Genomic DNA, 54,700 nt, shown 5'->3' on the forward strand with positions numbered 1-54,700 from the left:
GACGCTCACCGCGAAGCTCGACAAGTTCTACGACGGCGGCGCGCTCTGGCTCGACATCGAGACCGAGGGCGGCCAGTCGCTGCGTGTCGAGAAGGTCCGCTGGACGGTCGAAGCGCCGGAGAAGATCCGCCCGACCGCGGTGACCATCTGCACGATGAACCGCGCCGACGACTGCCTGTCGAACCTGCAGGCGCTCGCCGCCGACGTCTCCTCGCTGGAGACGCTCGACGCGATCTACGTCGCCGACCAGGGCACCGACCTCGTCGAGTCGCGCGACGGCTTCGAGCAGGTCGCCAAGGACCTCGGCGACAAGCTGCACTACATCAAGCAGCCGAACCTCGGCGGTGCCGGCGGGTTCACCCGCGGCCTCTACGAGGTCGCCGGGCACACAGAGACCGAGCACGCGAACGTCCTGTTCATGGACGACGACGTGCTGCTGGAGCCGGATCTGGTGATCCGGATGACCGCGTTCTCCAACCGCACGGTCAACCCGGTCATCGTCGGCGGGCAGATGCTGAATCTGCTGCACCCGAACCAGCTGCACGTCGGCGCCGAGTACGCCCGCCTGAACACGCTGGAGCCCGGCCAGCCGGTGCAGCACTCGCTCTCGACCGCCGACCTGCTCGGCGTCGACGAGGAGACCCTCAAGCCGAACCGCCAGGAACGCCGCCTCGACGCCGGGTACAACGGCTGGTGGTCGTGCCTGATCCCGTACGAGGTCGTCAAGGCCACGGGCTACCCGCTGCCGTTCTTCTTCCAGTGGGACGACGCGGAGTACAGCTACCGCGCCCGCGCGCACGGCTTCCCCACGGTCACCCTTCCGGGCGCCGGCGTCTGGCACGCCGACTTCCACTGGAAGGACTGGGACGAGTGGCACCGCTACTTCAACCTGCGGAACTCGATCATCACCGCCGCGCTGCACTCGCCGTTCAACCTGAACCTGCTCTCGCGCGTGCTCATCGCGCAGCTGGTCCGGTACCTGCTCGGCATGCAGTACGGCCTGTCCGCCACGCTGATCAAGGCCGTCGAGGACTTCCTCGAGGGGCCCGAGGTCCTGCGTGACGGCGGCGTCGCCGCGATGAAGGAGATCCGCCGGATCCGCGACGAGTACCCCGAGACCAAACGGCACAAGGCCACCGACGTCCCGGGTATCGCGTCGAACGACATCGGCATCATCAACAGCGCGCCGCGGCCCAGCATGCAGCGGCTGGTGCTGATCAAGCGGATCCTCGACCGGGTGCTCGGCCGCAGCCGCCACTCGCTCGGCGCGATCCCGATCGACGAGGCCCACTGGTGGCACGTCGCGACCTTCGACACCGCCGTCGTAACCGACGCTTCGCAGGAAGGCGTGCGGGTCCGCTCGTACGACCGCGCGAAGATGTTCGACCTGGCGCGCCGGGGCGCGAAGGTGATCCAGCGGCTCCGCAAGGAAGGCGCGGCGGTGCAGGAGCAGTACAAGCGCGCCATGCCCGAGCTGACCTCGCGGGACAACTGGAAGCGGCTTTACGAGCTGTAAGCGCGCTTCGCTTCACCGAATGTCATGAAAGGGCCGTTCAGGACGTTTTTCGTCCTGAACGGCCCTTTCATGACGTCTGAGGCCGGTCACCTGCTGCCCTCGACGACTCAAGTAGGGGCTCCCCGGGACTAGTGCAGCCCGAACACTCTCGTCTTGCGGTTCAGATCGTCGATGTAGGCGGCGGCGACGTGGGAGAAGTTGATCGCCACCTCCGAGTCGTCCCTCGTCTGGATCGTCTGCACCGAACCGGTGCGGACGAAATGCGAGAGATCCTTGGTCAGCCGTTCGGTTTCTTCCGTCGTGAGCGCGAAGAGCAGCGGCTCCCCGCCGGTGGCGAGATGGAGGACGAGCGCGGGTTTCTGGTCTGCCATGGATCCATGGCAGCAGCCGTGATCACAACCGGGCAAGCGGGTTCGCTGCGGGCGTATCGGGCGCGTGGACTACGTTCATCCCGACGGACAAGACACCCGCGGGGGGAAATGGCGATGCCGCATTCGTTTTCGTTGTCGCTGGCGGCGGTGGACATCCTGCTCGAACACGGCCGGTTCGGGCCGTCGCCCGTCCCGTTCGAGATCCCGCACATCGGCACGACGACCGATCAGCGCGCGATGGTGCGCGAGGCCGTCTTCCGCGACCTCGAAGGCCGCGGCCTGATGCGCGGCGGCAGGCTCGACGCGGACGTCGAGCTCGCGATCGCCACCTTCGCCAATCCGCAGCTCGCCGTCTGGACGGTCGCGCAGCTGGACAAGGACAAGCAGCTGCTCGCGAGGGCGGCGACGAACGGGCAGTTCGCGGTCGTCGTACGCCAGGACGAGAACCTGCTCGTGTTCGAGGAGACCAGGCCGACCGCGATCGTCGCGTCGATCGTCGACCTGCTGCCGCTCACCCCGGCCGGCCCCGGTCAATCGGTCACCATCGCGAAGCCGGCGAGCGCGCCGAAGCGCCCTCGGAACGACGACGCGTACGACCCCTTCGCCAACGTCAGCGGGCCGCGGTCGCACGGGTCGAACCCGCAGCTGCGGCAGGTGGAGCGGATCTTCGAGAAGCCGAAGACGCGCGTGGGCCAGTTCAGCGTGTTCATCCGCGGCGGCCAGGTGTTCCCGCCGCTGGCGTGGTTCGACACCGAAGCGGGCCGCTTCATGATGACCTCGCGTCAGGCGGCCGACGGGCAAAGCTGGCTGACCTACGCTCCCGCCGACAACGCGAGGATCGCTCAGCAGCTGTATGCCCAGCTCGAAGGGCAGTTCTGAGCCACGGGGAACCGGGGTGACGCCCGTTTCGTCACAGCTACGGAGATCTTCGGCGATCGGTGAATCACCGTCGCGCTGAGTGCCCGGCTAGTAGACTGCCGGGCGATACGCACAGGCGAGCAGACGAGGCAGTGGGGCGGGCGATGGCTTTCGAAGCGGACGGCGGACAGGCGGCACCGGACTTTTCGATCGGCTCCGCCTTGGGTGCGGCAGCTGGTTACGTGGCGGCCGGTGGCCTGAACGCGGCCGCGGTCGCCCAGGTGAGCGCGGAGACCCAGAAGCTGGTCTCGGCAGCCAAGAGCGGCGGCTTCAAGATCACCGCCGAAGGCGTCGAGCCGCTTCTCAAAGTGGTGCGCGACATGACGAAAGAGCTCAACAGCCTGGAAAGCAAGACGGTCCACCTTTCCCAGGCGCCGCAACTCGGCGACCACCCGTACGGCAGGGCCGTCGCCGCCCACGACCACAAGGGTGCCGCCCAGTCGGCCAATTCGGCGAGCGCGGTGATCGGTCAGTTCCGCCAGGTGGTCCTGGATACCGAAGAAGCGCTGTTGCGCGCGTCGGGGCAGTACAAGAAGAAGGAAGACGAAACGGTCGAGGCGCTCGATCGGCTCAAGAACTGAGGCGGAATGAAGAAGCTGCTCCTCGTACCGCTGACCGCGGCCGCGTTCGTGCTCGCGGCCTGTTCCACCGAAAAGCCGGGCACCCCCTCCGCGGCGCCGTCGTCGCCCGCGCAAGGCGGCGAGTCCACCGCGCCGACGACGGCCACCGGTGGTGCCGACCCCGCGTCGATCGATCCGTGTTCGCTCGTCGGCGCTGCCGATCTGGCGTCGTTCGGCACTTTCGAGCCACCCGTTCCCGAGAACGTGGGTGGTGCCCGCGTCTGCGAGTTCACCAAGGACTCCCAGACGGCGGCCGACAGCGTCACCGTCAGCGTCGGGGTTCGTGACAAGCAGGGTGTCGACGGTGTCGTCGACGGCGGGAACGGCAAGACCACCGGCAACGTCAACGGGCGCAAAGCCGTGCTCGTTCCGAAACCTCCCGCCAGCTGTCTGATGGCACTCGAAATCAGTGCCTCGGCGCGGGTCGACCTCGTGGTCGTCAGCACGGATCCGGAGAAGTCGTGCGGGATGGCGGAGAAGGTCGCCGACATCGTCGAACCGAAACTTCCGAAGGGCTAGGGGGACCAGGATGACCACCGACAGGGCCTACATGACCGAGCAGGAGTACGTCGACGGTCTCTCGCCTCAAGCCCGGGAGCAGTACTACCGGGACAAGGCGAGCGGAAACGTCGGCGACGGGCCGTTCGCCATCTTCCAGCGGCTCATCGCCGAGGGCAAAGGTCAGCAGGAGGCCGAAGACGTCGGGAACAAGACCGTCGACGAGCTGACCAAGAACAAGAACATCAAGTACGTCGAGGGGCTCGAGCCGCCGAACGGCGACTACCTCGGTTACGACCACGAGCGGCTCGAACAGTTCGTCAACAGCAACCTGAACGTCGAGCAGGTCTCCGAGGTCTCGACCGCGTACCACGAGATCCACAAGGCCTTCGACACCTTCTCGAGGAGGATGGACGAGGCCGTCACCGCTTCGCGGGGCACCTGGGAAGGTGACGCGGCGGGCAACGCGCAGGACTACTTCAAGAGCCTCAGCAAATGGTCCGAGGCGAACTCCCAGAACGCCAAGCTCGCCTCCGAGACGATCTACGACCAGGGCACCGCGGCCTCCACCGTGAAGAACACGATGCCCAAACCGATCCCCTTCAGCTGGAAGGAAGAGATCGGGGGGTGGCTGACGTCGAACCCGTTCAACATGAGCGAGAACATCGACAAGTCCATCCAGAAACAGAAGGACAGCCTGGAGGCCCACACTCAGGCGGCCTCCGCCATGAACAACTACGACAAGTCCTTGTACGAGGCCGCGTCGAAGCAGCCGGTGTTCGCCGAGCCGCCGAAGTTCGGCGCGGGCGGCGGTGGCGGGATCGACGATACGGGCAAGCCGCTGCCGTACCAGGTTCCGCCCGGCTCGAACACGCCCGGCCCCAACAACCCCGGGAACACCTACATCCCGCCCGGCAGCGGTGGCGGGGGTAACGGCGGCGGTGGTGGAGGCGGTGGCGGCGGCTACGGCTCCACCCTGCCCGGTCCGGGCAGCACCACGGGATCCGGCAGCCTTCCGTCGGGCACGACGCCGTCCGGCTTCCAGAACAACCCGGCGCCGATCACCACGCCCGGCCCCAACAACACCGCGATGCCGATCAGCCCCATGCCGATGGCGCCGCCCATGATGGGCGGCGGCATGGGCGACTCGGACTACAACAGCCGGACCGGCCGCGGTGGCGGCGGAAGCGGGTTCGGCCCCGGTGGCGGCGGCGGTTCCACACCCGGTTCGGGTTCCGCGTCCGGCGCGGCCCGTCCGGGCGGTATCGGTGCCGCCGAAGCGGCCGCCGGCCGCGGTATGGGCGGTGGCGCGGCCGGTCGAGGCGGGCCGGGGATGGGCGGCGGCATGGGTGGCCGCGGTCAGCAGTCGGAGGGGGACGAGGACACCGAGCACCAGCGTCCGACGTACCTCGTCGAGGGCGACCCCGACGAGGTCTTCGGGACCGACATGCGCACCGCGCCGCCGGTCATCGGCGAGTAGACGCACGAAAAAGGGCCCCTCGCGCGAGCGAGGGGCCCTTTTTCCGTGGATCTCAGTATCGGTAGAACTTCTCCTTGCGGCCCTGGCGAACCAGCTTGAGCCACTGCAGGAAGGCCTTCGGATCCCGCTTCACCCCGACGAAGTACAGGCCGAACCGCACCACTTCGAGCGCGCCGATCTTGCGCATCCCCGGCTGGGACAGCAGGTATCCGCGGTTGCGGTAGGTGTAGTAGCGCTTGACCTCGTTTTCCGGGTCCTGCGCGTGGAACCGGCCACCCAGCATCGGCTTGAACTCGTCCGAACCGTCCGGGTGCAGGTACGCGGTCTTGAGCGAGGTGCCGAACGGCAGCCCGGAACGCACCAGGCGCCGGTGCAGTTCGACCTCGTCACCGCGGAAGAACAGCCGCAGATCCGGCACGCCGACGACGTCCAAAGTGGACGCCCGGAACAACGCGCCGTTCATCAGCGAGGCGATCCCCGGCAGGAAGTCGACGCCCAGTTCCGACGACGAACGCTTCCAGGTCAGCCCGCGCCGCAACGGGAACGCGAGCTTGTCCGGCGCGTCGATGTTGGACACCACCGGGGAGATCTCGGCCAGATCCCGCTTCTCGGCCTCCTCCAGCAGGATCGCGAGGACGTTCTCGTCGGCGGGACGGCCGTCGTCGTCGGCCAGCCAGATCCAGTCCGCGCCAAGGGAAAGCGCGTGCAACATGCCGAGCGCGAACCCGCCCGCACCGCCGAGGTTGCGGTGCGAAGGCAGGTACGTGAAGGGCAGCGGGTAGTTCTCGACGATGTCCCGCGCCGACTTGTCCGGCCCGTTGTCGACCACGACGAGGTGGTCGACCGGCCGGGTCTGCGCGGCGATCACCTTGAGCGAGTCCGCGAGCAGTTCCCGTCGATGGCGCGTGACGACCACGCCGACGACGGCGCCTTCGGGCAACTGCCGGGTCTCGCTGGTCATCCTTGGCCACCGTTCGTCGTCGCCACCGGCTCGGGTTCGATACCGAACCGCTCCAGCGTCTCCTTGCTCATGTTCTCGAACGGGTCGCGCCCCTTGTAGCCGGTGAGCACCTCGCGCAGCGAACCGCGCTGCTTGACGTGCCCCTCGTCCATCCAGATCGCGGAGTCGCAGAGCTCGAAGAGGAACTCGTCCGAGTGGCTGGCGAACACCAGGATGCCCGAGCGCTTCACGAGGTCCTTGAGCCGGTCCTTCGCCTTGTTGAGGAACGCCGCGTCGACCGCGCCGATACCCTCGTCGAGGATCAGGATCTCCGGGTCGATCGAGGTGACCACGCCCAGCGCCAGGCGCACCCGCATACCGGTCGAGTAGGTCCGCAGCGGCATCTGCAGGTAGTCGCCGAGTTCGGTGAACTCCGCGATGTCGTCGACGCGGGCTTCCATCTGCTTCGCGGTCATCCCGAGGAACAGGCCGCGGATGATGATGTTCTCCATCCCGGAGATCTCCGGGTCCATGCCGATGCCGAGGTCGAAGACCGGCGCGATCTTGCCGGAGATCTTCGCCGAACCGCGGGTGGGCTCGTAGATGCCGGACAGCAGCCGCAGCAGCGTCGACTTCCCGGCGCCGTTGTGGCCGACGAGGCCGACACGGTCGCCTTCGCGGAGCTGGAGGCTCACGTCGTGCAGGGCTTCGATGATCGGCACCTTGCTCTCGGTGCCGATCTTGCCGCCGACCTTGCCCAGCACCTTCTTCTTCATGGAGCGGGTCTTCGCGTCGAAAATGGGGAAGTCGACGTAGGCGTTGTGCACATCAATGCTGACCATCTGTCACACCCAATAAGAGACGCGGGAACGGTAATTGCGCATCGCGACCAGCGCGAGACCCCAGCCGACGACGGTGATGCCGAGCACCACGTACCAGCTGTTGAGGCCGACGGCCTGGCCGATCAGCGGTGCGCGCACGATCTGGATGAAGTGGAAGAGCGGGTTGCCGTAGACGTACGGCAGGGCCCACGAAACGCCGTCACGGGCGCCACCCGCCATCAGCTGGTCGATCGGCCAGACGATCGGCGTCATGTAGAAGAGCAGCTGGATGAGCGAGTTGATCACCTGCGGGATGTCGCGGTAGCGCGTCGAGATGATGCCCAGCAGCAGGGTGACCCAGCCGGCGTTCAGCGCGAGCACGAGGATGCCGGGGATCGCGCTCAGCGAGTACCAGCCGAGCCCCGGGTGGCACAGCGCGCCGTCGACGCAGGCGCCGCTCATCGCGTACGGCTGGTCCAGGCTGGTGAAGAAGATCGCGACCACGATCACGTAGACGATCAGGTTGTGCGCCAGCATCAGCGTCTGGCGCCAGACCGTCCGCAGCACGTACACCGAAAGCGGCGCCGGGAGCTGTTTGATCAGCCCTTCGTTGGAGATGAAGGTCTCCATGCCCTCGGACAGGCAGCCGCTGATGAAGCCCCAGATGATGAACCCGGTGCTGATGTAGGGAAGGAACGTCGCCGTCGGCAGGTTGAACAACTGTGAGTACAGAAGCCCCAGGCCGAGCGCGATGACACCCTGGCTGATGGTGATCCAGAACGGGCCGATCACCGAGCGGCGATAGCGCTGCTTGATGTCCTGCCAGCCGAGGTGTCCCCACAGCTCTTTGGCGGCGAAACCGGTCTTGATGTCGGCGAACGCGCGCGAAAAGGTCTTGCTGTCCGAAATCGGCGGAACCGAGGTCGGCGCAGCACCGTCGGCGGCGTGAACCGTGCTGGTGGCATGCACGGGAACGAGGGTACCGATGGGGCCGATGATGCCTGGGGCGCCCCGTCCCGACCACGGAACGCTACCGTCGGATTCGCACCCGAACGCGGTGCGTGTGCTGGTACTTTCTGCCCTCATGACTGCTGCACTCGGCGACGCGAGCCTGATGGTCAATCTGCTCGCCGCATACGCCGACCGGCCGGAGCCCCGTTCGGTGGCCGTGGTCGGGAATCAGCCGCTTCCGCCGGACCCTCGGCGAGCGAAGGCCATCGACGCTTGTGACCTCGTGATCCGCGTCAACGGCTTCGTCGTCGACGAGCCGGGCGGCCCCGAAACGGTCGGCAGCCGGGTGCACGTCGTCGTGTTCAACCGCGCCGTCCGCGCCACCAAGCACGTCTTCCGTGACTACCGCAAACGGCTCTACCTGCTGGTCGAGCCCGGCCGGATGCACTGGGAGCCCGAAGACATCCCGGGCTGGTGGCCCGGAGACCTCGGCTACGTGCCGGTGCCGAACCGCGAGGTCGTCCTGCCGCTGTCCGACGCGCTCGGGCTGCCGAGCCGCGAAGAGGGCCTGTGGTCGACCACCGGGACGCTCGCCGCGTGGATCGCGCGGACGTCGTTCCCGCACGCCAATCTGGTCCTGTCCGGGTTCTCGTTCATCGACGACCCGGCCCAGACCCACTGGGAGCACGCCGCGGGCGACTCCTGCATCGTCGGACCCGAGCACCGCATCGCCGCCGAGGGCAGGCTGCTGGACTCGTGGACGAAGACCGGCGAAACCGAACTCCTGCGCTGAACTCCCAGCCAGCCCATCCCGAGAAGGAACACCCCATGGCAGTGCAGAAACTCCGCAGCGGCGTGATCGGCCGGATCGCCCGGCTCATCGACTTCCGGATCGACGAGCGGCTTCGCGACCTCAACGGGCGCGTCAACGACCTCGAACACGCCACCGCGGACCACCGCCGACGGCTAGACGGCGCCGAGAGCGGCCTCGAGCACGCCCGCGGCGACTTGCGCTGGACCCGCGCCGAGCTGGACCGCCTGATCCCGAGCGTCGCGGCCCAGGAGGCCCAGCTGGAGGATCTGCGCGAGTCGCTGTCGCTGCCGGTGCACGCGGACAAGCCCGAACTGGCCGAGGCGCGCAGCTTGATCCAGGAGATCCAGCGCCAGCACGCCCAGATCCGCGTCCGGCTCGCCGGGATCGCGCGGTACGAGGACCGGCTGCGCCGGATCGAAGACCGCCAGCGCGAAACCATCGAGCAGACGCAGTAATCCGTGCTGGCTCGCGAGGCCACGGAGGCCGACGCCGGGTTGCTGCTCGCCTGGCGGAACGATCCGCGTACGCGGCAGGCTTCCCGTTCGACCGCGGTGATCACGCTCGACGAGCATTCCGCGTGGCTGCGCGGGGTGCTGGCGTCGCCGGACAGGGTGCTGTACGTCGTCGAACTCGACGGGATCCCGGTCGGCACCGTCCGGTTCGACCGCGAGGACGAAGGGGTCTGGGAGGTCAGCATCACCCTCGCGCCGGAAAGCCGGGGCCGCGGCTTGTCGGCTTCGGTTCTGGCGGAGGGCGAGCGGGCCTTCACCGCCGGTCACCGCGTGCGGGCGGTGACCGCGGCCGTGCACCGGGACAACGCGGCGTCGGCCGCGCTGTTCGACCGGGCCGGGTACGCCGAGACCGCGCCTGCCGTCGACGGTTTCCGGAAGCTGCGTAAGACTGTGTCCTGACCAGACCGTCGTCAGGGAGGCGTTTCGTCCATGTCAGCACAGGAAGTCCGGATCGGCGCGCACCGCATCGGGGCCGGGCATCCGCCGTTCGTCATCGCCGAAATGTCCGGTAACCACAACGGCGAACTCGCCAGGGCACTGGAGATCGTCGACGCGATCGCCGAAACCGGCGCGCAGGCGGTCAAACTGCAGACCTACCGGCCGGACACCATCACGATCGACGTGGACGCCCCCGCTTTCCGGGTGAGCGACTCGCATTCGCTGTGGGGCGGCGAGAACCTCTACAAGCTCTACGAACGCGCCCACACGCCGTGGGAATGGCACGAACCGCTGTTCGAGCGCGCCCGCGCCCGTGGCCTGGAGATCTTCTCCAGCCCGTTCGACCCCACCGCCGTCGAACTGCTGGAGTCGCTGGACGCGCCCGCGTACAAGATCGCGTCGTCGGAGATCGTCGACCTGCCGCTGATCGAACTGTGCGCGAAAACCGGCAAACCGCTGATCATCTCGACCGGGATGGCCAGCGTCGCCGAGATCGACGCCGCGGTCCGCACCGCGCGTGAAGCGGGCAACGACCAGCTGATCGTGCTCGGCTGCACCGCCAGCTACCCGGCGTCGCCCGCCGAGAGCAACCTGCGTGGCCTGCCGGTCCTGGCGGGCGTGACCGGGACGCTCGTCGGCCTGTCCGACCACACGCCCGGCATCGGCGCCCCGCTCGCGGCCGTCGCGCTCGGCGCCGTCGCCATCGAGAAGCACGTGACGCTGGCCAGGAGCGACGGCGGTGTGGACTCGGAGTTCTCCCTGGAGCCCGCCGAACTGGCCGCGCTGGTCACCGAATCGCACCGTGCGTGGGAGGCGCTGGGCGCCGCCGTGATCGGGCCGCGCGAGAGCGAGAAGGAAGGCCTGCGGCTGCGGCGTTCCCTGTACGTCGTCGAAGACGTGCGTGCCGGGGACACCGTGACGCGGGAAAACGTCCGCTCGATCCGGCCTGCCGGCGGGCTGGCCCCCGCCGAGATCGTGAACGTGCTCGGCCGCACGTTCTCCTCGGATGTCCCGAAGGGCACCGCACTCACCTGGGGCCTGATCTAGCCTCGCGTGACCTGGTGGACGACACACGTGATCCGACGGACGACACGCGTGATCGGGCGGACGACACGTGTGACTGGATGGCCGACACGCTTGCGGCCGGGGCTATGGCGCGTGTCGTCCGCCCAGTCACGCGTGTCGTCCATCCCAACACGTGTGTCGTCCGTCCAGTCACGCGAAACCGCCACCCGCGCACCGGTGGGACGTACCTAAGACACGGTCGGCTCTAGCGGAAGAAGCCGTGGACCTCGTCGATGACGCGGTCCACGTCGGCGTCGGTCAACGCCGGGAACAGCGGCAGCGAAAGCTCCTGGCTGTAGTACAGCTCCGCGTTCGGGCACATCCCGCGCCGGTACCCGAGGTCCTCGAACACCGGGTGCCAGTACGCGGGGATGTAGTTGACCTGCACGCCGATTCCCTTGGCGCGCAAGTGATCGAACAGAGCGCGGCGACGTCCTTCGAGGACTCGCAACGGGTACAGGTGCCACACCGGGTCCGCGCCTTCGCGCACGGCGGGCGTCAGCACTCCGTCCACTGAGGACAGTGCGGCGGTGTAGCGGGCGTGGATCTCCGCCCGCCGCTTCTTGAACTCCGCGAGCCTGCGCAGCTGGCTGCTTCCCAAGGCGCACAACACATCCGGGAGCCGGTAGTTCAGGCCGAACTCGTGCACCTCCTGGTGCCACGCGCCTTCGTCCGGATACCGCTGCGCCGCCTTGTCACGCACCAGCCCGTGATTGCGGAAACCGCGGGCGCGCGCCAGCAGCTCGTCCGAACCGGCGACCACCGCACCGCCTTCGGCCGTGGTGAGGTTCTTGGTGGGGAAGAAGGAGAACGTCGTGAGGTCGGCGAGCGAGCCGACCGGCCTGCCCTGCCAGCTGCCGCCGACGGAATGCGCCGCGTCCTCCAGCAGCAGCGCGCCGTTGTCGTGCGCGATCCGGCCGAGCTCGTCCAGTTCGGCCGGGTGACCGGCGTAGTCCACGGCCGCGACGACCTTGGTGCGCGAGGTGACGGCCGCCGCGGCCGCCGCCGGGTCGAGGTTGCCCGTGTCCGCCTCGACGTCGGCGAACACGACCTTGCCGCCGAGCAACGCGGCCGTCGCGGCGGTGGCGACGAACGTCATCGGCGAGGTGACGACCTCGTCGTCAGGGCCGATCCCGGCCGCCGCGTACGCGACGTGCAACGCGGCCGTGCCCGACGTGACGGCCACCGCGGGCGTGCCACCGGTGTGCTCGGCGAGATCCTCCTCGAAGCGCGTGACGGCGGGGCCGGTGGTCAGCCAGTCGCCACGCAGCACCTCGGTGACCGCGGCGATGTCCTCGTCCGAAACGGACTGACGGCCGTAGGGCAGGAAGTCAGCCATACTGCTCGACCAGGTCGCGCAGCTCGTCCGCGTCGAGCCACAGGTCGTTGGTGTCCGAGCGGTAGGCGAAGTTCTCCGGCACGGCCTCGCCGCCGGTCGGCGGTTCGTAACCCCAGCCCGCGATATGCGGCTGGACGACGTACCGGTCGCTCAGCCGCACGGTGCGGCGGGCGTCGTCCGGGGCGATCATCTCTTCGTGCAGCTTCTCGCCGGGGCGGATGCCGACCTCGTGCATCGGCGAACCGGGTGCGATCGCCTGCGCGAGATCGACCAGCCGCATGCTCGGGATACGCGGCACGTACAGCTCGCCGCCGTTCATCTGGTCGAACGAATCGATCACGAACTGCACGGCCTGCGGGAGCGTGATCCAGAACCGGGTCATCTCCTTGTGCGTGATCGGGAGCGACTCGCCCTTGGCCGCGAGCGCGCGGAAGAACGGGATCACGCTGCCGCGTGAGCCCATCACGTTGCCGTAGCGGACCACGGAGAACCTGGTCGGATGCGTCGCGGCGTAGTGGTTCGCGCTGATGAACATCCGGTCGGCGCACAGCTTCGTGGCGCCGTAGAGGTTGATCGGGCTGGACGCCTTGTCCGTCGACAGCGCGACGACCTTCTTCACGCCGGTGTCGATCGCGGCCTCGATGACGTGCTGCGAGCCGACGACGTTGGTCTGCACGAATTCGAACGGGTTGTACTCACCCGTGTCGACCTGCTTGAGCGCGGCGGCGTGCACCACGTAGTCGACGCCGTGCATCGCGCGCTCGAGGCGGCGGCGGTCCCGGATGTCGCCGATGAACCAGCGCAGCCGCGGGTCGTTGTCGAACTGCTGGCGCGCTTCGTACTGCTTGAGCTCGTCGCGGGAGAGCACGACCAGCCGTCGCGGGTTCAGTTCGGCGAGGGCGTAGGTGATGAACGCCTTGCCGAACGAACCGGTCCCGCCGGTGAGCAGGATGCTGGAGCCATCCAGCTCGGACATCGTCGACCTCCGCGTTTCGGTGCTACTGCCGCACGACATCATGTCACCCATGGATCCAGACCCCGGGGCCCACGTGGTCAACGCCGTCATCCAGGCACGCGCGTCGTCCACCCGGCTACCCGGCAAGGTGCTCCGCCCCCTGGCGGGCCGGAGCGTCCTCGGCTGGGTCGTCCGCGCCGCCGCCGCTTCGCCGGGAATCGACAACGTCGTGGTCGCGACCTCGACGGAGGCCGACGACGACGCGGTGGCCGAGGAGGCCGCCCGGCACGGCGCCCTGGTCGCCAGAGGTCCGCTCGACGACGTCCTCGCGCGTTTCGCGGTCGCCATCGAGTCGTACCCGGCCGACGCGGTGGTGCGGCTCACGGCGGACTGCCCGCTGCTGGATCCCCACCTCATCGGCCAGCTCGTGGCGCAGTGGCGCGCGCAGCCGTCGCTCGACTACTTGAGCACCGTGCTGGTGCGCACCTTGCCGCGCGGTTTCGACGCCGAGCTCGTGCGCACCGGGGTGCTCGCCGAACAGATCGAGACGGCCCGGGGCGCCGATCGCGAGCACGTCACCTCCGGCGTCTACGCGAACCCGGAGCGGTACTCCTGTGCCGGGATCGTCGTCAGCCCGCCCGCCGAGGACCTGCGCGTGACCTTGGACACCGTCGAGGACTGGTCGGTCATCGAAGGGATCGTCGCCGAACTGGGCGACCGCGTCGGCGACTGGCGCGAGGTGGTCGCGGTGCTGCGGTCCCGGCCCGAGCTGGCGAAGCTCAACGCGCACGTCGAACAGAAGAAGGTGGCCAGGTGACCCGGCTGCTGCTTCGAGCCGACGCCTCGCCGTCGATCGGCGCCGGCCACGTCGCGCGCATGGTCGCCTATGCCGAACGCGCCGTCGCGCGCGGCTGGGAGGTCGTGTTCGCGGGCCGGGTGGACAACGCCGAATGGCTGGCCGCGCGGTTCGCCGAGCTGTCCGTTCCGGTGGTGCCGTCCGCGCCTTTCGAGGGCTTCGACGCGGTGGTCGTCGATCACTACGGTCTCGGCGAACTGCGCGAGGAGATCAACGCCGCGGGCGCGCTGCTGGTGTCCATCGAGGACGACGTTTTCGGCAGGCGTGCGGCGGATCTCGTGGTCGATTGCGCCTTCGAGCCGAGGCCACGTCCCGGGGACGGCTCGGGGGAGTTGCTGCGCGGAGCGCGTTACGCGCCGCTGAGGGAAGCCTTTGTCCGGGCGCGGGAAAAGCGGTCCCAGGGATCGGCTGGGGAACGGCCGCGGATCACCGTCGTGCTGGGAGGCGGCGCGGAATGGGCCGATACGGTCAGCGCGCTCTTACGTGCCCTTCGCGACACTCGCGCACCCTTCGAAGCCGACGTGCTCGTACGCGGTGAGCCGACCGTGCCCGAACCGCTGCCCGGTCAGGAATTCCGGATCGCGCCGCCGGGGCCGGGCCTGCTCGACCTGCTGGTGGAAACGGACGTGGCGATCAGCGCGGCGGGGGTCACGCTGCTCGAACTGTGCTGCCTCGGCGTCCCCACCGCGGTGGTCCGGCTCGTGGAGAACCAGGACGCGGGATATCGCGCGGCAGTCGATCTCGGACTGGCGGCCGGGCTGGGCAGCGCGGACGCGCTCGACGGCCGGGCCACCGAGACGCTCAGGGGACTGCTGTCGGACTCGGCCGTGCGTAACGGTCTTTCCGTGACTTCGATGGCTCTTGTGGACGGGCGAGGAGTCGACCGTGTACTGGACCGGCTGGAGAAGACGAGGATGGCGGAATGACGACCACGGCGGAGCGAAGCGAGGCCGACGCCGTCCAGGAACCGAAACCGCGTCGAGGGCTTCTCGCCGTCTTGCTCGGTTTCGGAGCGCTCTTCCTCGCCGGATGCTGGGCGGCGTGGTTCTTCACCGTCGACGACGCCTTCATCACCTTCCGGTACTCGGCGAACATGGCGAACGGCCACGGTCCGGTGTGGAACGTGGGAGAAGACCCGATCGAGGGCTTCACGAACTTCCTCTGGATGCTCTGGCACGTCCCGTTCGCTCTCGCGGGCCTGCCGTTGGAGACCGTCGCCAAGGTGACGTCCGTCGTACTCGGCGCCTTGATCCTGGTGATGCTGGTCCGCGCCGGACATCGCGCGGCGGGTGTCCTCGGCGCGCTCGTGGCCGGCGGCGCGCTGCTGCTGTTCGTGCCGACCTACTTCCACGTCACCGCCGGCCTGGAGACCATCGCGTTCGCCGCCGTCGTGCTGCGCGCCGCCATCGTCGGCGTGGACCTCGTCCAGGGCCGCGCGGTACGCGACTGGGAACCGCCGCTTTTGCTGCTGCTCGCCGGGATGATCCGGCCCGAGGGTGTCCTCGCGACCTTCCCGGCGTTCCTGATCTGGCTGTGGCTCGGGCGCGGACGGCGGCGCACCTGGGCGCTGGCGGCCGCGGTCCTCGTCCTCGGCGGCGGCTACTTCGTCTGGCGGTGGACGTACTTCGGGCATCTGTTCCCGAACACCTTCTACGTCAAGTTCGGCAACCTCGACGCCGGATCGGTCTGGCTGGAGACCACCGCCTGGCTCGTCCTCCCGCTGCTGGCGCTGACGGCCTTCCTGCTGTTCCGCAAGGCGAGCAGGGGAGCGGGCCTGGTGCTGTCCTCGGTCGTCTTGCTGACCGGCATGACCTACGCGGTTTCCGGACCGACCATGGACTACATCCACCGCTTCGCCTTCCACGCCTTCCCCGTGCTGTGCCTCGGCGCGGGGCTGGCCATGGCACACCTCGGCCGCCGGTGGATCGCCGCGGTGTCCGGCGCGGTCGCGGTCGGCTGGGTCGCGGTCACCGGTGCCCAGTCGACGGATCTGCCGGTGATCGCCAACTACGGCCCCGACCTGCAGCGCGCCCATGTCGCCATCGGCAAGGGCCTCGCGAACGCCCAGGTGCCGGAAGCGGCACGGAGCCTGGCGGTCTCCGACGCGGGGGCGATCCCGTACTACAGCGGCTGGAAGTCGATCGACTACATCGGACTGAACGACGAGGCCATCGCACACGGCGCCTCGCCGACGGACGTCGTCAAGGCCGCCCGCCCGACGGTCATCGTCGTCACCGCTCGCGGCCGCGGGGCCACCCCCGGCTGGGCGTACGGCCTCGTCGTCCCCGACGCGGCGCGCGACTACCAGCTGGTCGCGGACGTCCAGATGCGCGAGGGCTACTTCCAAGAGGTCTTCGCCCTGCCCGAGCACGCCGCGCGGATCCGCGCGGCGCTCGACGAGTCCGTCGGCGAGGCACAGCGCCGGAACGACCCCGGCCGGTACGAGGACACGATCGACCGGTGGCTCGATCGTCTGCGTGCTCAGCTGCCGGGAGGGTGAGGGCATGGGGGTCAGTGCGGATTTCCGCGAACGGCTGCTCGACATCATCGCGAACAAGCGCTACGACGAGTGCCGTCCGCTGCTCATCGAGGAACTCGAGCGCGGCACTCCTCGTGATGAGCTGTACCAAGAACTCCTCGACCTCATGCTGTTCCTCCGCGCGGAGGGCCGTGAGGACGACGAGGACGAAGTCGCCGACGTCGCTGAGCTGATGACCAATTGGGCGCGGCCCGAGAACCGGGTTTGACCTTCGATCGAGGACCGCGGCTGTCCTCGATCCTCCCTACCGTCGTCCCCATGACCATCACGCCGTTCACGATCGACGTCCCCCAGCGCGACCTCGACGATCTCGCCGCCCGCCTGGCGAACACCCGCTGGCCGGACGAGATCGACGGCGTCGGGTGGGGCCTCGGGACGCCGCTCGGCTACCTCCAGGAGCTCGCCGAATACTGGCGGCTCCGCTACGACTGGCGCGCCCACGAGGAGCGTCTCAACGGTTTCCCCGGATTCCTGACGAACATCGACGGCGCGAACGTCCACTTCCTGCACGCACGGTCACCGGAGCCGGACGCGATCCCGCTGGTGCTCACGCACGGCTGGCCGGGGTCCATTGTGGAATTCCTCGACGTCGTCGGGCCACTCTCGGACCCGCGCGCGTACGGCGGCGACCCGGGGGACGCGTTCCACGTCGTCGTGCCGTCGCTGCCGGGGTTCGGTTTCTCCGGGCCGACGACCGAGGCGAACTGGGGTTCGGACCGGACCGCGGACGCCTGGGCCGAGCTGCTGTCGCGCCTCGGGTACGAGCGGTTCGGGCTGCACGGCGGCGACTGGGGCGCGATCGTGTCGCGCGCGGTGGGCGTCCGGTGCCCGGAACGGGTGATCGGCGCGCATCTGACGATGTTGCCGCACGCGGTGCCCCGGAGCGAGGCCGATCTGGAGGGACTCACCGGCGAAGAACTCGCGCGGGGCGAGGCTGCGCTGGCGCGCGGGCGGGAGTTGCAGAGCGGCGAATTGGGCTACGCGATGCTCCAGTCGACCAAGCCGCAAACGCTTGCCTACGGGCTCACCGACTCACCTGCCGGGCAGCTCGGCTGGCTGGTGGAGAAGTTCAAGTCCTATTCGGACTCGCGTGACGTCCCGGAGGACGCGATCGATCGCGACGATCTGCTCACCAGCGTGATGCTCTACTGGCTCACCGGCACGGCGAACTCGTCTTCGCGGATCTACACCACGCTGGGCCAGGCTTGGGGTACGCCACCGCCGCGGTCCACAGTGCCCACCGGCGTGGCCGTGTTCCCCAAGGACACCGGCCTGCCGATCCGGCACCTCGCCGAGCGCACCGACAACGTCGTGCACTGGTCCACTCCGGACCGAGGGGGTCACTTCCCGGGGCTGGAAGTGCCGGATCTGCTCATCGACGACCTGCGGACGTTCTTCCGCCCGCTGCGCTGAGCCGCGGATGTCATGAAAGGGTCGTTCAGGACGAAAAACGTCTTGAACGACCCTTTCATGACATTTGGAGAGGCGCGCGTGTCAGAGGTACTGGCCCGGCCCGTGAGACTCGCCGCCGGCTCCGTGCCCACCCAAAGCGGCGCCGCCCGCGGACGGACCCGCCGGCAGCCCCCGCCGCATCTGTTCCAGCTGCACCCGCGCCGCCATCTGCTGCGCGAACAGCGCGGTCTGGATGCCGCTGAACAGCCCTTCCAGCCAGCCGACGAGCTGCGCCTGCGCGATCCGCAGTTCGGCATCGGACGGCGTCGAGTTCTCGGTGAACGGCCGCACGAGCCGTTCCAGCTCGTCCTGCAGCTCGGGCGCGAGCGCCTGCTCCAGCTCGCGGATCGAGGTCTGGTGGATCTCGCGCACGCGGGTGCGGCTGGCGTCGTCCAGCGGCGCGGCGCGGACCTCCTCCAGCAGCTGTTTGATCATCGTGCCGATCCGCATCACCTTGGCGGGCTCTTCGACGAGATCGCCGAGCGATTCCTCGTGGCCCTCCTCGCCGGATCCGGAGTCGGCGCCGGGGGAGGCGACGCGCGCGGTGCCGACCGGGGTGCCGTCGGGACCGACGACCACCACATGGTGTGTGGAGTCTCCTCCGCCGTCACCGGGGGTGGTCGATTCGCGGGAAACTGGGTCGGTCATGTGCTCCATCCTGGCCTACGTCGGGCACGAAGCGCAGTGTGGTTTTCAGCGCCGTCTCCGAGCGTAGCGGGAATCGTCGCGCCCCGTGATCGGGCAGCCAACCCCGGGTAAAGCGCCAAACCGCACGTCCGTACGGTGTCCCCATGGCGTTCGACGTCGCTCGTATCCGTGGGTTGTTTCCCGCGCTGGGTGACGGCTGGATTCACTTCGACGGCGCCGCCGGAATGCTCGTACCTGAACAGGTCGCTTCGGCCGTATCCACGGCCATGCGCGCTCCGGTGTCCGGGCCGGGTGGAGCGTTTCCGGCCTCCCAGCGCGCGGAAAGCATTGTCACGGCCGCTCGCCGTGCGGTCGCCGACCTGGTCGGCGCCGACCCGGCCGGAGTCGTGCTCGGACCCAACGCGCCCGATCTCATCCGCCGTCTCGTCGACGCGATGGCCGATCGCTGGACGATCGGCGACGAGGTCGTCGTCTCCCGGCTCGACGAAGAGGCCAACCTCGCGCCGTGGCGCCGAGCGGCGAAACGGGTCGGCGCGGTGGTGCGCTGGGGCGAGATCGACATCGAGACCTGTGAGCTGCCCGCCTGGCAGTACGAGAACCTCGTCTCCGCGCGCACCAAGGCCGTCGCGGTCACGCTGGCGTCCGGTTCGGTCGGCACGCGACCCGACGTCCCGACGGTGATCGAGTTCGCCAAACGCGTCGGCGCGCTGGTCGTCGTCGACGCGACGTACGCGGCGCCGTTCGTGCCGCTGGACCTCAACGCGCTCGGCGCCGACGTGATGGTGGTTTCGGCGCAGGCATGGGGCGGGCCGTCGGTGGGGGCGCTGGTCTTCCGCGATCCCGAACTGCTCGAACGGTTGCCGTCGGTCTCGCTCGACCCGGCCGCGCGCGGTCCGGCCCGGATGGAACTGGGGCCGCACGCGTACCCGTTGCTGGCCGGGCTGGTCGCGTCGATCGACTACCTGGCCGGTCTGGACGACGCCGCGCAGGGCTCCCGGCGCGAGAAGCTGGTGACGTCGCTGGGCTCGGCCAAGTCGTACCACGCGGGACTTCTGGCGCAGCTGTCCACGGAGCTGCGTTCGCTGCGGCACGTCATGGTCATCGGCGACGCCATGCGCAGGATCCCTGCGCTCGCGTTCGCCGTCGCGGGCAAGAAGGCACCCGAGGTCGCCGAATACCTGGCGTCCCAAGGGCTCTGCGCCTTCGCCGACGACGGCACGAGCGGTGTCTTCGGCTCGCTCGGCGCCGCCGAAGTCGGCGGCGCCGTCCGCATCGGACTCGCGCATTACTCGAACGTCTTCGAGGTCAATCAGCTCGTCCGCGTGCTGGAAGAGATCCGCTAGGACTTCGCGGCAAGCAGAACCTTGCCGAAAACGGTGCCGTCCTCGAGGGCCCGGTGCGCGGACGCGGCTTCGGCCATCGGGACGACCTGACCGACGATCGGCTTCACCGAACCCTGCTCCACCAACGGCCACAGCCGCTCGCGGACGTCGGCGACGATCGCCGCCTTCTGCGCCAGCGGCCGTGAGCGCAGGCCGGCGCCGAACACGCTCGCCCGCTTGCCCATCAGCTTGCCGATGTTCAGCTCACCCTTGACGCCGCCCTGCATGCCGATGACGACCAGCCTGCCGTCCATGGCCAGCGCGTCGATGTTGCGGCCGAGGTACTTGGCGCCCATGTTGTCGAGGATGACGTTCGCGCCATCGGTTTCGGCGCGCAGCACCTCGACGAAGTCCTGCTCCTTGTAGTTGATCGCGATGTCGGCGCCGAGCTGGCGGCAGCTCTCCAGCCGTTCTTCCGAACCCGCGGTCACCGCGACCGTCGCGCCGAGCGCCTTGGCGACCTGGATCGCGTGTGTGCCGATCCCGCCCGCGCCGCCGTGGACGAGCAGGACGTCACCCTCGGACAAGCCGGCGTGCATCACCACATTCGCCCAAACCGTGCACGCGACTTCGGGTAGTCCGGCGGCCGCGAGCAATTCGACTTCGGCGGGAAGCGGAAGCAGTTGTCCGGCCGGGACGGCGACCTTTTCCCCGTAGCCACCACCGGCGAGCAAAGCACAAACTTCGTCGCCGATTCGCCATCCTTCGACGCCTTCGCCGATTTCGGCGATCGTGCCCGAACATTCGAGCCCGAGGATTTCGCTGGCGCCCGGCGGAGGCGGATAGTTCCCCTGTCGTTGCAGCAGGTCAGCGCGGTTGACGGCGCTCGCGGCGACTTCGATGACGACTTCGCCTTCACCCGCAACGGGATCAGGGACCTCGGTCCATTCGAGAACATCGGGATCGCCGGGCTCACGGATGGTGATCGCGTACATACAAACGACCCTATCCCGGTGTCGTAAAGTCCGCCGAACGTCGGTTGACCTGTGGCACAAACCACACAAAGGTGACGCTCATGTCATATTCGCGAAGAAGCATTGTTCCCTCGATCGTGGTGATGGCCACCGCCGCGCTCACGGTCGGAATGGCTCCCGCTGCGACGGCCACGACCGGGATCGACGGTCCCGCGCTGGCCAAGCAGCTCGTCAAGAAGGTCGACGTGAACAACGTCAACCGGCACCTGATCGCGCTGCAGCGGATCTCGGACGCGAACGGCGGCCGCCGCGCCGCCAGCACCGAAGGGCACAAGAAGTCCGCCGAGTACGTCGCCACGAAGCTGGAGCAGGCGGGCTTCACGGTGACTCGGCAGGAGTTCCCCTTCACCTACGCGGAAACCCTCGCGGAGAAGCTGACGGTCGCGGGCGCCGACGTCCCGATCATCATCATGTCCTACAGCCCGTCGACGCCCGCCGGTGGAATCACCGCCCCGCTCGCGGTGGTCCCGGTCGACGACACCAGCGGCTGCGAAGCGACCGACTACGCCGGCGGTGTCACCGGCAAGATCGCGCTGATCCAGCGCGGTGGCTGCTCCTTCGCGCAGAAGCAGGCGACGGCCGCGGCGGCGGGCGCCGTCGGCGCGATCGTCTACAACAACGTCCCGGGCCCGGTCAACGGCACCCTGGGCGACCCGGCCGCGGGCAAGATCCCGACCGGCGGCATCACCCAGGCCGACGGACAGGCGCTCGCCGGCAAGGCCGGTGCCTCGGTCACCCTCGACCTGCGTGCCTTCCAGGAGGCGCGGACCAGCTACAACGTCATCGCCGAGACCAAGACCGGGCGCAAGGACAACGTCGTGATGCTCGGCGCCCACCTCGACAGCGTCACCGAGGGCCCCGGCATCAACGACAACGGCACCGGTTCCGCCGCGCTGCTGGAGACCGCGCTGCAGCTGGGCAGCAAGCCCAAGGCCAACAACGCCGTCCGCTTCGGCTGGTGGAGCGCCGAGGAGTTCGGCCTCGTCGGCTCGACCTACTACGTCAACTCGCTGAGCTTCGAGCAGCAGCTCGACATCGCGCTCTACTACAACTACGACATGATCGGCTCGCCGAACGCGGCGTACTTCGCCTACGACGGTGACAACTCCGACGGTGTCGGCGCGGGTGCGGGCCCGTACGGTTCCGCGCAGCTCGAGAAGACCCTCGTGGACTACCTCCAGCTCGGCAAGGGTGTCCCGGTCGAGGGCACGGACTTCACCGGTCGCTCCGACTACGGCCAGTTCATCGCGGTCGGCATCCCGGCCGGTGGCCTGTTCACCGGTGCCGAAGGCGTGAAGACCGCGGCGCAGGCGGCCAAGTGGGGCGGCAGCGCCAACGTTCCTTACGACAAGTGCTACCACCAGGCGTGCGACAACCTCGGCAACATCGATCGCGTCGCGCTCGAACGCAACTCCGACGCCGTCGCGTGGGCGCTGGGCGTGTACGCGACCAGCACCGCGGACATCAACGGTGTGTCGGGCAGTTCGGCCGCGAAGGCGAAGTCCCTTCGCGCGGCCGAGCGGTCTCAGCAGCGGAGCATGACGGCTTCCGTCCAGGCTGACGAGCACCACGTCGCCGCCTGATCTCTCACGAGACGCGTCCCCTGCAGTACGTGAAGGCCCCCTTCATTGCGCTAGACGCAGTGAAGGGGGCCTTCACGTACTTGGGAAGGTGTGAAGGTCGAGTTTCCTCGGCTGAGCCGAGGGAAGGGGGCCTTCACGCGCATCTGCTGTGACTGCTGGAGCTGGTGGTGTTGCCGAGCCGCGGGTGGCGATCCGCAAGTCCGTGAAGGCCTCCTTGCCTACCTTCAGGGTAGGGAAGGAGGCCTTCACGGACTTGCACCCGCGAGTGCTCAGCCCAGGCTCTTGGCCGCGAACGTGTCGCACCGCGCCGGCTCGCCGGTCTGGAAGCCGGTGGTGAACCACTTCTTCCGCTGCGCCGAGGTGCCGTGGCTGAACTTCGACTCGTCGACCCGGCCCCCGCCGAGTTTCGACTGGATGTAGTCGTCGCCGATCCGCGAAGCGGTGTCCAGCGCGGAGTTGACGTCCTCCTGGCTGATCTCGCTGATCAGCGGCCGCCCGCTCTCGGTCGGGGTGGTCGTCGCGTGGTTCGCCCAGACGCCGGCGTAGCAGTCGGCCTGCAGTTCGAGCCGCACCGAACCCGACGTCGGCCCGCTCCCGGTGCCCTTTTTGGACACACCGGTGAGATTCTGCACGTGGTGGCCGTATTCGTGGGCCAGCACGTACGCCTCCGCGAACGGCCCGCCCTCTGCGCCGAACCTGGTGCGGAGTTCGTTGAAGAAGCCCAGATCGATGTAGACCTCGGAGTCGCCGGGGCAGTAGAACGGCCCGACGTCGGAAGTCGCGTTACCGCAGGCGGTGTTCACCCCGCCGTTGAAGAAGTTCGTGACGGCCTTGCGGTAGGTCGAGCCGGACCGCTGGAACTCCTGCCCCCAGTAGTCCTGGATCGAGTTGATGATGGCGACGATCGCGCAGTCGTGGTTCCGGTTCGCGTCCGCGCCGGTCTTGCACTCCTGGGACAGCGTGGTGTTGTCCATCTGCTGCCCGGAACCCACGCCGCCGAGGCTGCCGATCCCGCCGGACGACGGGTTCAGGCTCACGCCGCCGAACTGGGAGAGCAGGAAGTAGATGACCAGGCCGACCACGCCGAGCCCGCCGCCGCCGAGTGCCACCCGGCCGCCGATACCGCCACCGCCGCGCAGGTCCTCGACCTCGGAGGTGTCCAGGCCCGCGCCTTCGTCGAATCGCACGGGGGAAGCGTAGCCGGAAGACCCCGGATATGCCTGGGTGCGGCCGCGTGGAGCGGCCGCACCCAGGGCTACCGAGGTTGTCTTGTTCCGATCGCCGGTCGGCCGCGATCACCGGGCCGGCGTCCTGGCGCTGCCGAGGCGGTCGAAGAGGCCGCTAACCCGAAACAGGCCGGAGTGACGCCGAATGCGCCAGAATTGTCGAGCGCATCCGAGATGCCCGCGCTCGTCGCTGTTCACAGTCGCGACCGACCCGGTCCTTTCCGTTCCGGTCGCGGGGACACAGCAGGCGGTCAACCGCGAGAATCACCCGCCATACCACCACCTGACCCTTCCCGGCTGGGAGCAGGTCCGGCGACCCTTCCACGGGTTCGCCCGGTACTTGCCCGACCATCCGCTGACAAGCAGAATGCGCCTTTTCTCGCCGAGTCTCAACCTTTTCGTAACCCTCCTTCGGGCGAATGTTCCGCCGGATTTTTCAGGGACCGAAAAGTGACCGGTGGGTATGCGCCTTGTGCGATCAACGCTCTACTCTGCGTGGATGGCGGTGGAGCAGAAGGAAGTGCGCTGGCTTTCCGAGTCCGAGATGGTCGCCTGGCGCTCGTACATCGTCGCCACCATGCGGCTGCGACAGCGTCTCCATCGCGAACTCTCCGAGCGCCACGACGTCACCCTCGCCGACTACGAGGTCTTGGTCTGCCTTTCGCTCCAGCCCGACCGGCGGATGCGGATGACGGAGCTGGCGAGCATGCTCGGTTCGACCAAGAGCAGGCTTTCGCACCAGATGGTCCGGCTCGAGGCCGACGGTCTCATCCGCCGCACCCGGGACCCGGCGGACAAACGCGGCGTCGTCGCGGAGATGACCGAGACCGGCGCGGAACTGCTGGAAGGCGCGGCACCGACGCATGTCGAGGGCGTCCGCGAGCATCTGATCGATCTGCTGAGCCCCGAGGAGCAGCGGGTGCTGGGACAGGCGTTCGGACGCGTGCTGGAGCACCTGTCGGAGATCGACGGCCTGCCGCGGCTGCCGCCGATCACTTCTTGAGACGCTCGGCCTGACGCGTCAGGTGGGCACGCTCGGCTAGGTCGGCCGCCTTGGCCGCGGCTTCGCTGTACAGCCGTGCCGCGGTCTCCGGATCGCCGTCGCGCTCGTGGAGGTACGCCGCCACCGCCGCGTACCTCGGCAGCGAATCGTCCAGTTCCGCGAGCGCGGCCAGGCCCGCGCGCGGTCCGTCCGCCTCGCCGACGGCGACCGCGCGGTTGAGCCGGACGACCGGGCTGCCGGTCAGCCGCGCGAGTTCGTCGTACCACTCGACGATCTGCACCCAGTCGGTCTCCGCCGCGGTGCGAGCGTCGGCGTGGAGCGCCGCGATGGCGGCCTGCGCCTGGAACTCGCCCAGCCTGTCCCGGGCTAGCGCGGCCTGCAGGATCTCGACGCCCTCCGCGATCAGACGCGTGTCCCAGGCGCCGCGGTCCTGTTCGGCGAGCGGCACGAGTGCGCCGTCGGCCGCCGTCCGCGCGGCGCGCCGGGCGTGGTGGAGCAGCATGAGGGCGAGCAGCCCGGCGACCTCGGGATGGTCGATCGAGGCGAAGAGCCGCCGGGTGAGCCGGATGGCTTCGGCGGCGAGGTCGACGTCGCCCGAGTAGCCCTCGTTGAACACGAGATACAGCACGCGGAGCACGGTGGCGACGTCGCCGGCCTGGTCGAAACGCACTCCCGAGACGGTGCGCTTGGCCCGGCTGATGCGCTGCGCCATGGTCGCTTCGGGCACCAGGTACGCCTGGGCGATCTGGCGGGTGGTGAGCCCGCCGACGGCGCGCAGGGTGAGCGCGACCGCCGAAGCCGGCGTCAGCGACGGGTGCGCGCACAGGAAGTAGAGCTGCAGCGTGTCGTCCACCGCGGGAGCGGGCCCGGGGGCGGGCTCGTCGTCGACGAGGTCTTCGCGTCGGCGGCGGGCGGCGTCGGACCGTGCCATCCCGAGGAACTTGCGCCAGGCGACGGTGACGAGCCAGCCCTTCGGATCGTTCGGCCGGTCACCGGGCCAGACGCGGACGGCCTCGATCAGCGCCTCCTGGACGGCGTCCTCGGCCGACGCGAAGTCGGCGCCGCGGCGGACGAGGATCCCGAGGACGTTCGGCGTGAGGCTCCGGAGCAGGGCCTCGTCCAGTTCGGTGGTCACTCCGTGACGACGAGCGGCTCGCCCTGCAACGGACGCAGTTCGAGCCATTCGTGGATCGGCTTCCCGCCCGCGCCCGGGGCGGCCGACAGTTCACCCGCGAGTTCGAGCGCCCGCTCGTAGCTGTCGACGTCGATGATCATGAAACCGGCGATGAGGTCCTTGGTCTCGGCGAACGGGCCGTCGGTGACCGGTGGTTTGCCCTCGCCGTCGTACCGCACGAAGGTTCCTTCGGGCGCGAGAGCCTGCTCCGCGACGAACTCGCCGGTCTCCACGAGCCGGGTCGCGAAGTCCCTCATGTAGTCGATATGCGCCGTGACCTCCTCCGGCGCCCATTGCTCCATCGGGATGTCGTTCACCGCTGCCGGAGCGCCGCGGTAGTGCTTGAGCAGCAGGTACTTGGGCATGGCCGAAGGGTAGCGGCAGACTGCCGGTCCTTCTGCCTGGCGCGGCCATACATCCGATCTCTAGCGTCGTTATCGCGTTCCTCCATTGCGAAAGGAAGAGCCCTTGTCCAAGGCGAAACGGCGAACCGCCTGCCTGCTTGTGACCATCGGCCTCGGCTGTGGCCTGCTCACCGGAGAGGCGGCCGCCTCCGAGGTGGCTCCGCCCCCGCTCGCTCCAGCCGTCGCCCAAGCGCTGATCGCCGCGAACCCGGTGGTCTGCGAGGGCGACGGGGTTTCCGGCAAACGTGTCGAGCTGGTCTACGTCCGTGAGGCCGGCCAGCCCGACCGGTACGCGACCGTCGTGCCGTCCCTGCGCGCGTACGCGTCCGGGATCGACGATTCGTTCAACGACAGCGCCGCCGCGACCGGCGGCAGCAGACATCTCCGCTACGTGACGACCGCGGGCGCGGGCTGCCAGGTCGCCGTCGCGAATCTCGTGGTGCCCGACGGCACGTATCTGTCCGGCGCCATCCGCGACCGCGCCATCGAGGCCGGTTTCTTCAACGCGGACCGTGACTACATGCTGTTCTCCGACAACCCGCACACCTGCGCCGGCACGTGGGGCGACAGCGACGACCAGCCCGGCCCCGCCAACGCCTTCAACAACGGCAGGCACTACACGGAGATCGCCGTCCCCTGCTGGGGTGTCAACGCCGCCGCGCACGAACTGGGCCACATGCTCGGCGCGGTCCTGCCGGGCGCCCCGCACTACCAGGGCGGCGGGCACTGCTCCCAGGAATGGGATCTGATGTGTTACGGCGACACGCAGTCCTTCGACTGCACGGAACGCGACTTCGACCGGCTGCTGGACTGCGGCAACGACGACTACTTCAGCACGAACCCCACGCCGGGCAGCTGGCTCGCGACGCATTGGAACGTCGCGAACAGCGCCTTCCTGATCAAGAAGGACACCCCCGACAACGACGACGGCCACGCCAGGGGCGGGAAGACCTACGTCATCACCGGCGCGAGCGGTAACGCCATCGACGTCGTGGGCTCGTCGACCGGCGGCCTCGCGAACCTCAGCCATCGGCCGCGGACCGATGCCATGAGCCAGAAGTGGATCCTGGGCTACAACACCGGGCTTCAGCTGGTGAACGCCAACAGCCAGCTGTGCGCCGACAGCGCCCAGAGCGGGACGGCGCCGGGAACGCCGATCCTGCAGTACAACTGCAACGGCCAGAACGGTATGCGGTGGGCGTTCCAGCCGCTCGGCAACGGCAAGGTGGCGATCTTCAACTACCTGACCGGTTACGCGATCACCGACGGCGGTACGTATCCGGCGCCGCTGGTCCAGCAGCCCTACACCGGGGCGGCCAACCAGCAGTGGACGCTGAACCCCGTCGCCGATCCCGGCCCGCAGGCGGGCAAGAAGTACTACCTGACCGTCGCCACCAACGGCAACAGCGCGGCGGTCGTCGACGGCTCGTCGTCGGCGGGCGCGAAGATCACGCATGTGGCCAGGCAGAACGACAACGGCCAGAAGTGGCGGCTCACCGACGCGGGCGGCGGGTACTGGAAGATCTCCAACGAGCGGAGCGGTCAGTGCCTGCGTCCGGTCTCCGGCAGCACAGCGGAGGGCGCGCAGTTCGAGCAGACGCACTGCGGCTCGGCCACCAACCAGCAGTGGAAGCTGTTGCGGAGCGCCGACATGCGCTACGGACTGGTGAACCGGGCGAGCAAGCTGGCGGTGCGGCAGATCAACAACGGCACGGCATCGCTGCTGGAGCAGCGGCCGTTCCTGGGCGGCCGTAGCGACGAGACGGTCTGGGCACTGGTACCCGCGTGACGCGAGGCGCCCCAGGCCGGTCGGCCTGGGGCGCTTTCGTTTTCAAGACTGGCGGTAGCGGTGGGATTCGAACCCACGGAGGACAGAGCCCTCGCATGTTTTCAAGACATGTTCCTTCGGCCGCTCGGACACGCTACCGCTGTCAAGGTTATCCGACGGGGCTTTGCTGGAACGCTTCGGATCTAGTCGAAGTCCCAATCGGTCAGGATGCCCACGAAGATGAAACCCGCCAAGAGCAGCAGGATGACGGCGACGCCGAGGTAGCCGATGATGATCGCCGCGAGCGCCATCCCCTGGCCGCCCGCTTCCCCGCGTTTGGCCTTGGAATGCGCGATATGCCCCATGATGACGCCGGCGATCGACGGCAGCCCGCTGCACGCGACCAGACTGGCGATCGACACGACCAGTGCCGCGATCGCGAGCCCTTGTTCCTGCGGCGGCGGCATCGCCGGGCCGTATCCGTAACCCGGTTGCTGGTACGGCTGCCCGTACGGAGGTTGCTGGCCGTAGGGCTGCTGCTGACCGTAGGGGTCTTGCGGGTATGTCACCCGCTAACCGTAACCGCCGGAGCTCAGGATGCCTGGCTCTTCGCGGCCTTCGCCGCGATTCGCGCCTGGACTTCGGGACGGCGCAGCGGCGGCACCGTCGCCGGCGGCTGACGGCGCGGGGGCAGCTCGGCCAGTACGCGCCGGGTGATCTCGGTGATCTCGGCGACGGCGGCCTCGAACGGCTCACGAGTGGCGTCGGACAGGCTCTGCACCCCGGACACCTTGCGGACGTACTGGCGGGCGGCGGCCTCGATCTCGTCCGGCGTCGCCGCCGGTTCCAGGCCTCGTAGCGTGGTGATGTTGCGGCACATGCCCCGATCGTACGTCCGCCCACCGACGTTTCCGAGCGCTCCGATCACACAGTCGGTTAGAAGCTGCTCTGGTTCGTTGACGCCGAAAAACGCGTTTAGGCACCCTCGGCGGAGTGCCCCTCAGACCTCGCTCTCTCCGCCGTGCGCCCGTCGAGCCGACCCCCGAACCGGCCGAACCCTCCCCGATACCGGAACAGATCTGGCAGCGCGTCCCGATCGACGCCCTGATCGACCTGGTCACCGAGATCTTCACCGCGCACGACCTGCCGTGGTCGCGGGCCAGGATGGCCGCCGAGGCGTTGTGCCACGGCGATCTCACCGGAACGCCGGAATCCGGCGTCGCCGAACTGACCCGGTTGCATCTGCCGATGCTGGCCAACGGGATGGTGCGGCCGAGGGCCGAACCGCTGATGATCGCCGACCGCGGCGCCGCCGCCCTGATCGATTACCGCCGCGCGCCGGGCCTGTGGGCCGTCGGCGACGCGATGGACCGGGCGGTGTCCAGGGCGGGCCGGTACGGCGTCGGGCTGATGTCGGTGCGCGGCGTCGGGCCGTTCGGCCGTGCCGGGCACCATGCCGCGAGGGCGTTGCCGCACACCATGATCGGGCTCGTCATGGCGGCGGGCGGGGAGCGCGGGACGGCCGCGAACCCGCTCGGCATGGCCGCCCCCGCCGGCGCGTACCCCGAATTCGTCCTCGACCTGGACACGCTGGGGGACGTCGACGGCGCGGGCAGCGCCGCGATCGCCGGATTCGCCCTGCTGGTGGAGATCTTCGCGGGGGTGCTGTCGGGCGTCGGCGACCACGACCACGACACCGGTTTGATGGTGATGGCGATCGCGCCGACGACGCTGCGCAGCGCCGACGGGTTCTACAAGGCCGCGAGCGCGTTGTTCGGCAGCCTGCTCGGCTGGGAGGGCGGCACCCCGGTCCGCTATCCGGGCTGGCGCGAGGCGCAGTACCTCGAACAGTGCCAGGCGCTGGGGGTCCCGCTGAACGAGCCGGTGCACCGCGAGCTGGAAGAACTCGCGAAGGCGTTGCGCCTGGCGCCGCTGCAGGGGCGTTAGCCCAGGACGACGCGGCCGCCTTCGCCGCCGACCTCCACGACGTCGCCGTTCGTCAGCTGACGGCCGCGCCGGACCTCCACCTCGCCGTTGACCGTGACCTCTTCGGCGTCGAGGAGGTCTTTGGCGTGCGATCCGTCTTCGGCCAGGTTGGCCAGTTTGAGGAACTGGCCGAGGCGGATCGGCTCACCGGTGATCGGGACGTCGTGGATGCTCATGGGGAGATCATCCCCGTGCGTCCATCTTCCGGTACAAGGTGGCGACGTCGGTGTCGAAGTAGCTGCTGTAGGACGTGTCCGGATCGTCCCCGCCGTACAGGTAGCCGCCGATCACGCCGACGACGGTGCCGAGTCCGGTCTTGGGGTCGGGGTCGACCACCCACGGGCCGCCGCTGGTGCCGGTCGTGAAGCCGGGGCACGCGACGCGCATCTGATAAGTGTCGGCCTGGGCGCTGGTGCCGTGGCAGACGACCGGCGCCTCCCGTTCGTCGGGATAGCCGGTCAGGGTGATCGGGTGATCGAACCCGCCGCCGGTCAGCAGGGTGTTGGCGCCCGTGACGCTTTCGAGGGTCTTCGTGGTGCCGGCCTGGCGGGCGGTCGCGAACCCGACGTCCAGATCCGGATCGGAGGAATCGGCCCAGCCGTCGGGAACCTGCGGATCGGAGACTTCCCAGTAGCCGTACGGCGCGACGCCGTCGTGGTAGCCGGGTGCGAACGAGATCCCCGTCGCGTACTCGCCGCCTTCGCCGTCGTGCAGGCAATGCGCCGCCGTGAGCAGGAGGTCGCCGGGGGCGCTGTGGACGACGCTGGCCGTGCAGAAATGCGTTCCGTCCAGGAAGAGCGCGCCGATCGCGGGATTGGTCTGCGGTGCCGCGGGAGTGGCCGCCACCGTCGCGGGGACGGCGCTGTCTTCGGTCGCGGCGGGATCCGACGCGGCGGAACAACCGGACAGAACGACACAGAGCACGAGCAACAGGGCGCGGCGCATCGCCTTCCTTTCGCTCGTCCACGGCTGTCCGGTTACAGATCACCATAAGTGGTGGGCGAACACAGCCCGAATCGATCAACGCACAGCAAGCTCACAGCCGTAGTATGTGTTACCTCCGGTAACAGTCGAGCGGGTTGGAGCGGGTATGAAGTCGTTCACGGACAAGGTCGTGGTGATCACGGGTGCGGGCTCGGGGATCGGCAAGGCGCTCGCGATCGAGCTCGCGGGGCGAGGCGCCAGGCTGGCGCTCTCCGACGTCGACGCCGTCCGCGCGGCCGGCACCGTCGCGGAGTGCGAGAAGGCGGGCGCCACCGCGAAGGCGTACGAGCTCGACGTCGCCGACCGTGACGCCGTTCTCGCGCACGCCGAGGAGGTCGCCGTCGATTTCGGCGGCGCCAACGTGGTGGTGAACAACGCCGGGGTCGCGCTCGGTGCCACGGTCGAGGAAATGACCTGGGACGACTACGACTGGCTGATGGGGATCAACCTCGGCGGCGTGGTCAACGGTACGAAAGCGTTTCTGCCGCAGGTGATCGCTTCGGGTGACGGGCACATCGTCAACCTTTCGAGTGTGTTCGGCTTCATCGGCGTGCCCACGCAGAGCGCGTACAACGCCGCGAAATTCGCGGTGCGGGGGTTCACCGAGGCGCTGCGGCAGGAAATGCTGATCGCCCGGCATCCGGTCAAGGTCAGCTGCGTGCATCCCGGTGGCATCAAGACGAATATCGCCCGTGACGCGCGGGGCGGCGCCGAGCGGGACATCGACAAAGCCGCCGAGGGATTCGAAAAGATCGCGAGGACGACGCCGGAGAAGGCCGCGCAGACCATCGTCCGCGGTATCGAACGGGGGACGGCGCGGATCCTGATCGGTCCGGACGCGTATGCCATCGACGCGATTCCCCGCGTGCTCGGCTCCTTTTACCAGCGGCCGCTCGCCCTGTTGGGGCGCTTGGGAATGCGGAATCTCTGAGAAAGCGGAAGCCACTGAACGGAGTAACCCTCCGTGGTCCGGACGGCTCGGGATAACTCGATCGGGGTGCGTTACTTACGGCGGCGTCGGAAATGCACCACAATGCTCAAGTTCGTGATTCCCCTTCCGGAGGTCCCCATGCCGCGCGCCGCCCAGCGCCGTACGCCGACCGATGCCGCGCTCTCCGTCGAGACGGCGGAGTTGCTGGACCGGACCGGGATCATCGCGGCGAGTCTGCCGAAACGGCGGCGCAGCCCGGAGAACGAACCCGAGCCCGAGCCGATGCCGGTCCGGCCCCCGGTCTGCGAACCGGTGGTGGACAAGGATCTCCGGCCCAAGGCCGTCGTCATCCATCGCCGCGCCCGCTCCTGGCTCGTCGGCGGAGCGGGGGTGGCGCTGCTCGCGATCGGCTGGTTCGCCGGCACCTTCAGCTTCCAGCCCGTCGACGACACCGCCTTGCCCGAGCAGCCGTTGCCCGCCGTGGCGACCCAGCAGGCGGCGCCGCCGGTCGCGCAGCCCGCGCCGCAGGCCGCGCCGGTGACCGTCTACGTCCCGGTCACCGTGAAACAGCAAGCGCCCGCGACGAAGAAGAAGCCCGTCAAGGAACGCGTCGTCGCCCTCCCGCCCGCCGAGACCAGGCCGCCGGAGCAGCCGCGCACCGACCTCGGCTCGCGCGACAAGCCCACGCAGGACATCCGGAGCATGATGGATCCCGTCGTGGCGAGTTCGCTGGCGATGCAGATGGCGCAGGGAATGGTGAGCTACGGCTACGGCCGCTGACCCGTCAGCGTGGCGGCCAGTGCCGAGCCCTCGCCGGGATCCCCGTGCACGAGTTCGGTGCGATGCACCACGCGCGGTGAGGACAGGGAAAGCGCGCTCACGCCGGCGATGACGTCCGCCGGGAGCAGCGCCAGTCCCTGACCGGCCGCGACCAGGCCGAGCAGGCCCCGGACGTCGGTCCCGGTGTAGCGCAGCCGACCGCGGAATCCGTCGGTCGAGGCGAACTTCCTCAAGCGTTCCAACGGAATCGCCGTATCCGGCGCGTCGATCCACGCCGCGTCGGCGAGTTCGGCGAGCCGGACCGCCCGCCCCGCCATCGGATGACCGTCGGGTACCGCGACCGCGAGCGGGCGTTCGCCGACGACGGTGGTGGTGAGCGGGCCGACGTCCGGCAGCGGGAGCGGATCGCTCGGCGCGGTCATCCCGTCGACGAGGCCGAGGTCGAGTGAGCCCGTCGCGACCTCCGTCAGGACGTCTTCGCGGCCCAGGACGCGCAGTTCGGTGCCACGACGCGCGGCGGCGGCGACTTCGGCGGTGAGCGACAGCGGGGTGAGCCCGAGGACGACCCGCCCGCTGGGCGCCGCGGTGAGCCGGGCGAGGTCCGCGCGGGCGGCGTCGAGCCGGGTCAGCAGCGGACCGGCGTGTTCGAGGAGACGTTCCCCGGCGCGCGTCGGGGCGACCGGCCGCCGGGTGAGCAGCGCGGTGCCGAGGTCCTGTTCGAGCGCGGCGATGTGCTGGGAGATCGCGGATTGCGTGTAGCCGAGGTCGCGGGCCGCCCGCGAGAACGAGCCGCCGCGGGCCACCGCCACGAAGGTGCGGAGCAGGTGAGTCTCCATGAGCATCAGTATCGCTTATGAACACAGCAAGGATCATCGTTGGCGCTGAACTCGGTTCCCGGGTCAGGATGGCCGCATGACACAGACAGCCCGGGTCGCCCTGGTCGGCGACCGATCGGACGGCGTCCGCTCCCACGTCCGCATCCCGATGCTCTTCCAACGGCTCGCCGAACGCGACGGCCTCGAACTCGACGCCTATTGGATCCCGACGGACGCCGTCGGCGACCTCACCGGTTTCGACGCCGTCTGGCTGGTGCCCGGCAGCCCTTACCGGTCCGAAGCCGGTGCGATCGAGACCGTGCGCGCCGCCCGCGAGAACGGTGTCCCGTTCCTCGGCACGTGCGCCGGTTTCCAGCACGCGTTGCTGGAATTCGCGCGGAACGTCTGCGGTCTCGGCGGAATCGGGCACGCGGAGAACGCGCCGGACGCGGAAGAGCGGTTGATCGTCCCGCTCGCGTGTTCGCTCGTCGGGCACGAAGGCGCCGTCCACGTCACGCCGGGCACCCTGGCGGCACGGGTTCTCGGGGCGGAGCGTTCCGTTGAGCGGTACCACTGTTCGTACGGTCTCGACGCCCGGCATCTGGACACCTTGGCGGCGAAAGGGTTGGTCTTCAGCGGATTCGACGCCGATGGCGACGCGCGGATCGCGGAACTGCCGGAGCACCCGTTCTTCCTGGCGACGCTGTTCCAGCCGGAACTCGCCGGCGACGGAACCCGGCCGCATCCGGTCGTCCGCGCCTTCGCTTCGGCCGCCGTGGAACACGCGAATGTGCCTGTCCACAGTGGACACTGACGGTCGACGTGGGCCGGATGGCCGCTGACACTGCGGAAGTGATCGACTACCGTGAGCCAAGGGGAGGGGCTCATGGAAAAGGGGGATTCCGCTCGGGGCACCGCGTTCAGGGCCGCTTTCGCGGTCGGCGAGTTCCGTGCGTTGTGGGCGGCCGAGGCGCTTTCGCAGGCCGGTGACCAGCTGGCCAGGGTCGCGTTGTCGGTGCTGGTCTGGGAAAGAACGGCGTCGGCCGGGCTAACCGGGCTCACCTACGGCCTGACGTATCTGCCGACGCTGATCGGCGGCACCCTGTTCGCCGGATTGGCGGACCGGTATTCGCGGCGGACGGTGATGATCGTCTGCGACCTGGTGCGCGCCGCGGTCGCGGCGCTGATGGCCGTCCCGGGGATACCGCTGCCGGTCCTTGCCGGACTGCTGGTGATCCTGACGATGGCGGGCGGTCCGTTCCGGGCGGCGCAGCTCGCGTTGCTCCCGGACGTCCTCGAAGGCGACCGATACGTCGCCGGGCTCGCGGTCCGGACGATCACCATCCAAACGGCACAACTGGCCGGATTCGGCGGTGGCGGACTGGTCATCGGGCTCGTGACGCCCTACTGGGGACTGGTGATCGACGCGGTGACCTTTGTGGTCTCGGCGCTGCTCGTCTCCGCCGGAGTGCGCCGCCGAGGGCCCGCCGCCACGGAATCTTCGGTGAAAAGCCGTGTGGCGCGGGCTTTCAGTGGCGAAGGCGCCAAGGAACTGTGGCAGGGCAAGGGAATCCGGGTGCTCTTCGGGTTGAAGATGCTCGCCGGGTTCGCCATCGCGCCGGAAGGGCTCGCGGCACCGCTCGCCGTCGGGCTCGGGGCGGGCAGTTTCGCGGTCGGACTTATTCTCGCGGCCGATCCGATCGGTTCGGTAATAGGTTCGTGGATCTTCACGAAATGGGTTCCGGCGCGACGGAAAACGCGAATCGTCGGCATTCTCGCCATCGCATCCGTCGTTCCTTTGGTGTTCCTCTTCTTTCGCCCGTCCTTGCCCGTCTGCCTCGCGCTGATCGGGCTCAGCGGGGCCTTCGCGGCGCCGTACCACCTGCAGGCGGTCGCGTTGATGGCCCGCGCGGTGCCGGACGGCGTCCGGGCGCAGGTGATGGGGCTGACCTCGACGAGTTTGGTGACCGTGCAAGGAATCGGGATCATGCTCGCGGGCGGTCTCGCCCAGTTGACCGGTCCGTTCGTGGCCGTCGGGGTGGCCGCGACGGTGGCCGTCGCCTCGGCGGGACCGATGGCGATGGCGTGGAAACGCGCCATCGCCACCGGCCCCGATGTCTGGCTCCCAACCGGGAGCCGAACCGGCTGAATCGGTGGGATCAGTCCTCGCGACCGTTCATGATGGTCCTCCCTCCCACTGCTCCATCTGTGTGTTCCGGAAATGACTCGAGCCACCCTCAGTACTACCTCGGATACATTGAATTGTGCACGGAAGGGGGACCGGTGACGATGATTATGGGGGAAGTTGAACTCGCCGGAGAAGGGGCCGGCACACGTCTGAGAGCCAGGGTCCGACGCTGGGAATTATGGTCCGGACCACGCGGTGTTCCCGCGGTTTTTCTTGTGGTGGAAGGCCTCGCGGCGGCAGTCGCCGTAATCGCCTTGCTCCGATCGAACTACGACACTACGGAATTCGTCCGATTTGGATCACTGCTCGGCCTCGCTGTTCTGCAGGCCGAGCTTTCGCGTTCGGTGGAACGGTTGCGGCGCACGCTGTGCGACCGGCCGCATATCAACATGACTTCGGTGTGGACGTTCGCGGGGGTGCTCGTCCTGCCGTCCGGGCTCGCGCTCGCCCTCGCTTTGCTCATCTACCTGCATCTTTGGTTCCGGGTGTGGCGGGGGATGAGCCACCGCCCGGCCTACCGCGTCGTGTACTGCGCGGCGGCGATCGTGATCTCCTGCCTGGCCGCGGGGGCCATCGTCGCCGGCTGGAACGGCCTGCCCGTCGGGTTCGCCGGCTCGCTGAAGATCGTCGAAGCGGCGGCCGTGTTCACCGTGGTCAACGCGTTCATCGTGGCGCTCTCGGTGTACCTGCACACGGGGGCCCGCTCCCTGCGGTCGCTGTTCGGCACCGGCGACGACAACCTGCTGGAGGTCACCACCCTGGTGCTCGGGACCTCGACCGCGCTGGGCATCGTGCACGCCCCGGCGCTGGTCCCGTTCGTGCTGCTCCCGGTGCTGGTGCTGCACCGCAGCGTGCTGGTGCGGCAGCTGGAGATCGCGGCGAACATCGACGGCAAGACCGGCGTCCTGAACGCGCACGCGTGGCACGCGCTGAGCGAACGGGAGCTTTCGCTGGCGGCGAGGGCGAAGAGCAAACTCGGGGTGCTGATGCTCGACCTCGACCACTTCAAGCAGGTCAACGACGTCTACGGGCATCTCGCGGGCGACGTCGTGCTCAAGGTCGTCGCGAAGACGATCTCCGAGCACGTACGCGACTACGACTCCGTCGGTCGCTTCGGTGGCGAGGAGTTCGTCGTGCTGCTTCCCGGGGCGACGGAGACCGAGGTGCTCCCCGTGGCCGAGCGGGTCCGCCGGGCGGTGATGGCGATCGAGGTCGAGGTCGCGACCGCGTCGGGGCCCCGGGTCGTGCGAGGGCTTTCGGTGTCGATCGGCGCGGCGGTGTACCCGTCGGGCGGAACGGTGCTGGAGCGGCTGCTGCACGTCGCCGACTCCGCGCTCTACCAGGCGAAGAACAGCGGGCGGAACCGCGTGGTCTCACTCGCGGCCGCTTGACCGCCTCGTGAGTGGTGAGGACGGTTAAGGCCCGTTGGTCAAAGGTCCGTGAAGGCCTCCTTGCCTACCCTCAAGGTAGGGAAGGAGGCGTTCACGGACTACGCGTTCATCACCGAAGCCTCAGCAACACCACCAGACCCCGCAGTCGCAGCGGTGGCGCGTGAAGGCCCCCTTCACTGCGCTAGACGCAATGAAGGGGGCCTTCACGTACTTCAGGGGTGAGCCGCGTTGTGCCGCCTGAGGCCTTTGGTGTCCACAGTGGTCACTTTCCGGACAGCGCATGCCTGCTTTGCGCCAGCAAGTCCGGTTTCGCGTGGGGTCGTGAGTGGTAAAGAGGGTTAGAACGACCCTTGCCACTCACGACCCCCGCGCAATACCGCGCAAAGTGCCCAAATCAGACGCCTCAACCCCGAAGGGTGTCCTTTTTGGACAGCCCAAGGACTACCAGGGCGAGTTCTCCTCGTCGTCCGGCGCTTCGTGACGCCGTTCCCGAGGTGCCTGCGGCGGAGGCGGAGCGTCGGACGACGACGCCGGGGGTGCGGGCGGCGGAGGCGGCGGCTCTTCCTCTTCGATCTCGGGGAAGCGGCTGCGCAGGGTGCCGATCATCAGCGCCCTGGTCTCCTGGTCCTCGTCGCCGAGCGATTCCTGCATGACCTCGGCGACCTGGCCCGCGATCCCGGCCTGCGCCTGGTGCATGGTCTGCAGGATCGCCCGCGACAGTTCCTCCAGCGGGTACGTCCTGGCCTTGTTCCCGAACTCGATGTCCGTCACGCCGCCGTCCGCCCCGACGGTGATCTTCACGGCGCCGTCGGAGCTGGACGCGGTCAGCCGGAGCTGCTCCGTCCGCTCCTGTGCGGCCGCGTACCGCTGGGCCTTCTCTTCCAGCCCGGCGGCCCATCGCTCCATTTTGCGCTGGGCCTCGTCCGGGTCCAGCATGAGCTCGCCGAGCTCGTTCGCGCCGGTCACTTCTTTCCTCCGATGTCCAAGGCGGAGAAGTCCGCTTTGAACGGTTCCGCGTTGGTCTTGTCACCGTCTACATAGGACTTTGCGGCGGTGCGGACGTTGTCGGCCGTCGCCTGTATCCCTTCCACGGCCGCCTTGATCGTCTCCGCCGCGCGTTCGCCCGCCGGGTTGACGATCGGCGGCAGGAACGCGCACAGCAGGCCGTACGCGTCCGCCGACATCGCCGAACCGGTCGCGGCGTGCGCGGTGTTCAGCCGGTCCACGAGCCCGTCGAGATGGCTCGCGTGCGCGGTCAGGTCGTCCGGATCGACCTCGAACGAGGCCGTCACTTCCAGTCCTTGTTCTTCCAGTCGCCGATCACCGGCGGCGCCACGACCTCGTCGGCCGCGAAGAAGGACGGGTCGTCGGATTCGACGTAGTCGGCGACCTTGTGCTCCTTGTCGTCCTGGCCCTGTCCCTTGCCGGCGCCGGGGGCCATCCCGCCCATCGGCCCCATGCCGCCGGGGGTACCGGGCTTGCCGCCGGAGGCCGCCGCACGGGCCGCGGCCGCTTCGGCGTCCAACGCGCCCGCGCCGACGGCGCCGCCCATGCCGAGCGAGCCGGACGCCCGTCCGGCGCCACCGAGACCGCCGCCGCCCGCGCCACCCGCACCGGTACCGCCGCCGCCGAAGCCACTGGTCCCGCCGGTGCCGCCACCGCCGGGGATGTTCGGCATGCCGAGTTTGGGCGCGTTGTACGGCGTGCCCTTGTACGAGTTGCCGTCGGGGAACGAGGGGCCGGTGAGCCGTTCGCCGATGCCGCCGGGCCGCGGGATCGGCGGGATGTTCGGCATGACCGGCCTCGGCCCGCCGCTGGTGGGCCCGTTGGGCCCGTTCGGGAGGGGGATGTTCGGCGGCGTGAACGGAAGACCACCGCCGGGCCGCGGTCCGCCGCTTTCCGGGATCGGGATGTTCGGCGGGGTGAACGACGGCGGCGAAACGGACGGGGGCGTGTAGCCCGTCGTGCGCGTGGTGTCGTCGATCTTGGGCATGTTCGGGAGGTTCGGGCCCGACGACGCGGCGGGCTTGTAGGTCTCGCCGCCGGTCGGCCCGTTCGGGATGGTGGGCATGTTCAGGTTGCCGCCAGGGCCGCCGCTACCGGGACCACCGCCGCCGGGGAAGCCGCCGGGACTTCCGCCAGGACCTCCGCCCGGTCCACCACCGGGACCTCCGCCCGGCCCGCCGGTCGGCGAGCTGAACGGCGACACACCGCCGGGACCACCGGCCCCGCCCTGCGGCGTCCCGTCCATCGAAGCGACGAGGCCGTCCGGACGCGTCCGGTCCGAGGTCGCGCTGAACGGGGTGCCATCGGCGCCTTCGGGCGACATCCGGTCGCGAAGCGTGCCCGCGGGCGAACCCGCGCCACCGCCGGCGGGACTCCCTTGCAGCTGCCTGGTCGCCGACGCCAGCTTCGGCGGGGCGGGGAACGCCGGGGTGGCGATCGCCGAGCCGACCGTGGTGTCGAAGTCGGTCATCACCTTCGCGGCCTGGTCCCGCGCGTCCTGCTGCTTCTTGAAGGTGGAGAGATCCTTCCCGAGCTGCGCCATGTAGACGTACGGGTCGGTGATCTTCTGCAGGTTGGCGTTGGCCTCCTGCACGCTGAACGCCACCGGCGGGTTCGCCGCCATCTGCTTCTGCGTCTCGTTGAGCGTCTGCGAGTGGATCTGCTGCTGCCGCCCGGCCAGCGTCGCGCCGTTCGCGGTCGAGCCGAGCCATTTGCCGACACCGGCGAGGTGCTCACGGGCCGCGTCGCCGCCTTCGCCCTCCCAGTTGGCCGTGCTCGCGCTGATCGCCTTCGCCAGGTTGCGCTGGTGCGAGGCCAGGTCGTTGCCCGCCCGGATCCACTCTTCGGAGGTCTCGGCCACCGCGGCCGGATCCGCGTTGTCCCCGATCGCGGTCTGCATCTGCTCGTGGGTGGCGTTCGCCCAGACCGTGGACGGCGGCTCGCCGGGCTTGCGGATGTCCAGGTTCTTGTCGAGACCTTCGCGCGCCTTCTCCAGCTGCCCCTCGTACATCTTCTGCGTGAAGATGTCCTTGACGCCGTCGAGCGCCTTGTCACCCCAGCCGAGGATGTTGAAGAGGAGGTCCGTCCCGGCCGAGGCCCCGGCCCGGATCTCGTCGCCGGAGGCGGCCTCGTCCGCCAGCGGTCCGACGTAGTAGTCGGACGACGAGTCGGCCGTCGGGTCGTAGTTCGGGTCCAGCTTGTCGTAGTCGGGCGAGTTCGGGTCGGAGACCTTCGCCGTCTTCTCCTCGGATTCGGTCACAGGTCTCTCCTTCAGATCTCGGTGTCGATCCGCTTCAGGTCACGCTGGTTCTGCGTGTCGCGTTCCCGGTAGTTCCGCTGGGCGAGCTCGATCGCCTCGATGTAGGTGGGGAACTCGGCGCGAGCGGCCTGGAGCTGGGTGAGCAGACCTTGCGCGTCCGTCGCGGTGCCGTGCATGTGCTCGGACACCCAGCGGGCGGTCGCGGTGGAGCTCATCGGAGGTGACTTCTGCAGCTTGGTCAGCGCGCTCCAGCGCTCTTCGAGGCTGTCGATCACACCCTGGAGCGAACGGATCATCTCCTGGCCGGTGGTCTCGTCGACCGCGAAGCCGCCCTGCTTGGCCATCTCCTTCAGCCGCGCGCTCGCGAACGCCACCTTGCGCGCCGCCATCATCGGCTGCAGTTCTTGTGCTTCCTCGGTCAACGGAGGGTCCTCTCGCCGGATTCAGGAAGGTCAGTAGATGTCCGCGATGGCGTCCCGGATCGCGTTCGCCACGCCCGATTGACTGGCCGGGTCGTAGTGACCGATCACGGCGCCGGAGGTCTCGTCGGTCTCGGTCCGGATCAGGTACCGGCCGTCTTCGGTGTCGAGCCAGCTCAACGGTGTCGACCGGAGCCGTTCGCCGCGGCGGCCGATCCCGCTCACGATGATGTAGCCGCCGCCGAGGCGGGTCCCGGACAGCACCTTCTCCAGGACCTCGACGTCGCTCTCGTCGTTGCGCGGCGCCGGGGCCTCCGGCCGGGCGCGGACGACGCCGGTGAATTGGAGGTTCCCGAACGCGTCGGTCTCTTCCTCGTCGAACTCGGCTTCGGCCTGGCGGCGCGCGGCCATCGCGGAGACGGCGCGCTCCTCCTTCTGCACGAGGGTGCGGCGGCCGGTCGACGCGGGGCGCATCCGCGGCAGCACCCCGGAGAGGACCTCGACCAGCTCCTCGTCGTCGAAGAGCGCGAACTGCAGGAGGTCTTCGCCGTGGGCCTGCGTGATGCCGAGCGCCTGCCTGCCGTCGGTGAGCGCGAGGACGGCGATGTCCTGGCCGATGCCGTCGATACCGTTGATCGAAACGGTGATCCGGTGGTTCCCGAGCAGCTCGAACGCGGTGCGGACGGCCTTGTTCAGCTCGCCGTTGATCGACAGGCGGCGCTGTTCGAGATCGGTGTAGACCTTCCGGATGATCGCGGCGTACCGGTCCGGGTCGATCGAAGTGTTCTGGACGCGCAAGGGAAACAAGCGGGCATCGACGCCAAGCGCCCGCCCGACCACTGTCGCCTCGACCGTCCCCAGCGCGAAATCGGCTCGCTCAGCCATGCTTCTGCGCTACTCCCTCACGGGGTCGGGCCCCGACTTTGTTAATGGCCAAAACAAACTAGCACAGCGCATGAACCTACGGAACCATACGTACACCGCTGAACCCGATGGAATGGATCACCATGCCCGATCGGGCACTTTTCTTGCCCCTAAAGGAATAACGGCCTGTTCACCGGCGCGTTACCGGTCGGCCGTCGCGGGGGCGTAGGTCGTCATCCGGCGGGCCACGTCGGTCCGCGAACGGGCGCCCAGTTTCCGCAGGACTTTCGCGACGTGCTGTTCGACCGTACGCGGCGAAAGGAACAATCCGTCCGCTATCTCTCGATTCGTGCGTCCGTCGGAAAGCATGCGCGCGACCTCCAGTTCGCGGGGCGAGAGCTCCTGGCCGTAGCCACGCCGCCCGCGCTGCGAAGGCGCCCACGCGCCGTGTTCCCGGAGCAGGTGGCGGCAGCGGCCGGCGTCCCTGGTCGCGCCGAGCCGCTCGTAGGCCTCCGCGGCCGCCGCGAGCTCCTCGATCGCCTTGCGGTCGCCCGCGTCGAGACGGCCCCCGGTCAGACGGCCCGCGGTTAGACGGCACAGCGCAGCCCGCTCGCGGGCGCCGATGGCCTGATAGGGCATCGGCAGCGCTTCGTAACCGGCTGCGGCCTCGTCGAAAACCGTTGCCGCGGCGGGATGTTTGCCGCGCGCGTCGAGCAGGATCGCCCGGCCGGCGAGCAGCGCGACCCGGGAGACCGGCGAATCCTTGCCGTCCACGCCGCGGGCGAATTCCTCGACCACGGCGTCCGCCTCCGACCAGCGCCCGGCCCGTGTGTAGGCCTCGGCCGCGGCGGGCACCAGCGCCGCCGCCCACACCCAGACACTCTTGCGCCGGGCCGCCGCGACGGCGTTGTCGGCCGCCGCGCACGCCCCGTCGACGTCGTCCGTCGCGAGGAGCACCCGGATCAGGACGCCCGCCGCCGAGAGGACGACCGGGATGGGCCCGTGTTCCGGCGCGTGCACGCTCGCCGCGGCCAGATGTCGTTGCGCGGCGGCGAATTCCCCGCGCACGGCGGCCAGCCCGCCGAGGACGAGCGAGCATTCCATGACGATCGGCCCCAGGTCGGGATAGCCGTCGCGGAGCTGTTCGGTGGCCTCCGCGAGCCCGGACCAGTCGCCGCGCACCCAGTCGAGCCGGACCCTGGTGCCCTGCGCGAGCCCGGCGGCGTAGAGCGCGCCCGCGTCGGTCGCGCGGCGGATCCCTTCCGTGACCAGCTTTTCCGCTCTCGCCAGATGTCCGGCCCAGGACTGCGCGTCGGCGAGGTTGCACCACATCCTGGCCAGCTGGACCCGTTCGGCCACTCCGCCGCCCTGGTCGGCCAGTTCGGTGAACTCGGTCCAGGCCGAGCCGTCGCCGATATGCGCCTGGGTGGAGATCCGGTCACCGAGCAGCGCGAGGCGCAGCTCCGGGTCTTCGATCCGGTCGAAGACCTCGCGAGCCCGGTCCATCCAGACCTCGTGCCAGGACAACGGGGTCAGCCCGTCGATCGGCTGGGCGAGCAGGTTGATCCCGCGCGCGGCCAGCTCCGGCTCGTCGACCAGTTCGGTGATCGCCTTCTCCACCTCGACCCGGCCGCGGGCGAGCCGCCCGATCGTGCGGACCAGCAGCATCCCGAGGCTGAGCCGGATCGTCCCGCGCACGCTCGGGCGCAGGTCGGTGAGGTCTTCGAGGATCCGCTCCAGCGTCTCGATGACGTCCGGGCGGAACCCGCGCAGCGCGACCTGGCTGAGCTTCGTGGCCAGCCGCGCGATGTCGTCCTCGCCGAGTCCCGCCTCGGCCAGCACGGACTGGAGCAGGTCGATGGCGCGTGAGGTGTCGCCGTGGGCGATGGCCTCGTCGGCCGCGGCTTCGGCGTAGTGGCGCCATTGCCCGGTCCGGCCCGCCGCGCGCGAATGGTTCGCCAGCAGGGTCAGCGGCGGGGCGGGCTGCTCGGCGAGCACCTTGATGGCGCGCGAGTGCAGCAGAGTCCGTTCCGGACCGCTGATCGTGTCGTAAACGGCCTTGCGGGCCAAGGGATGCCGGAAGCCGTAGCGGTCGCCGCCGAGTTCGCCGAGCACGCCGCCGTCCAAAGTGGACAACAGGGCGGTGCGGAGGGCGTCGCCGTCGAGGCAGGCGAGTTCACCGATCACGGTCGGTTCGGAGGGGACGGCGAGCACCGCCGCCGCGCGGGCGAGCCGGACGGCGGGTTCCGGCAGCGCGTCGAGCCGTTCGGTGATGGCCTCGCGCAGGGAGATCGGGACTTCGAGGCTTTCCAGCAGCCGGTCGCCCAGCACTTCGCCGATCGGCAGCCGCCCCGCCGCGTCGCGCAGCGCCCGCAGGGTCTCCTCGACCACGAACGGGATCCCGGCGGTGCTTTCGTGGAGCTTCGCGGTGAACGGCGCGGAAACCCTCGGCAGGTCCAGCAGTTCCTCCGCGAGCTTCCCGACGGCGTCGAGATCGAGGGGGCCCAGCGTCACGCGGGCGGTCTGGACGTTCGGCGGGGTGCGGAACGGGATGCCGGCACCGTGCCCGGAGGGGGAACCGGTCCGGTAGGCCGCGACGACGGCCAGCTCGGCGGGCATCGCGGCGGCGAGGAAACGCAAGAGGTCACGGGTGCCTTCGTCGGCCCACTGGAGGTCGTCGATCAGGACGAGCGCGGGCCCGCAGGCGATCAGGAGTTCACGGACGGCGCGGAACTGGCGGTGGCGTTCGGCGCACGGGTCGGCGAGCGGTTCCGGTTGGGGCGGAAGGCTTTCCGCCAGTTCGGGCAGCAAGGGTCTCAGTACCCCGGCCACCGGGCTGAGCGGCCCGAGCGGCCGGTCGCCCGCCGAGCGCAGCGCTTCGAGCACCGGCCCGAACGGGAACGGTTCGCGCATCGGCTGGCAGGCGCCCGAAAGCACCCGGGCGGACGCGAACTCGCGACGTCCGGCCAGCTCTTCGAGCAGCCTGCTGCGGCCCATCCCGGGTTCGCCTTCGATCAGCACGACGGCGGGACGGCGCAGCAGGATCTTCACGATCGCCGAGACCTCGACGTCGCGGCCCACTAATGCCGTCGATCCGGCGCGGACCGAAACCGAGGTCGGGCGAGGGGTGGCAAGCCACATCATGCGCTCCTCGGTGGGGAGTTCCCGCTGAGCCCGACACGATCTTGTGCGTTGTCCTGCGGAGCCTAAGCACTGCCTACCGGGTCGTAAACCACCCAACACGGACACCCCGGGCACCCCCTGAGGCCGTTCGGGGACGCAGAGTCACCGGTTGGCTGACGGATCATCGGTTGGAAAATCACCGGGCACCCGAAACGTCGGCCACCAACCCGATTCGGCGATTCATCCCACGTTCAGGGGGTGGAAGCGACTACGCAAGGTATTCGCTCGAAACCCTACTTACGGACGTGTCCGTCCGGGTGCCTGCTCTAGGTGGCCGCCCGTGGAGCAGGCGATTCGGTTCCCGAAGAATGGGTATACCTATCCCGCGCCGACCCGGATTGCGGCCTTCCCCGGAGTCCAGAACCCTCACCCGTCAGGGGAGGGCCATCGCATGGCGAACCGGAGCCGTGCGTGATGACGAGGGAGAAGCATGAAGATCACGAAGCTCCTCGGTGTGGCCGCCACGGCAGCACTGGCCACCGGCGCGCTCGTCACGGGTACCCCCGCGGCAGCGACCTCGAACACTCTGCTCAACGCCGGAATGGTTCCCGCCCTGCAACGGGACCTCGGCCTGACCGCCGACCAGGCGCTCGCCCGGATCCAGAGCGAGACCGCCGCCGGCACGCTCGAACAGGCACTCGCCTCCACGCTCGCCGGCAGCTTCGGCGGCGCGAGCTACAACGAGGCCACCGGCAAGCTCCGCGTCGGCGTGACGGACGCGGCGAAACTCGGCCAGGTCCTCGCCAGCGGCGCGGAAGCCGAACTGGTCCGCTTCTCGGCCGCCCAGCTCGATTCCACTGTGGACAAACTGAACGCGAGTGAGCGCGCGGCGGACGGCGCGATCACCGGCTGGGGCGTGGACACCAAGACCAACCGGGTGACGGTGAACGTCCTGCCGGGCAAGAGCGGCGTCGTCGACTCGTACCTGGAGAAGGCCAAGGTGGACAAGGCCGCCGTCGCGGTGGTCGAGACCACTTCGGTGCCGACCCTCAAGTACGACGTCCGCGGCGGGGACGCCTACTACATCAACAGCTCTTCGCGCTGCTCGATCGGCTTCTCGGTCAACGGCGGCTTCCTCACCGCCGGGCACTGCGGCCCGGGCACGGTGACCGGCTCGAACCGCGTCGCGATGGGCTCGTTCGCCCGCGTCAGCTTCCCGACCAACGACTACGGGCACGTCCGGGTCAACAGCAACTGGACGCCGCGCGGCATCATCAACAACGGCACCCGGGTGAGCGGCTCGACCGTCGCCGCCACCGGCGCTTCGGTCTGCAAGTCGGGCTCGACCACCGGCTGGACCTGCGGCACCGTCGGCGCCAAGAACCAGACCGTCCGCTACGCCGAAGGCACGGTGTACGGCATGACCGCCACCAACGTCCGCTCGCAGGCCGGCGACTCCGGCGGCTCGTTCATCGCGGGCAACCAGGCGCAGGGCATGCTGTCCGGCGGCAACAGCTCGGTGACCTACTTCTTCCCGGTCCGGCCGGCGTTGTCCGCGACCGGGACCTCCCTGGTACTGGGCTGACACAGGACGAAGGGCGGACCGAGTGCCTCCAGCGCACTCGGGCCGCCCTTCGTTTTCGTGCCGCGGGAAAGTTTTCAGACGTTGCTGATCTCCTCGATCAGCGCTTCGACGTCGAAGTGCTCGCTCTCGGACCCGAGCGGGACCAGGTCGTAAGTGGACTCGAGGAACGTCTCCACGTCCTCGCGCTCCAGCTCGAACGACGCATAACCGTCGGGTGACTCGATTTCGAGCGTCAGCATCGCCTCGTCCTCGGAGAGGTCGGGGCGGACGCGGACGTCGCCGAGCCCGGCCGGATCGGTGAGGCCGGTGACGAGCAGCTCACGCGCGAAGGTCCACTCGACCCACCGGCCACGCTCGGTCCGGAACGACACGGTGACCGCGAACGGTTCGCCGGCGTGGAAGGACAGGCGGGAGAGAACGGGCGTGCTGCTGTTGTTCAGCAGAACGAACTGGCTCTGGTGAATTGCGTCGGTGTGCACGGCCACTCCTCAGTGCTCTCGTGGTTCGCGCGGCGCGAACTTTTCGTCTCGGGGAGGAGATGGCCGGGCACGGGCCGGATGACGCGACTGTCGCCACGTTCACGCTATCGGCTGCATATGTCCATAGTGGTGTAACGCCGGGCACAGACCCCTTGCGTTCGGGCCGATACCCGTGGTGACGAGGTCAGGGGTGGCGAGTTCGCGACCGGACTGTCCTCTTTGGAGCCGGTGGTCGTGTGACGCGGCGCCGCACTCACGTGATCGAAGCCGTAACTCGCGTGATCGGCGGCGGAACACCGTGTGCGGCATCCAAACACGCGAGTCACGCGCCTGATCACGCGAGTTACGCGTCTGATCACGCGAGTCACGCCTTTGCTCACGCCGCGCCTCTGTAACCAACAGCGGGGAAAGCGACCCTCAGGGCTCCAGCGGCAGGGACAGCCCGGTCTTCACCCGGTCCATCGCCACCGACGTCGTGAAGTGCCGCACGTTCGGGTTGTCGAAGAACATCCGCCGCGTGAAGGTCTCGAAATCCGCCATGTCCCGGCAGGTCACCACGAGTACGAAGTCGGCGTTGCCGGTGACGTAGTAGCACTGCTGGACGTTGTCGTCCGCGAGCACCTGACGGCGGAACCCGTCGAGTACCGCGAGGTTCTCCCGCTCCATCTCGACCATCACCACGAACGTCATCGACAGCCCGAGCGCCGCCGGCGACAGCACCGCGACCTCGCGTTCGATCACCCCGGCCTCGCGCAGCCGCTTGATCCGCCGCTGCACGGCCGCCGCCGACAGGCCCACCTTCGCCCCGATGTGCTCGGCGATCGTGCGGGCGTCGGACTGCAGGCAGGCGAGGATGGCGACGTCCAGGCGGTCGAGGTCGGGTGTGTGCACCAGGTCAGGCTAACCGGACCGCTCTCCCCGGCGCCTGTTCTTTGATCGCGCCCCCGCGCGGCGTCGGTCACGCCAGGGGTGAAGGTGAGAATTCTTTGAATTGTGACCCGGAACACAACTGACGGGTCTACTGAATGGTAGCGCTTACAAGTGAATGGCAGACCTCTCATTTCCCCCGCGAAAGGATTTCTTGGTGCCCTCATCTCAGGCGGCCGTTCTCGCCGGTCTCGGCTCTTGGCTGCCTCCGCGCGTGGTGGGCAACGAGGAGATCGCCCAGCGGCTCGACACCTCCGATGAGTGGATCCGCTCCCGGACCGGCATCGCCGAGCGCCGGGTCGTCGATCCGGGGACGTCCACTGTGGATCTCGCCGTCGAGGCGGGGCGACGGGCGCTGACGTCGGCGGGGGAGACCGAGGCGGACGCGGTCGTGCTCGCGACGTCGACCGCCGACCAGCTGTGCCCGGCCAGCGCGCCGCAGGTCGCGACGAAGCTCGGGCTGAACGGTGTCGCCGCCTTCGACGTCAACGCCGTGTGCAGCGGGTTCGTCTACGGGCTCGCCACCGGCGCCGGGCTGATCGCCGCCGGTGTCGCGCGGCGGGTGCTGGTGATCGGCGCCGACGTCTTCACGTCGCTCATCGACCCTGAAGACCGCGGCACGGTGCCGATCTTCGGCGACGGCGCGGGCGCCGTCCTGCTGCGCGCGGGCGACCCGGACGAACTCGGCGCGCTCGGCCCGTTCGACCTGCACAGCGAAGGCGAACTCGCCGAACTGCTCTGGGTCGAGGCCGGTGGCGCGAAGAACCGCCGTTCGGACGACCCGCGTGACCACTATCTGGTGATGCAGGGCCAGACCGTCTTCCGGCACGCCTGCGCGCGGATGGCCGAATCGGCGCGGGCGGTGGTCGGCGCCGCGGGGTGGATGGTCGGCGACATCGACCGGTTCATCGGGCACCAGGCGAACATCCGCATCCTGCAGACCTGCGCGAAGCAGCTCGGGCTCGCGGAGGACGTGATGTACTCGAACATCGAGAAGGTGGGCAACACGAGCGCGGCGTCCATCCCGATCGCGCTGGCCGACGCGGCCAAGGACGGCGCGCTCCAGCCGGGGCACCGCGTCGTGATGGGGGCGTTCGGGGCCGGGCTGACCTGGGGTTCGACGCTGCTGCGCTGGCCGGACGTCATTCCGGGCTGAGCGCCGCCCAGGCGTGTGTCGGTTCCTGACGCCCGCGAAGCTCCAGTTCCGCGTACGGCTCCCAGTGCGAGCGCTCGCTCTCCAAGGCGGCTTTGAGCACCGCTTCGCTCGCCAGGATCCGGCCGTCGGCGGCTTTCGCGTACTCGGTCAGGCGCGCGGCCTCGTTCACCGCGTCGCCGATGACGGTGTACTCGAACCGGCTGCTGGTGCCCAGCTGACCGGCGAAGACCCGGCCGCTCGCGACGCCGATGCCGAGGTCCAGCTCGCCGGTCTCCTGGACCGCGTCCCGGATCGCCCGCGCGGCCGAAAGCGCGGCCGTCGGCGCGTCCGCGAGCCGGGTCGGGGCGCCGAAGACGCAGAGCGCGGCGTCGCCCTGGAACTTGTTGACCAGCCCGCCCCGCGCCCCGACCGCGTGCACCACGCTGGTGAAGAACCGGTTGAGCATCTTCACCAGGTCTTCGGGCGGGGTGCGGCTCGCCAAGGCCGTCGAATCGACGACGTCGACGAACAGCGCCGTCACCTCGCGCACATCACCCGAAAGGGAGGCGCCGTACTCGAGCGCGTGCCGGGCGACCTCGTCCCCGACGTGCCTGCCGAAGAGGTCCCGCATCCGTTCCTGCTCGCGCAGCCCGGCGGCCAGGTCGTTGACCGACGTCTGCAGCAGGCCGATCTCGCTGGAGTCGTCGACCTCGACCACGACCTCCTTGTTGCCGCGGGCGATCTCGTCGAGCGCTATCCGCAGGCGGTGCAGCGGGGTCGCGACGGCCTTCGCGAGCAGGCCCGTCCCGATCGCGCCGACGCCCAGCCCGATCACCGAAAGCATGATCAGGCTCGCGACGTGGTCGCCCTGGCCGAGATCCGGCGGCGTGGCCACCAGCAGCACGCCGAGGAACGGGACCCCGCTCGCCAGCGACCAGGTGACGACCACCCTGGTCAGCACGGTGACCTTGAGCGTCCCCTTCGGCGGGGTCACCTTGAGCGCGATCGTCATCACCGGCCGGGCGACCCATTCCGCGGCGAGATAGGTGAGGCCGACCGTGGTCAGCCCGCCTAGCCCGATGACCAGCGCCATGCCGAGCGCGTCCATCCAGGACCCGAGCACCCGCGCGAGTGAACCGAGCACGATCGTGCCGATCAGCCAGAGCGTGCCGCTCACGATCCCCATGTCGACCGGGAGCCGGAGCGCGCGCTCGGCCTCGGCCTTCGTCGGCGGGCGGCCGAAGACGAACCAGACCGCCGTGCGCCGCTGCAGCCACGCCGTCCACACGGTGCCGACGATCAGCGACAGCGCCACGATCCCCGCCGCGGTGACGCCGAGGATCCAGCCGCGATCGCCGACCTCGCTCGGAAGGCCCTGAAGGAGCAGCAGCAACGCCACGACACCGGCTCCGCACACACTGGATCCGACGCCGAGCGCGGCGAAGCCGAGACTGGTCCTGAGCACCAGCCGGAACCGGCTCGACATCGTCTTCGCGCGCACCCGGTGATCGTATGACCTCCGGCGGAAAACGGTTCGCCAGTTCCCGGGCGCGGTGGTTACCGTGCGGGTATGGAACCGCTGGGCCAGGACGAGATCAGAGCGTCCTTCGTGAACTGCACCCGAGGCGAGGCCAAGGGGGTCACGCTGCCCGCCCGGCCCGAAGAGATCCCTTGGGAGAAAAGGGAATTCCTCGGCTGGCGCGACCCGAAGGCCGCCGCTCGGGCGTATCTCGTGCTGCCGTACCGCGGGGAGACCGTCGGGCTTTCCCTGCGCGCCGCGCCGCGGCCGAAGGGCCGTGTGCTGCTGAGCAACATGTGCGGCCTGTGCACGACGACACATCCGCTGTCCGACATCGCGCTGTTCTCCGGCCGCCGCGCCGGGAAGCTCGGGCGCGAGGGCAACACGCTCGGCATCTACGCGTGCGCGAATCTGGCGTGCAGCCAGTACATCCGCGGCGAGCTGAAGTCGGACGTGCCGCAGCCGGCGGAAACGCTGTCGCTCGAAGAACGCGTCTCCCGGCTGGAGGACAAGCTGCACCGGTTCGTGGAGCGGGTACTCGAGTCACGCTGACCTACCAGCGGTAGAACGCATTTAGAGGACTAAATGCGTTCTACCGCGCCTCAGAACCGCATCCGCAGGATCCGCCCCATCTTCTTGAACGCCGGGAACAGCCCCGCGAACCACAGCTGCGCCCGCATCGACCCGGAAAGCCGGTCCTTCACCTCAGGCGTCGCGTAATCCGTCGAATCGAGTTTCGACACCAGCGTCAGCCCGAGCCGCTCCAATTCGGAAATCTCGTCGATGCCCCAGTACAGCGTCGCGTTGGCTTTGCGGACAACGGGATTCAGCTTCTGCAGTTTGATTCCCAGCCTGCTGAAGATGTCGAAGACCATTTCGCCGCCCTGCGGGAAATGCGCGATCAGCCGCCGCAGCAATTCCTCGCCTTCGGACGGCCGCAGGTACATCGTCAGCCCCTCCGCGATCACCAGACCGGGTTTGTCCGACGGGATCTCGTCGATCCAGCCGAAGTCCGTCACCGACGAGCCGATGGTCCGGTAGCCGTCCCGTTCGGGATAGATCCGGGCGCGCAGGTCGACGACCTCGGGGTAGTCGACGTCGAACCACCGCACCGTGGGCGGCGGGTCGACGCGGTACACGCGGCTGTCCATGCCGCAGCCGAGCTGGACGACGGTCGCGTCCGGGTGCTCCCGCAGGAACGACGCGGCCCAGTCGTCCATCGGTTTGGCGCGTAGCGCGACGGTCAGCCCCATGTCGGCGTTCACACCCAGCGAGGCGAAGTCGTAGTCGATCTGCTTGACGGCCTCGTCGGCGGCCTTGTCGCCGAGGATCGGCCGCTCGCCGCGGGCGTCGAGCGCCCGGCCGTACAACGTGGCGAGCATCGTCGCCTTCTCTTCGGTGAACCGGACCTTCTCCACCGCACACCCCCGTCAGAAGTTTCACAAACTTCTGAAAACAATACTCGCGCGAGGGCGGTCGCGCCATCAAGGAAGCGTTAATCCCCGGACGTGTAGTCGTGGACGTAGGTCTTCGCGTCGAGCAGATGCCGCAAGGTGATCTCCCGCGCGGCCGCCGCGTCCGACCGGCGGATCGCTTCGAGGATCGCGCGATGTTCGTCGACGGCCTTGCGGATCTGCCCCGGAAGCCGCAGCGCCGCCCGCCGCTCCTCGCCGACCAGTGCGAGCACCGAACGCAGCAGATCGGTGACGTCGTCGTTGCCGGCGTTGCCCGCGATCACCCGGTGGAATTCGGCGTCGGCCGCGATCACGCGCAGCATGTCGCCGTCGGCGGCGGCCTGGTCCATCTCGTCGACGGTGCTTTCCAGCCGGGCGAGCACCCGCGGCGTGTGCTCGAGCGCCAGCCGCTCGGCCAGCGTCGGCTCGACGGTGGTCCGCAGGTCGAAGAGTTTCTCGACCAGTTGCTCGTGTTCGGAGAACCAACCGCGCAACGGCTGTTCGCCGAGGTTCTCGCGGACGTAGGTGCCCGAACCCGGCCGCACCTGCACGTAACCGATGGAGTCCAGCACCCGCAACGCCTGCCGCAGCGAACCGCGGCTGATCCCGAGCTGCTCGCAGAGCGCCCGTTCGGCGGGCAGTCTCGACCCGGCGGGGAGCCTGCCCGAGTCGATCATCGTGCGCAGATGATCGACGGTCGCACTCCACACCTGTTCGCGCTCGTCGTCGGCCACGGCCCCATCCTCGCAGGCCCGGCGGGACGTCCGGAATTGTCGGTGCGGGATGTCATCCTGTGCCGATGACTGGGGTGGCAGGGCTGATCAAGGCATGGGTGCACGGCTGGGCGCTCTCCCGCGGCGTCGGGCTCCCCGTCGCCGAGCCGGACGGTTACCGGCTCGACGTCGGGCGTCCGGGGCATCGCGTGCGGTACGTGCTGGCGGACACCGGATCGGTCGCGAGCCGGGCGCGTTCGCTGACCGAGCCCGGAACGTGGTTGAAGGTGAGCGGTTCCCGTGAGGAAGTGGCGAAGACGGTGCCGCCGGAGTGGCAGGTCGGCCCGCCGGAATACCTGATGAGCGCGCCGATCGCGCTCCGTCCCGTCATGGCCGCGCCCGAGCCGTACCGGGCGGAGCTGGTCGGCGACGGCGTCGTCACCGACGTCGTCGTGCGCGCGCCCGACGGTTCGCGCGCGGCCACCGGCCGGGTGGCGATCGCCGGCGGCACCGCGGTGATCGATCAGGTCGTGACAGAGCCCGAGCACCAGCGGCGAGGGCTGGGCCGGTTCGTGATGCGCAGGCTCGACGAGGTGGCGGTCGCTGCCGGGGCGGAGCGGGCGGTCCTGGTCGCGACGGAGGAGGGGCGCGCGTTGTACCTGACGCTGGGCTGGACGGTCGCCACGGAGATCACCGCGGCTCATCTGCCGGAGGAGAACTGAATGGCGGCGGTGTTCAAGGACATCTGTCTCGACGCGAGCGACCATCAGGCCCTCGCGGACTGGTGGTGCGCCGCGATGGGCTACATCCGCCGCCACCGGGACGAGCGGCCGGTGGAGTGGCCGGTCGCGATCGAGGACCCGGCCGGTCGTGGCCCGCTGATCTGGGTCAACCCGGTGCCCGAGGCGAAGACCGTGAAGAACCGCATGCACATCGACGTCTTCGGCTCGACGGCCGAGCTGGTCGCCGCCGGCGCGCGGCTCGTCCGGGCCAGGGACGGCGAGATCGACTGGGACATCCTCGCGGATCCGGAAGGCAACGAGTTCTGCGTGTTCGCCCCGTCGAACGGGACATAACGGGCTCGTCGAATGTTCGACCAGACACATCCGCAGCGCGAAAGGAGGTAACGGTGCTTAGGGTGCGGACGTGAGTGCTTTATGACGTGGTGGCACGCGGTCGTGATCTTCGTCGCGGGGCTCTGGGCAGGCACCATCAACACGGTCGTCGGTTCGGGCACGCTCGTGACCTTCCCGGTCCTGGTCGCGCTCGGCTACTCGCCGCTGACGGCGACGACCTCCAACGCGATCGGCCTCGCCCCCGGCACGGTGAGCGGGGCGATCGGCTACCGGGAAGAGCTCAAGGGCTACTGGCCCCAGGTCGTCAAACTCGCCGTCGCGTCGTTCTTCGGCGCGATCTGCGGGACGATCCTGTTGCTCTCGTTGCCGAAGGACGCTTTCGAGACCGTCGTACCCGCGCTCGTCGGGCTCGCGGTGGTGCTCGTGATCGTGCAGCCGCGCGTGGCCGCCTGGGTCACGAAGCGCCGCGAGGAGAACGGGAAGGTCCACAAGATCGGGCCGCTCCTGTTGTTCCTGATCTTCCTGATCGGCATCTACGGCGGATACTTCACGGCCGCGCAGGGCGTGATGATGATGGCCGTGATGGGGATGCTGATGTCGGAGTCGCTGCAACGGCTCAACGGCGTCAAGAACGCCCTGTCCGCGGTCGTGAACATCGTCGCGGGCGCGATCTACGCCTTCATCGCGCCGGTCAGCTGGCCCGTGGTCGCGCTGCTCGCGGTCGGGTCGACGATCGGCGGCCAGATCGGCGCCAAGATCGGCCGCAAGCTTTCGCCGAAGGTGCTTCGCGGCGTGATCGTCGTGATCGGCCTCGCCGCG

General features: G+C 69.1%; 57 protein-coding genes and 1 tRNA gene (2 of these 58 running past the window's edge). 30 read left to right on the forward strand and 28 right to left on the reverse strand.

The features are described from left to right. On the forward strand, positions 1–1,516 hold the 3' portion of the coding sequence (locus DMC64_RS01890; RefSeq protein WP_016330687.1) for a glycosyltransferase. Its footprint begins 410 nt before the window's first position; only the last 1,516 of its 1,926 coding nucleotides appear in the window; its start codon lies beyond the left edge, outside the window; the stop codon is at positions 1,514–1,516. A gap of 128 nt (positions 1,517–1,644) precedes the next feature. Here the strand turns inward: DMC64_RS01890 and DMC64_RS01895 are convergent, their stop codons facing one another. Beyond that, the gene (locus tag DMC64_RS01895) at positions 1,645–1,887 is read right to left on the reverse strand and encodes a hypothetical protein (protein ID WP_016330689.1); all 243 of its coding nucleotides are present in this window, start codon (positions 1,885–1,887) and stop codon (positions 1,645–1,647) included. Between the two features lie 114 nt (positions 1,888–2,001). Here DMC64_RS01895 and DMC64_RS01900 point away from each other — a divergent pair, with 114 nt between their 5' ends. The 4 genes from DMC64_RS01900 to DMC64_RS01915 all read left to right on the forward strand — a co-directional run bounded on the left by DMC64_RS01900 (position 2,002) and on the right by DMC64_RS01915 (position 5,403). Next, positions 2,002–2,766 carry an ESX secretion-associated protein EspG gene (locus DMC64_RS01900; RefSeq protein ID WP_199754850.1) on the forward strand — a complete coding sequence of 255 codons (765 nt, stop codon included), beginning with the start codon at positions 2,002–2,004 and terminating at the stop codon, positions 2,764–2,766. Between the two features lie 143 nt (positions 2,767–2,909). Then, positions 2,910–3,386: a hypothetical protein gene (locus DMC64_RS01905; RefSeq protein WP_233629534.1), complete on the forward strand. Its 477-nt coding sequence runs from the start codon at positions 2,910–2,912 to the stop codon at positions 3,384–3,386. A 6-nt stretch (positions 3,387–3,392) separates the two neighbouring features. Continuing rightward, entirely contained in the window at positions 3,393–3,944 is a 552-nt protein-coding gene (locus tag DMC64_RS01910; RefSeq protein ID WP_125731655.1) for a DUF3558 domain-containing protein, read from the forward strand. A 10-nt stretch (positions 3,945–3,954) separates the two neighbouring features. After that, complete coding sequence (locus DMC64_RS01915; RefSeq protein WP_125731657.1) at positions 3,955–5,403, forward strand: hypothetical protein; 1,449 nt, start codon at positions 3,955–3,957, stop codon at positions 5,401–5,403. A 52-nt stretch (positions 5,404–5,455) separates the two neighbouring features. Here DMC64_RS01915 and DMC64_RS01920 read toward each other — a convergent pair whose 3' ends face one another. Genes DMC64_RS01920 through DMC64_RS01930 form a run of 3 tightly spaced genes read right to left on the reverse strand, consistent with a single transcriptional unit; the run spans position 5,456 to position 8,133 of the window. Continuing rightward, complete coding sequence (locus tag DMC64_RS01920; RefSeq protein WP_037333422.1) at positions 5,456–6,364, reverse strand: glycosyltransferase; 909 nt, start codon at positions 6,362–6,364, stop codon at positions 5,456–5,458. Beyond that, positions 6,361–7,185: an ABC transporter ATP-binding protein gene (locus tag DMC64_RS01925; protein ID WP_037333420.1), complete on the reverse strand. Its 825-nt coding sequence runs from the start codon at positions 7,183–7,185 to the stop codon at positions 6,361–6,363. Before DMC64_RS01925 ends, DMC64_RS01920 begins: the two co-directional genes overlap by 4 nt. Before the next feature lie 3 nt (positions 7,186–7,188). Beyond that, positions 7,189–8,133 carry an ABC transporter permease gene (locus DMC64_RS01930; RefSeq protein WP_199754851.1) on the reverse strand — a complete coding sequence of 315 codons (945 nt, stop codon included), beginning with the start codon at positions 8,131–8,133 and terminating at the stop codon, positions 7,189–7,191. A 145-nt stretch (positions 8,134–8,278) separates the two neighbouring features. Here DMC64_RS01930 and DMC64_RS01935 point away from each other — a divergent pair, with 145 nt between their 5' ends. From DMC64_RS01935 to pseI, 4 genes are read left to right on the forward strand one after another with little or no spacing between them, the layout of a single operon-like run. Continuing rightward, the gene (locus DMC64_RS01935; RefSeq protein ID WP_037333414.1) at positions 8,279–8,908 is read left to right on the forward strand and encodes a hypothetical protein; all 630 of its coding nucleotides are present in this window, start codon (positions 8,279–8,281) and stop codon (positions 8,906–8,908) included. Between the two features lie 35 nt (positions 8,909–8,943). Next, on the forward strand, positions 8,944–9,384 hold the full coding sequence (locus tag DMC64_RS01940; protein ID WP_038507561.1) for a hypothetical protein: 441 nt from the start codon (positions 8,944–8,946) through the stop codon (positions 9,382–9,384). Between the two features lie 3 nt (positions 9,385–9,387). Beyond that, entirely contained in the window at positions 9,388–9,840 is a 453-nt protein-coding gene (locus DMC64_RS01945) for a GNAT family N-acetyltransferase (protein ID WP_125731659.1), read from the forward strand. Positions 9,841–9,870: 30 nt separating this feature from the next. Beyond that, positions 9,871–10,926, forward strand: coding sequence for a pseudaminic acid synthase (gene pseI, locus DMC64_RS01950; protein ID WP_125731661.1), 1,056 nt, complete (start codon positions 9,871–9,873; stop codon positions 10,924–10,926). A 223-nt stretch (positions 10,927–11,149) separates the two neighbouring features. Here pseI and DMC64_RS01955 read toward each other — a convergent pair whose 3' ends face one another. Then, a complete protein-coding gene (locus tag DMC64_RS01955; protein WP_125731663.1) occupies positions 11,150–12,283 on the reverse strand; it encodes a DegT/DnrJ/EryC1/StrS aminotransferase family protein in 1,134 nt (377 codons plus the stop codon). Then, positions 12,276–13,259, reverse strand: coding sequence for a UDP-N-acetylglucosamine 4,6-dehydratase (inverting) (pseB, locus tag DMC64_RS01960; RefSeq protein ID WP_038507572.1), 984 nt, complete (start codon positions 13,257–13,259; stop codon positions 12,276–12,278). Before pseB ends, DMC64_RS01955 begins: the two co-directional genes overlap by 8 nt. 49 nt (positions 13,260–13,308) lie before the next feature. Here pseB and DMC64_RS01965 point away from each other — a divergent pair, with 49 nt between their 5' ends. From DMC64_RS01965 to DMC64_RS01985, 5 genes are read left to right on the forward strand one after another with little or no spacing between them, the layout of a single operon-like run. Beyond that, a complete protein-coding gene (locus DMC64_RS01965; RefSeq protein ID WP_125731665.1) occupies positions 13,309–14,055 on the forward strand; it encodes a cytidylyltransferase domain-containing protein in 747 nt (248 codons plus the stop codon). Next, positions 14,052–15,020: a spore coat protein gene (locus tag DMC64_RS01970; RefSeq protein WP_125731667.1), complete on the forward strand. Its 969-nt coding sequence runs from the start codon at positions 14,052–14,054 to the stop codon at positions 15,018–15,020. Before DMC64_RS01965 ends, DMC64_RS01970 begins: the two co-directional genes overlap by 4 nt. Beyond that, positions 15,017–16,594, forward strand: coding sequence for a hypothetical protein (locus DMC64_RS01975; protein WP_125731669.1), 1,578 nt, complete (start codon positions 15,017–15,019; stop codon positions 16,592–16,594). Before DMC64_RS01970 ends, DMC64_RS01975 begins: the two co-directional genes overlap by 4 nt. 4 nt (positions 16,595–16,598) lie before the next feature. Next, positions 16,599–16,841 (forward strand): hypothetical protein, encoded by a 243-nt coding sequence (locus DMC64_RS01980; RefSeq protein WP_125731671.1) that lies wholly within the window; start codon positions 16,599–16,601, stop codon positions 16,839–16,841. A gap of 50 nt (positions 16,842–16,891) precedes the next feature. After that, the gene (locus tag DMC64_RS01985; RefSeq protein ID WP_125731673.1) at positions 16,892–18,046 is read left to right on the forward strand and encodes an epoxide hydrolase family protein; all 1,155 of its coding nucleotides are present in this window, start codon (positions 16,892–16,894) and stop codon (positions 18,044–18,046) included. Positions 18,047–18,127: 81 nt separating this feature from the next. Here the strand turns inward: DMC64_RS01985 and DMC64_RS01990 are convergent, their stop codons facing one another. Then, entirely contained in the window at positions 18,128–18,742 is a 615-nt protein-coding gene (locus tag DMC64_RS01990; RefSeq protein ID WP_125731674.1) for a bacterial proteasome activator family protein, read from the reverse strand. Between the two features lie 134 nt (positions 18,743–18,876). On the opposite strand from DMC64_RS01990, the gene DMC64_RS01995 reads away from it, so the two are divergent. Next, on the forward strand, positions 18,877–20,076 hold the full coding sequence (locus tag DMC64_RS01995; RefSeq protein WP_037333392.1) for a cysteine desulfurase-like protein: 1,200 nt from the start codon (positions 18,877–18,879) through the stop codon (positions 20,074–20,076). On the opposite strand, the gene DMC64_RS02000 is transcribed toward DMC64_RS01995, so the two are convergent. Continuing rightward, on the reverse strand, positions 20,073–21,050 hold the full coding sequence (locus DMC64_RS02000; RefSeq protein ID WP_037333390.1) for an NAD(P)H-quinone oxidoreductase: 978 nt from the start codon (positions 21,048–21,050) through the stop codon (positions 20,073–20,075). The two genes, DMC64_RS01995 and DMC64_RS02000, sit on opposite strands and share 4 nt — an antisense overlap. Before the next feature lie 80 nt (positions 21,051–21,130). On the opposite strand from DMC64_RS02000, the gene DMC64_RS02005 reads away from it, so the two are divergent. Beyond that, on the forward strand, positions 21,131–22,672 hold the full coding sequence (locus DMC64_RS02005; protein WP_162836884.1) for a M28 family metallopeptidase: 1,542 nt from the start codon (positions 21,131–21,133) through the stop codon (positions 22,670–22,672). Positions 22,673–22,941: 269 nt separating this feature from the next. Here the strand turns inward: DMC64_RS02005 and DMC64_RS02010 are convergent, their stop codons facing one another. After that, on the reverse strand, positions 22,942–23,859 hold the full coding sequence (locus DMC64_RS02010; RefSeq protein WP_125731676.1) for a neutral zinc metallopeptidase: 918 nt from the start codon (positions 23,857–23,859) through the stop codon (positions 22,942–22,944). A gap of 538 nt (positions 23,860–24,397) precedes the next feature. Between DMC64_RS02010 and DMC64_RS02015 the strand changes: the two genes are divergently transcribed. Next, positions 24,398–24,901, forward strand: a complete 504-nt coding sequence (locus DMC64_RS02015) for a MarR family winged helix-turn-helix transcriptional regulator (protein WP_037333383.1) — start codon at positions 24,398–24,400, stop codon at positions 24,899–24,901. Here DMC64_RS02015 and DMC64_RS02020 read toward each other — a convergent pair. Both DMC64_RS02020 and DMC64_RS02025 read right to left on the reverse strand, forming a co-directional pair. Beyond that, positions 24,891–26,024, reverse strand: coding sequence for an RNA polymerase sigma factor (locus tag DMC64_RS02020; RefSeq protein ID WP_125732800.1), 1,134 nt, complete (start codon positions 26,022–26,024; stop codon positions 24,891–24,893). The genes DMC64_RS02015 and DMC64_RS02020 overlap by 11 nt on opposite strands. 8 nt (positions 26,025–26,032) lie before the next feature. Continuing rightward, positions 26,033–26,440, reverse strand: a complete 408-nt coding sequence (locus DMC64_RS02025; protein WP_125731678.1) for a YciI family protein — start codon at positions 26,438–26,440, stop codon at positions 26,033–26,035. A 103-nt stretch (positions 26,441–26,543) separates the two neighbouring features. On the opposite strand from DMC64_RS02025, the gene DMC64_RS02030 reads away from it, so the two are divergent. After that, on the forward strand, positions 26,544–28,268 hold the full coding sequence (locus DMC64_RS02030; protein ID WP_125731680.1) for an RICIN domain-containing protein: 1,725 nt from the start codon (positions 26,544–26,546) through the stop codon (positions 28,266–28,268). Positions 28,269–28,317: 49 nt separating this feature from the next. Here DMC64_RS02030 and DMC64_RS02035 read toward each other — a convergent pair. The 3 genes from DMC64_RS02035 to DMC64_RS02045 form a co-directional block, all read right to left on the reverse strand. Next, positions 28,318–28,406 (reverse strand) — tRNA-Ser (locus DMC64_RS02035). 44 nt (positions 28,407–28,450) lie between these two features. Further along, the gene (locus tag DMC64_RS02040) at positions 28,451–28,816 is read right to left on the reverse strand and encodes a DUF4190 domain-containing protein (protein ID WP_125731682.1); all 366 of its coding nucleotides are present in this window, start codon (positions 28,814–28,816) and stop codon (positions 28,451–28,453) included. Positions 28,817–28,839: 23 nt separating this feature from the next. Next, positions 28,840–29,127 (reverse strand): DUF2277 domain-containing protein, encoded by a 288-nt coding sequence (locus DMC64_RS02045; RefSeq protein ID WP_037336023.1) that lies wholly within the window; start codon positions 29,125–29,127, stop codon positions 28,840–28,842. A 113-nt stretch (positions 29,128–29,240) separates the two neighbouring features. Between DMC64_RS02045 and DMC64_RS02050 the strand changes: the two genes are divergently transcribed. Continuing rightward, on the forward strand, positions 29,241–30,194 hold the full coding sequence (locus DMC64_RS02050) for an Ldh family oxidoreductase (RefSeq protein WP_037333374.1): 954 nt from the start codon (positions 29,241–29,243) through the stop codon (positions 30,192–30,194). Here DMC64_RS02050 and DMC64_RS02055 read toward each other — a convergent pair. Both DMC64_RS02055 and DMC64_RS02060 read right to left on the reverse strand, forming a co-directional pair. Then, positions 30,191–30,409: an RNA-binding S4 domain-containing protein gene (locus DMC64_RS02055; RefSeq protein WP_016330720.1), complete on the reverse strand. Its 219-nt coding sequence runs from the start codon at positions 30,407–30,409 to the stop codon at positions 30,191–30,193. The two genes, DMC64_RS02050 and DMC64_RS02055, sit on opposite strands and share 4 nt — an antisense overlap. 7 nt (positions 30,410–30,416) lie before the next feature. Beyond that, on the reverse strand, positions 30,417–31,178 hold the full coding sequence (locus tag DMC64_RS02060; protein ID WP_125731684.1) for a serine protease: 762 nt from the start codon (positions 31,176–31,178) through the stop codon (positions 30,417–30,419). A gap of 145 nt (positions 31,179–31,323) precedes the next feature. Here DMC64_RS02060 and DMC64_RS02065 point away from each other — a divergent pair, with 145 nt between their 5' ends. Then, complete coding sequence (locus DMC64_RS02065) at positions 31,324–32,148, forward strand: SDR family oxidoreductase (RefSeq protein WP_037333367.1); 825 nt, start codon at positions 31,324–31,326, stop codon at positions 32,146–32,148. A 102-nt stretch (positions 32,149–32,250) separates the two neighbouring features. Then, positions 32,251–32,928, forward strand: coding sequence for a hypothetical protein (locus DMC64_RS02070; protein ID WP_052120275.1), 678 nt, complete (start codon positions 32,251–32,253; stop codon positions 32,926–32,928). On the opposite strand, the gene DMC64_RS02075 is transcribed toward DMC64_RS02070, so the two are convergent. Then, the gene (locus DMC64_RS02075; protein ID WP_233629536.1) at positions 32,916–33,764 is read right to left on the reverse strand and encodes a LysR family transcriptional regulator; all 849 of its coding nucleotides are present in this window, start codon (positions 33,762–33,764) and stop codon (positions 32,916–32,918) included. The genes DMC64_RS02070 and DMC64_RS02075 overlap by 13 nt on opposite strands. Positions 33,765–33,840: 76 nt before the next feature. Between DMC64_RS02075 and DMC64_RS02080 the strand changes: the two genes are divergently transcribed. The 3 genes from DMC64_RS02080 to DMC64_RS02090 all read left to right on the forward strand — a co-directional run bounded on the left by DMC64_RS02080 (position 33,841) and on the right by DMC64_RS02090 (position 37,322). Continuing rightward, positions 33,841–34,557, forward strand: coding sequence for a hypothetical protein (locus DMC64_RS02080; protein ID WP_125731688.1), 717 nt, complete (start codon positions 33,841–33,843; stop codon positions 34,555–34,557). A gap of 72 nt (positions 34,558–34,629) precedes the next feature. Further along, complete coding sequence (locus DMC64_RS02085) at positions 34,630–35,892, forward strand: MFS transporter (RefSeq protein ID WP_125731690.1); 1,263 nt, start codon at positions 34,630–34,632, stop codon at positions 35,890–35,892. A 293-nt stretch (positions 35,893–36,185) separates the two neighbouring features. Beyond that, positions 36,186–37,322, forward strand: a complete 1,137-nt coding sequence (locus DMC64_RS02090; RefSeq protein WP_233629537.1) for a diguanylate cyclase — start codon at positions 36,186–36,188, stop codon at positions 37,320–37,322. A gap of 441 nt (positions 37,323–37,763) precedes the next feature. Here DMC64_RS02090 and DMC64_RS02095 read toward each other — a convergent pair whose 3' ends face one another. The 6 genes from DMC64_RS02095 to DMC64_RS02135 form a co-directional block, all read right to left on the reverse strand. Beyond that, positions 37,764–38,288, reverse strand: coding sequence for a YbaB/EbfC family nucleoid-associated protein (locus tag DMC64_RS02095; RefSeq protein WP_125731694.1), 525 nt, complete (start codon positions 38,286–38,288; stop codon positions 37,764–37,766). Beyond that, positions 38,285–38,614 carry a type VII secretion target gene (locus DMC64_RS02100; protein WP_037333351.1) on the reverse strand — a complete coding sequence of 110 codons (330 nt, stop codon included), beginning with the start codon at positions 38,612–38,614 and terminating at the stop codon, positions 38,285–38,287. Before DMC64_RS02100 ends, DMC64_RS02095 begins: the two co-directional genes overlap by 4 nt. Continuing rightward, entirely contained in the window at positions 38,611–40,587 is a 1,977-nt protein-coding gene (locus tag DMC64_RS42610; protein WP_148106982.1) for a WXG100 family type VII secretion target, read from the reverse strand. The genes DMC64_RS02100 and DMC64_RS42610 overlap by 4 nt, the downstream gene beginning before the upstream one ends. A gap of 11 nt (positions 40,588–40,598) precedes the next feature. Next, positions 40,599–41,009 (reverse strand): hypothetical protein, encoded by a 411-nt coding sequence (locus DMC64_RS02125; RefSeq protein ID WP_038507635.1) that lies wholly within the window; start codon positions 41,007–41,009, stop codon positions 40,599–40,601. A 30-nt stretch (positions 41,010–41,039) separates the two neighbouring features. After that, positions 41,040–41,891 (reverse strand): ESX secretion-associated protein EspG, encoded by an 852-nt coding sequence (locus DMC64_RS02130; RefSeq protein ID WP_125731700.1) that lies wholly within the window; start codon positions 41,889–41,891, stop codon positions 41,040–41,042. 180 nt (positions 41,892–42,071) lie between these two features. After that, the gene (locus DMC64_RS02135; RefSeq protein WP_125731702.1) at positions 42,072–45,011 is read right to left on the reverse strand and encodes an AAA family ATPase; all 2,940 of its coding nucleotides are present in this window, start codon (positions 45,009–45,011) and stop codon (positions 42,072–42,074) included. A 472-nt stretch (positions 45,012–45,483) separates the two neighbouring features. Here DMC64_RS02135 and DMC64_RS02140 point away from each other — a divergent pair, with 472 nt between their 5' ends. Next, entirely contained in the window at positions 45,484–46,578 is a 1,095-nt protein-coding gene (locus DMC64_RS02140; protein ID WP_125731704.1) for a S1 family peptidase, read from the forward strand. Positions 46,579–46,652: 74 nt separating this feature from the next. Here the strand turns inward: DMC64_RS02140 and DMC64_RS02145 are convergent, their stop codons facing one another. Then, positions 46,653–47,057, reverse strand: coding sequence for an SsgA family sporulation/cell division regulator (locus DMC64_RS02145; protein WP_016330736.1), 405 nt, complete (start codon positions 47,055–47,057; stop codon positions 46,653–46,655). Between the two features lie 417 nt (positions 47,058–47,474). Beyond that, positions 47,475–47,948, reverse strand: coding sequence for an Lrp/AsnC family transcriptional regulator (locus DMC64_RS02150; RefSeq protein ID WP_037333334.1), 474 nt, complete (start codon positions 47,946–47,948; stop codon positions 47,475–47,477). 154 nt (positions 47,949–48,102) lie between these two features. Between DMC64_RS02150 and DMC64_RS02155 the strand changes: the two genes are divergently transcribed. Then, positions 48,103–49,140, forward strand: a complete 1,038-nt coding sequence (locus tag DMC64_RS02155; protein ID WP_199754852.1) for a beta-ketoacyl-ACP synthase III — start codon at positions 48,103–48,105, stop codon at positions 49,138–49,140. Here the strand turns inward: DMC64_RS02155 and DMC64_RS02160 are convergent. Beyond that, positions 49,127–50,605, reverse strand: a complete 1,479-nt coding sequence (locus tag DMC64_RS02160; RefSeq protein WP_037336012.1) for an adenylate/guanylate cyclase domain-containing protein — start codon at positions 50,603–50,605, stop codon at positions 49,127–49,129. The genes DMC64_RS02155 and DMC64_RS02160 overlap by 14 nt on opposite strands. 84 nt (positions 50,606–50,689) lie before the next feature. Between DMC64_RS02160 and DMC64_RS02165 the strand changes: the two genes are divergently transcribed. Then, on the forward strand, positions 50,690–51,190 hold the full coding sequence (locus tag DMC64_RS02165; protein WP_037333327.1) for an FBP domain-containing protein: 501 nt from the start codon (positions 50,690–50,692) through the stop codon (positions 51,188–51,190). Positions 51,191–51,240: 50 nt separating this feature from the next. Here DMC64_RS02165 and DMC64_RS02170 read toward each other — a convergent pair whose 3' ends face one another. Next, positions 51,241–52,056, reverse strand: a complete 816-nt coding sequence (locus DMC64_RS02170) for a class I SAM-dependent methyltransferase (protein ID WP_037333326.1) — start codon at positions 52,054–52,056, stop codon at positions 51,241–51,243. Between the two features lie 77 nt (positions 52,057–52,133). Then, the gene (locus tag DMC64_RS02175) at positions 52,134–52,826 is read right to left on the reverse strand and encodes a FadR/GntR family transcriptional regulator (protein WP_125731708.1); all 693 of its coding nucleotides are present in this window, start codon (positions 52,824–52,826) and stop codon (positions 52,134–52,136) included. A 74-nt stretch (positions 52,827–52,900) separates the two neighbouring features. Between DMC64_RS02175 and DMC64_RS02180 the strand changes: the two genes are divergently transcribed. The 3 genes from DMC64_RS02180 to DMC64_RS02190 all read left to right on the forward strand — a co-directional run. Then, positions 52,901–53,527 (forward strand): GNAT family N-acetyltransferase, encoded by a 627-nt coding sequence (locus DMC64_RS02180; protein WP_125732804.1) that lies wholly within the window; start codon positions 52,901–52,903, stop codon positions 53,525–53,527. Continuing rightward, on the forward strand, positions 53,528–53,881 hold the full coding sequence (locus tag DMC64_RS02185) for a VOC family protein (protein ID WP_125731710.1): 354 nt from the start codon (positions 53,528–53,530) through the stop codon (positions 53,879–53,881). Positions 53,882–53,962: 81 nt separating this feature from the next. Beyond that, positions 53,963–54,700: the 5' portion of a sulfite exporter TauE/SafE family protein gene (locus DMC64_RS02190; RefSeq protein ID WP_125731712.1), read on the forward strand. Its footprint extends 24 nt past the window's final position; the window shows 738 of its 762 coding nt (coding positions 1–738); its start codon is at positions 53,963–53,965; its stop codon lies off the right edge, out of view.

The organism is Amycolatopsis sp. WAC 04197 (assembly GCF_003947475.1).
Classification (GTDB): domain Bacteria; phylum Actinomycetota; class Actinomycetes; order Mycobacteriales; family Pseudonocardiaceae; genus Amycolatopsis; species Amycolatopsis japonica.

Bases quoted from the DNA above. Each gene is read 5' to 3' on its own strand.
- DMC64_RS02185 (WP_125731710.1), top strand. From the start codon at position 53,528: ATGGCGGCGGTGTTCAAGGACATCTGTCTCGACGCGAGCGACCATCAG.
- DMC64_RS01955 (WP_125731663.1), bottom strand. From the start codon at position 12,283: ATGGCTGACTTCCTGCCCTACGGCCGTCAGTCCGTTTCGGACGAGGAC.
- DMC64_RS01990 (WP_125731674.1), bottom strand. From the start codon at position 18,742: ATGGAGCACATGACCGACCCAGTTTCCCGCGAATCGACCACCCCCGGT.
- DMC64_RS01915 (WP_125731657.1), top strand. From the start codon at position 3,955: ATGACCACCGACAGGGCCTACATGACCGAGCAGGAGTACGTCGACGGT.
- DMC64_RS02085 (WP_125731690.1), top strand. From the start codon at position 34,630: ATGGAAAAGGGGGATTCCGCTCGGGGCACCGCGTTCAGGGCCGCTTTC.
- DMC64_RS02005 (WP_162836884.1), top strand. From the start codon at position 21,131: ATGTCATATTCGCGAAGAAGCATTGTTCCCTCGATCGTGGTGATGGCC.
- DMC64_RS02165 (WP_037333327.1), top strand. From the start codon at position 50,690: ATGGAACCGCTGGGCCAGGACGAGATCAGAGCGTCCTTCGTGAACTGC.
- DMC64_RS02135 (WP_125731702.1), bottom strand. From the start codon at position 45,011: ATGTGGCTTGCCACCCCTCGCCCGACCTCGGTTTCGGTCCGCGCCGGA.
- DMC64_RS01920 (WP_037333422.1), bottom strand. From the start codon at position 6,364: ATGACCAGCGAGACCCGGCAGTTGCCCGAAGGCGCCGTCGTCGGCGTG.
- DMC64_RS02060 (WP_125731684.1), bottom strand. From the start codon at position 31,178: ATGCGCCGCGCCCTGTTGCTCGTGCTCTGTGTCGTTCTGTCCGGTTGT.
- DMC64_RS02130 (WP_125731700.1), bottom strand. From the start codon at position 41,891: ATGGCTGAGCGAGCCGATTTCGCGCTGGGGACGGTCGAGGCGACAGTG.
- DMC64_RS01935 (WP_037333414.1), top strand. From the start codon at position 8,279: ATGGTCAATCTGCTCGCCGCATACGCCGACCGGCCGGAGCCCCGTTCG.
- DMC64_RS01900 (WP_199754850.1), top strand. From the start codon at position 2,002: ATGCCGCATTCGTTTTCGTTGTCGCTGGCGGCGGTGGACATCCTGCTC.
- DMC64_RS02155 (WP_199754852.1), top strand. From the start codon at position 48,103: ATGGCAGACCTCTCATTTCCCCCGCGAAAGGATTTCTTGGTGCCCTCA.
- DMC64_RS01995 (WP_037333392.1), top strand. From the start codon at position 18,877: ATGGCGTTCGACGTCGCTCGTATCCGTGGGTTGTTTCCCGCGCTGGGT.
- DMC64_RS02045 (WP_037336023.1), bottom strand. From the start codon at position 29,127: ATGTGCCGCAACATCACCACGCTACGAGGCCTGGAACCGGCGGCGACG.
- DMC64_RS02075 (WP_233629536.1), bottom strand. From the start codon at position 33,764: ATGGAGACTCACCTGCTCCGCACCTTCGTGGCGGTGGCCCGCGGCGGC.
- DMC64_RS01985 (WP_125731673.1), top strand. From the start codon at position 16,892: ATGACCATCACGCCGTTCACGATCGACGTCCCCCAGCGCGACCTCGAC.
- DMC64_RS01925 (WP_037333420.1), bottom strand. From the start codon at position 7,185: ATGGTCAGCATTGATGTGCACAACGCCTACGTCGACTTCCCCATTTTC.
- DMC64_RS01980 (WP_125731671.1), top strand. From the start codon at position 16,599: ATGGGGGTCAGTGCGGATTTCCGCGAACGGCTGCTCGACATCATCGCG.
- DMC64_RS02140 (WP_125731704.1), top strand. From the start codon at position 45,484: ATGAAGATCACGAAGCTCCTCGGTGTGGCCGCCACGGCAGCACTGGCC.
- DMC64_RS02080 (WP_125731688.1), top strand. From the start codon at position 33,841: ATGACACAGACAGCCCGGGTCGCCCTGGTCGGCGACCGATCGGACGGC.
- DMC64_RS01965 (WP_125731665.1), top strand. From the start codon at position 13,309: ATGGATCCAGACCCCGGGGCCCACGTGGTCAACGCCGTCATCCAGGCA.
- DMC64_RS01895 (WP_016330689.1), bottom strand. From the start codon at position 1,887: ATGGCAGACCAGAAACCCGCGCTCGTCCTCCATCTCGCCACCGGCGGG.
- DMC64_RS02025 (WP_125731678.1), bottom strand. From the start codon at position 26,440: ATGCCCAAGTACCTGCTGCTCAAGCACTACCGCGGCGCTCCGGCAGCG.
- DMC64_RS02065 (WP_037333367.1), top strand. From the start codon at position 31,324: ATGAAGTCGTTCACGGACAAGGTCGTGGTGATCACGGGTGCGGGCTCG.
- DMC64_RS02070 (WP_052120275.1), top strand. From the start codon at position 32,251: ATGCTCAAGTTCGTGATTCCCCTTCCGGAGGTCCCCATGCCGCGCGCC.
- DMC64_RS01910 (WP_125731655.1), top strand. From the start codon at position 3,393: ATGAAGAAGCTGCTCCTCGTACCGCTGACCGCGGCCGCGTTCGTGCTC.
- DMC64_RS02015 (WP_037333383.1), top strand. From the start codon at position 24,398: ATGGCGGTGGAGCAGAAGGAAGTGCGCTGGCTTTCCGAGTCCGAGATG.
- DMC64_RS01905 (WP_233629534.1), top strand. From the start codon at position 2,910: ATGGCTTTCGAAGCGGACGGCGGACAGGCGGCACCGGACTTTTCGATC.
- DMC64_RS01940 (WP_038507561.1), top strand. From the start codon at position 8,944: ATGGCAGTGCAGAAACTCCGCAGCGGCGTGATCGGCCGGATCGCCCGG.
- pseB (WP_038507572.1), bottom strand. From the start codon at position 13,259: ATGTCCGAGCTGGATGGCTCCAGCATCCTGCTCACCGGCGGGACCGGT.
- pseI (WP_125731661.1), top strand. From the start codon at position 9,871: ATGTCAGCACAGGAAGTCCGGATCGGCGCGCACCGCATCGGGGCCGGG.
- DMC64_RS02000 (WP_037333390.1), bottom strand. From the start codon at position 21,050: ATGTACGCGATCACCATCCGTGAGCCCGGCGATCCCGATGTTCTCGAA.
- DMC64_RS02055 (WP_016330720.1), bottom strand. From the start codon at position 30,409: ATGAGCATCCACGACGTCCCGATCACCGGTGAGCCGATCCGCCTCGGC.
- DMC64_RS02160 (WP_037336012.1), bottom strand. From the start codon at position 50,605: ATGTCGAGCCGGTTCCGGCTGGTGCTCAGGACCAGTCTCGGCTTCGCC.
- DMC64_RS01975 (WP_125731669.1), top strand. From the start codon at position 15,017: ATGACGACCACGGCGGAGCGAAGCGAGGCCGACGCCGTCCAGGAACCG.